This is a genomic window from Segatella paludivivens DSM 17968 = JCM 13650, from assembly GCF_000373185.1.
Lineage (GTDB): Bacteria > Bacteroidota > Bacteroidia > Bacteroidales > Bacteroidaceae > Prevotella > Prevotella paludivivens.
This window is the reverse complement of record NZ_KB890629.1, coordinates 57,672-110,805: the sequence shown is the minus strand read 5'-3', so window position 1 is coordinate 110,805 and position 53,134 is coordinate 57,672. Positions and strand designations below refer to the sequence as shown.

The window sequence follows — 53,134 nt, the reverse complement described above, 5'->3', positions numbered from 1 at the left end:
TTCTATTATCACTGGTACGGACAGTTGCAGACTTATTAGATGGATGAAGAAATACTGGAAAACAAAGATTAGGACGCTCAAGACATTTTTAACAGGCGTAAAATTCGATTATAGAGCTATATTAAATACCATTAAGGAAAATGTCACAAATGGAATCACAGAGGGATTTGTAAATAAACTAAAAGCTGTAAAGAGAACTATGTATGGTAGAGCGAGCATTAAACTACTAAGAAGAAAGATGGTTCTGGAGCATATATTCTTCAACTAAATTAGAGAAGAACCAGTGATTCGGTAAGTACAACGAAAGATATGTATATCAATTCCTTTGATAATCAGCGCAACGAAAACAAAATCACCTTTTTCGTTGCGCTATTGAGTAATAAGGCCCATATTACTCAGCAAAGCATGTAGGATAACAGAGTGATAAGGGCCTTATTACTCAATATCATGTATGTTTTTACCTTATCATACATGCGATAACATATTGAATAACAATCCATTGCACCAATCATGTATGATATGTCATAAAAAACACAGAAAAAAAATAAAATATAGCGACTAAATCTACATTAACGACTTGGTTGAATCATTATTTTGTTAAATAGATCAACACGTTTTAGGGACAATAAAATCACAGAAAAGTATTGGTTGCATTGATATTCATTTAGAAAGGATATTTGTCAAACATTATAAATATTCTAATAAACGAAGAAAGCCGCCAGTCTCACGAATGAGACTAAACGGCTTAATGAAAGGAGGAAGTGGTACCACCAGGAATCGAACCGGGGACACAAGGATTTTCAGTCCTTTGCTCTACCAACTGAGCTATGGCACCATGCTTTTTGTTTTGCGAGTGCAAAGATAGGCTTTTTATCCCACACTCACAAATTTTTATTCAAAAAAATATTTGCTTTCAGGAAATTTGATTACCTTTGCATTCGCAACGATTTAAATAATCGGGATGTAGCGCAGTTGGTAGCGTACTACGTTCGGGACGTAGGGGTCGGGCGTTCGAATCGCCTCATCCCGACAAATTTAAGGCTAAGGATTTAATCATCAATGATTTAGCCATTGTCGTGAGTAAAGTGGTCGGCGAATTTTCGGCGACCACTTTATTATTTTAAAGTTCATCCTATATTTTGAGTGGTACTACTGTAATTAAAATATATATATTAGAATTATAAATACATATGTAGCATTACCAAATGTAAAGAAACGGCTATTCTGTATATGATCCACGAATTCTTTCATGCCTATTTTACTTGCATCTCTTATTCTTGCTAAAACTTCTCGCCTATTATGTGCACTAATATTCCTATTACACTTTTTACTTATTGCATGTAAATATGGGTTAAAACTCCACATACGGGCGCAGCCTTTCTATTTCTTCTAGTGGAAAGTCTTTAAGCAGCCTAAGATCATCAAGACTTTTTAGCGGTCCACGTAAACGGCGATAATCAACAATATCACGAGCCTGATAGAAAGATATATAAGGATGTCGCTTGAGCTGATTCAGCGACAACTTGTTTACATTCAGTTTGGCAACACCAGTGGAACTTGCCGTAAAATATTTAAGTGCTGATTCTGGGAAGCCATCTATTTCCTTTAGTTGTTCTACACTAGAGAAACCACCTAAACGGCGACGATATATTTCTATTTCGTGAGCATAATACGAACCAACTCCAGGAACACGTTGCAGCATTGCCGTATCGGCAGAATTAAGTTGCAAATGTTCACCGGCCTTTATCTTTAATGAATATTTAGCAACAATACTATCATGATGAGCTTGCCTAGCAGCCACTTCAGGCAAAAGCGAAGCAGGCTTATAATCAGAACCTATACGTATGTAAGGCTGCATTTCATGAAATTGCTTTTGGGTGAGCCCATACAGTCTTGCAAAATCGGTAGAAGTACGATATATACCACCATGTGAACGATATTTATAGATGTTACGAACCTGCCAAGGACGCAAGCCTAAACGCAATAATTCAGTACTATCAGCGGTATTAGGATCAAACGGGAACAACTCTGCCTTTTGCCCTGCCACATAATAATACTTATGTGGATAATGCCTATAAGAGTAATTATTGTCATATTTACGGCTATTGGATTTATAGCCATACCCTGCGTTTGACACTTCATCACCACCTAAAAAGAAGAATGCCACCAATGCCGATACAGCTATCGTAAGCAAAAATAGTATTACACGGCGATCAGATTTATTAAAATAAAGAAATTCCTTTAAAAACATTTTAGATTATTCCGAGTTGATGCAAAAATACAGAACCTATACATAGAGGACATATAAAACGTACTACAAAAAGCCAGATTCCATAGATGCGCGAAGATATAGTTCCCCAGTTAGTTATTTGATCCTTAACAATATTCTTTGGAACATACCAACCTACAAACACACAGGTGAAAAATGCTCCCAAAGGTAATAGTATATCAGATGTAATGAAATCACAGAAATTAAGAAACGACTTACCAAATACGGTTATGTCTACAGCTCCACAAGACAGTGAGCAGAAAATACCTATAATGATGCAGACAATCGTCTCTATCCAAGCACCTTTAGAACGACTGATATGCAATTCCTCATAGAATAAAGCAGTACCTATTTCATGCATTGATATTGTAGACGTGAGAGCTGCCAATACAAGAAGCCCATAGAAGAATACTCCTATTATATATCCAAGCACAGGCATTCCTGCAAACGCTTGCTGGAAAACCGCAGGAAGAGTAATAAATATCAAAGACGGTCCACTATCAGGACGAACTCCAACTGAAAATGCAGCAGGAAATATCATCAAACCTGCAAGAATCGCTACAAGGGTGTCTATTCCTGCAATCTGCACAGCAGACTTTAATAGATTTGTCTGTCTGTTGAAATAACTTGCATAAGTACAAAGGCATGCTGTTCCCAACGATAATGAGAAAAATGCCTGTCCTAAAGCATCAAGAAAAACACCTCTGGTGACCTTAGAGAAGTCTGGTTTAAAAAGAAATTCTAATCCACTTTTCGTACCCGGCAACATACAAGACGCAACAACAATAATAAACAACAAGATAAAAAGAGTTGGCATGAGTATATTAGAAGCTCGTTCGATTCCCTTTCTAACTCCCTTTACTACTACAAGATGAGTCATAATGATAAACGCCACGGTCCAGAATAAAGGTTTTAATGGATCAGAAGAAAATGTCTTGAAATAATGCTGAACATAAGTTACATCGCCATTTAGCTGTCCCATTGTAGAAGCAAACAAGTATTGCAAGCACCAGCCTGCTACAACAGAATAGAAACCGAATATTATCATCGACGTGATAGCTCCGCCATATCCTAGCAACGACCATTTACGCCCACCAAGATTATAATAAGCACGCGCAGCGTTAGCTCCAGAGTGACGGCCTACAACAAACTCAGCAACCATTCCTGGAATACCTAAGATGAACACACATACTAGATATACTATTATGAAAGCTGCGCCACCATCCTGACCTGTCATATATGGAAAGCGCCATATATTTCCCAAACCTACGGCAGACCCAGCTGTCGCCAATATCACTCCTATCTTTGTTCCAAAATTACCTCTTTCTGACATATAAAGAAATTAAATCACTCCAAATTGATGGAGCATTATTGCTAAAATACACAAAGGACAAACAAAACGCATGGCAAAAATAAACAGCTTATAGAAACCAAACTTCAGCGTTCCCCAATTTGACAACTCGTCAATAACAATCTGCTTAGGAATATACCAACCAACAAAAAGGCACATGAAAAATCCAACAACAGGAAGCATTAACTGACCTGTTACAAAATCAAACAAGTCAAGAAGATCCATACCAAAAAGCGATAAACCACTCTTATGTCCAACCGAAACAGAACAAACAGCACCTATGATACAACAAAGAGCTGTAACTATCCAAGCACCAGACTTTCGTGATATATGAAGTTCTTCATAAAAGAACGCAGTGTTTACCTCATGGAGAGAAATCAATGATGTGAGGGCTGCAAGGAAAAGCAAAGCATAGAACATCAATGATACAGCCCAGCCCAATAAAGGAACTCCAGAAAAAGCCTGATTAAAGACATTTGGCAAAGTAATGAATATGAGCGAAGGTCCACTATCAGGGTTTATCCCTACAGAAAAAGCAGCTGGAAATATCATCAATCCTGCCAACAATGCAACCATAAGATCAATGAATCCTATCTGTATAGCCGATGTCGTGATGTTAGTGTGACGGCTGAAATAACTGGCGTATGTGCAAAGACATCCCATACCAATGCTCAAAGAATAAAAGCACTGCCCCAAAGCCCCAAGAAAAACATCACTGTTTACTTTTGAGAAATCAGGTTTCAATAAGAAATCAATACCTTTTGATGCTCCAGGGAGCATACAAGCTGCAACAACAATAACCAATAGGAGCACAAACAAAGTAGGCATCATTAGTTTTGAAGCCTTTTCAATACCGTTTCTTACGCCATGAATGATAATAAAATGCGTAATCGCAAATACTAATATTGTCCAAAAAACAGGTCGTATCGGATTCTGTGAAAACTCTACAAAGTAATTTTTCACAAAATCGGGATCACCATTCAGTTCACCCATCACTGACGCATATACATAATTAAGACACCAACCAGAAATAACTGCATAATAACCAGTTATTAAAAATCCCGTCAGCACCTCAAGATATCCAACTAGCTTCCAAGCTGTACCATTTGAAAGACGAGTATATGCACGCGCAGTATTTGAGGCTCCGTGCCTGCCGATAATAAATTCACTGATCATACATGGTATTCCTAATATGATAACACATGCAATATAGATTAGTATAAACGCTGCACCACCGTTTTTACCAGTCATATAAGGAAAACGCCATATATTGCCCAGTCCGACAGCAGAACCGGCTGTAGCCATAATTATGCCTAACTTACTTCCAAAACTTGCTCTTTCTTCAGACATTATTGATATATTTAACTAAAACGATTGCAAAATTATAAAAAAATATCTAATTTTGCAGAAAAATAGAAAGTAAATATGAATAATTTATTCCATTCAGTAACGAAATATCCATTTTCAAGTGTTTGTATACTAATTATATGGACATTGTGTTTTATTCCTATACCAGAAACTCCACTTGACAAGATTTCCATGATTGACAAATGGACACACATGGTAATGTATGGCGGAACATGCGGAGTTATATGGCTAGAATATCTTGCAAAGCACAAAAAGGTTAAGTGGAATAAGATTATAATATGGGCACTGCTTGCGCCTACATTAATGGGTGGTTTAATTGAAATTCTTCAGAAATATTGTACAGGAGGTATGAGAAGCGGAGAATGGCTTGATTTCACAGCCGACACAATTGGTGTCGGTTTGGCATTCATTATCGGAAGTCTTCTGGCAATGTGTTTTTCCAAAGTTTAAATGGGAATTTCAACATGTGAGAGTTATAAAAGCGCTTATCACCGGTAACTTCCATCCCAATAAAATCAGGCTTTTCATAGGGTTCTGACTCATCAGACAATTCCACTTCTGCCATAACAAGTCCCTCGTTGTCACCATAAAATTCATCAACCTCAAACGTATGATTACCACTTTTTACAAGATATCTACGCTTGTCTATCACCCCACCTTGGCAAAGTGCCATAAGATGTTCTGCTTCGTCTGTTGATATTTCCTTTTCAAATTCATAGCGCGTCATTCCCCCATTCACGGATCTAGCCTTAATCGTGAGATAGCTTTTATCATCACGAATACGAATTCGCACCGTCGCACCATCTGCAGGAATATATCCCTGTTTGATATGGCTACTTGAAAAGGCGGCGTTCTTATATGCGTCGCCTTTCTTTACCAAAAACTTACGTTCTATTTCCAGTCCACTCATTATGCCATAATAGCTGTATATATCATAAAGATTATAGCAAGCAAAATAAGTCCGCCGAAAATCCAAACGATAATTTCTCTACCTCTTTTTTCCTGTTTTTTCTGAAAGGCATCATGTTTTGCCTTTCTTAATGCATTATTGCTGCTCATAGTTTTATTATTTTAGATTATTGAATGTTATGTTTATTCAACTTCAGCCTCACTTGCTGCAAACTCCATGAGATATGCTTTAATGAAGCCATCCAGTTTGCCATCCATGACAGCGTCAACATCAGAGGTTTGGAAGCCTGTACGGTGATCTTTTACACGACGATCATCAAATACATAACTTCGTATCTGACTTCCCCACTCGATCTTCTTCTTACCAGCTTCAACCTTTGCCTGTTCTGCTTGTTTCTTCTTCAAAGCTCGATCATACAATTGAGACTTCAACAGAAGCATAGCCTTAGCACGGTTCTTTGGCTGATCACGAGTTTCAGTGTTCTCAATAAGTATTTCTTCGTGTTCGCCTGTATCCGGATCTTCATACTGATAACGTATACGAACACCAGACTCGACCTTATTCACATTCTGTCCGCCAGCACCGCTTGAGCGGAATGTATCCCAACTCACTTTCGCAGGGTCTACATAAATTTCTATAGTATCATCAACAAGTGGAGTAACGAAAACACTCGCGAAACTTGTCATACGCTTTCCTTGAGCATTATATGGTGAAACTCTCACTAGACGATGCACACCATTCTCGCATTTCAAATATCCATAAGCGAACTCTTTGCCCTCAATGGTCATGGTTACGCTTTTTATTCCAGCTTCATCTCCGTCCTGAATATCAGTAATCTTGACTGCATATCCATGAGCCTCAGACCAACGCTGATACATGCGCATAAGCATAGCAGCCCAATCCTGGCTCTCTGTACCACCGGCACCAGAGTTTATCTTCAATACAGCATTAAGAGAATCCTCTTCCTGACGAAGCATATTCTTGAGTTCAAGGTCTTCTACTGAATTAATTGCTTTTGCATAGTCTTCATCAACCTCTTCCTCTGTGACCATATCGTCTTTATAGAAATCGAAAGCCAACTGCAATTCATCTGCGAAATGTCTACATTCACTGTAGCCTTTAATCCATTTTTCTATGCTCTTGACAAGCTTCATCTGTTCCTCGGCACGCTTTGGATCTTCCCAAAAATCGGGTGCCTGAGTACGCAGTTGCTCTTCTTCAAATTCTATTTTTTTTTGGTCTATATTAAGATATTTGCGGAGTGCCTCAGTGCGCTCCAACACATCTTTCAACTGATCTGCTGTAATCATATATTATTCCTCGAACATTTTGTCTATTTCGTCCTTGTAGTTTTTACAAATAACAGATCGTCTTAACTTCAATGTATTTGTAAGTTCACCATTTTCCATTGAGAAATGGTGAGGCAACAATTTGAAGCGCTTTATCTGCTCGTAATGGGCAAGTTGCTGCTGTAAAGTATCTATACGTTCCTTCATCATATCGTATATTTCTTTACATGCACACAAGTCTTCACGACTTTCAAATTTTATATGATGCTCACGTGCCCATTCTTCTATCATTCTGAATTCTGGGACGATAAGTGCCGATACGAACTTACGCTGATCTGCGATTATTGCTACCTGATCAATATACTTGTCTACCAAAAGAAGAGACTCTGTCATCTGTGGAGCTATATACTTTCCATTTGATGTTTTGAAAAGGTCTTTAATACGCTCTTTCAAAAACAGCTCTCCATTCTTCAAATAACCTGCATCACCAGTATGGAAGAAACCATCTTTATCAAAAGCCTCAGCATTTATTGAGTCACGATGATAATAGCCACGAGTTATTGTAGGACCTTTTAATAAGACTTCATCATTCTCACCTATCTTGATTTCTATACCTTTGATAGGATAACCTACAGAACCAACAGTAAAAGGTTTTCCCTTGTGATTACATGAAACAGTTGCAAGACTTTCAGTAAGTCCATATCCAACTAACATGTGAATTCCGATAGAATGAACAAACTCCTCAACTTCTGGCGAAACATAAGCACCTGCTGTAGGGAAGATGTTTGAATTATCCAATCCAATCTGCTTGCGAACAAGACTCAATATAGTCTTATTTACAAGTTTATATTGCAATTCCAAAGTCAATGGCACATGACGTCCATGACTAATATACTCAATATTACGTTTTCTGCCTATTGCAAGTGCCTGCTTGAACAACTTACGCTGGAAAGGACTTGCATCATCAATTTTAGATTTTACCGCAATATATACTTTTTCCCAGAAACGAGGAACCGAACTCATACTTGTAGGATGAGTCTCTCTCATACTCTGTTGAATTTCATTCGGGTATGTATTTATTATCAAGTGAGCACCTTCTGTAAGAGAAAGATATGCCCATCCACGTTCAAAAATGTGTGTAAACGGAAGAAAATCGATGACTCTATCCTTTTCACTAATTGGAACGCACTCATCATTAGCTATCATAGCTGCAAGATACTGTCCGTAAGTTAAAACAACACCCTTACTTTCGCCAGTAGTACCGCTTGTATAAAGAATATCACAGATATCATCATTACTAGCCTCTTTCCATAAGTTTTCTACTTCTGTCTGGCGTGGAAGTTTCTCACCCAAAGCTAGGAAATCGTCAAAATAAAGAGCATTAGGGTCATGAGTACTAATTCTTACGCTTGAATCAAATATGATGATTCGCTCAAGTGAAGGACAAAGTGCAAATATTCTATGTGCCTTATCATACTGGTCTTGTTCACCAACAAAAATAAAGCGAACCTGAGCATCGTTAACCATATACTGAATTTGCTGTTCACTTGTAGTGGCATAGAATGGTATTGTCACACCACGCACTCCATAAACACCAAAATTAGTATATAAATACTGAGCGCAATTTTGTGAGAACACAGCTATGTTTTCCTGCGGCTTTGCTCCAATATTAAGTAGAGCATTACTGACCTGCTTTACTCGTAATGAAAACTGATTCCATGAAACAGTGTTCCATTTAAGACTTCCAAAGTTACGGAATGTAATAGCCTCACGATTTCCATACTTCTTTGCCTGTTCGTGAATCAATACCGATAGATGACATCTTGTTTGCATAATTGCTTATTTTAATTTATGCAAAGATAGTGCAAATTAGGAAAAATACAAAATATTTTGCTATCTTTGTCATCGATATGACGCAAAAAGAATACACTAACGATGCGATAGACTTGCTCAAGCATCTTATCGCCACACCGTCAGTCAGTCGCAACGAAAAAGAAGCAGCTGACATTATAGCCGAGACCATCGTAAATTATGGTTTTGAATATGAGCGTGAAGCTAACAATGTGTGGATAACCGACAAGAATTTTGATACGAACAAACCTACCCTATTGCTTAATGCGCATATTGACACGGTAAAACCTGTAGACTCGTGGACACGTAGCCCTTTCATGCCAACCATTGAGAACAATGTTTTATATGGTTTGGGAAGCAATGACTGTGGAGGAGGACTAGTTTCTCTATTGCAAGTATTCAGGTATCTATCGGCGAAGCCACAGAAATACAACGTCATTTATCTCGCCTCTGCCGAAGAAGAGATCTCTGGGGAAAATGGAATAAGCATGATACTTCCATTGTTGCCCAAAATCGACATTGCCATTGTTGGCGAACCAACAGGAATGCAACCAGCTATCGCAGAAAAAGGGCTGATGGTAATTGACCTTATTGCTCATGGCAAAAGCGGGCATGCCGCACGTAACGAAGGCATAAATGCGATATACGAAGCCCTTGATGACTTGATGTGGATAAGAGACTACAAATTTAAAAAAATAAGTGATTTACTTGGGCCCACAAAGATGACGGTAACAGTAGTAAATGCAGGAACACAACACAACGTAATTCCAGACAAACTTACAGCACTTATTGACGTAAGATCAAATGAGTTTTACAAGAACGAAGATGTATGTAATTTCATACAGCAACACTGCAAAAGCGAAATTAAAGCTCATTCATACCGATTAAACTCTTCACATATTTCACCAGAGCACCCTCTTATAAAAAGATGCATTGAAATGGGAATGAAACCTTTTGGAAGCCCAACACTTAGCGATCAGGCTTTGATGAGTTTCCCGTCTTTCAAACTTGGCCCTGGAGAGTCATCGCGTTCTCACTCCGCCGATGAATTCATTGAAATTGGAGAAATAGAAAACGCCATCAAGCAGTATATCCAACTACTTGACGGCGTCATTATCTAAGATTTAACTTTTAAAATCATCTACCCAACCATGCTTCAGGATTAAGTTTAGAAGTTTCCTTTCTAAGTTGGAACTGAAGTATATTATCGGTTCCAACACTACCAAGTGCCTGACGCGTGCTTACTTTCTGTCCACGACTTACGCATACAGATCTAAGATTGCAATAAACTGATATATACGCTCCATGACGAACCATAACAACCATACTACCAGAATATCCAAATACGGCACTAACCTCTCCATCATATATTGACCTTGCCATACAACCAGGGCTTCCCTTGATATTAATACCCTTATTATCAAGAGTTACTCCGTTCAAGCCTTCAACATTATATTGTCCGAAATGGCTCACAACCCTATATCCTCCAGTTATAGGCATTGGCAAACGACCGCGATTAGCTTCGAATCCTCCGTTCATCATGCGATCCACGGTAGAAAACTTCTGAACATCATCAGCCTCTTTCGTTGCAGCTGCTATAATTTTCTTCTGACGTGCATCATCGACCACAGCTTTTCTTTCGGCAGCGACACGTTGAGCCTGAGCTTCGCGTGCAGCTTGTTCAGCACGAGTACGTTCTGCGACAGCAGCCCTAGAAGCGGTTTCAGCAGCGGCTTTCTTTCGTGACTCATCTGCATTAGCCTGTGCCTGACGAGCTACTTCGGCAGCCCTTGCAGCAGATTCGGCTTCCGCTTTCAGTCTTTCTTCTTTTGCTTTAGCCTCTGCTACCCTACGTGCATTTTCACGAGCAGCAGCCTCTGCAGCAGCTTTTTTACGTGCAAGGTCGGCAGCGCGACGCTTTGATGCGGCTGCGGCTGCAGCACGTTTTTGAGCTTCAGCAGCAGCTCTTGCACGGGCTTTTGCTACTTCCTGAGCTACGAGTCTGTCTATTTGTGCATTCATAGCAGCATCTTTCTGACGCTGTTCTGCAATTATCTTCTGTATTGTCTGCTGCTGATTCTGCAAAGATGCAACAACTTTCTTTTGCTCACCTTGCTGACCAACTAGTGCATTCTTTTCTTTCTTTCCCTTATATAATAGGTTACTCTTCTGACCTTTCACATGTTCTAATTGCACATGTTTACCAGTCACCTGAGCTTGTTTGGTCTTTACCATTTCGCCTTGGGCTTTTTGATAATCCGCATACTCTCTTACGAATCTCAAACGACGATACATCTGTGCAAGATTTTTAGCTGAAAAGATAAACATCAGCTTGTCTTGAACAGTATTATGTCTGGCCATATATCGCATCGACTTTATATATTTCGCCTTGCGATCAGCTAATTGTCTCTCCAGCGTCTGCAACTGAGCCTTTAGAATACCGATATTACCTTCAATATGATGGATATCCTGCTGAATTCCATCAATATGCTTCTGGCGTTCATCAATCTGCGTATTCAAAGTGATAAGATTTTGCAACCTTAGTTTCACATCAGCCTGATTCTGGCGCAAAGCTTGCTCCTGTTCTTTTATCTTCTTTTGAATTTTAGAACGCTGTCCCTGCAAGCCTCTTATTGAAGCATTAGTATAAACTATAGCTTTTTTATTAGAATGAACGGCTTTTCTTTTCTTTGTTACCACAGTACTTTGCTTATTTTTCTGTACAGGTTTATTCTTCTGTGCAGAAACATTCAACGCCATAACAGTGGCAAGGAGTATAACCAATAATCTTTTCATTTACAAACTCATGATTTTACCGAGGATATCCGCGGCTTCTATCTTTTTATATTTATTTGAAATCGTTGTATTTACATCCCAGTTGTCCTTAGTTGTCACTTCTTCCATATCAAGTGTAACCTCAGCAGCCTGCTTTTGTTTTGTCGCAGTGGTAGTAAACTTAAAGTTCTGCTTTGCTGGGAACATCTTCACACCAACATTTGTGAAATTAGAATATTTCCAATTCAGCGTAGACATTCCATGTTGTAAACTTCTATATGCCACGTCTGTTTCGCCGATTAAACCAGACTGCTTATTTGCATTCCAGACAAAACTCATATTATTATTTTTCCATGAAACAGGATTGTTTTCACCCACCTCATCAAGCTTTACGTTAAACTTATGTAAGTCTGTCTCTGAAACTTTATCTGTACCCGGAAGAAACAACTGATTCCAAAACAATGACTGTAGGCTATAAAAGTTCAAACCATTATCTTTTAGGAAGTCAAGCTGGCTGTAATCAGCTTTAATATATTCCTTATGTATACGATCTATAACCAATACATACTCTGGTGTAAATTCCAATCGTCCAACCTCAGAGCCTAGTAATGGAATAAATAATTGAATACGTATAACTTGGTTTTTGCGCATGTGCAAAGATCCAGGAACTGTGATATCCCTTCCACCAGCTTTTATATTAAATCGCAGATCACCTACTATATTTGTTGCATACACCGAATTATCTGAAACCTTTTGTACAAAAGTCAGTTTCTTTAATTCTACTTCATCAGCCATTTTATCCGATTTAACCACCGTTTTATGGACTACAGGAGCATCCTTTACCAAATTTTTCTTTGCTCCACAAGACACCAAAATCAATGGTAATCCTAAAGTAATCAGCTTGATATATATTCTATTCATATTTTTTTTATAAAGCTTTGGTTATTTCTTTATATATTTTTTAAGTTCAATCTTACGTTTCAACAAAGGACTGTTTCCACCCGCTTTAATAGCTTTCTGCCAAAAATTAACTGCATCATTGGCTTTTCCCAGACAAGCATAAATATCTCCTGTATGTTCAAGTATTACTGGGCTTTGAACAGAATCCGTATCATTAGCTACGGCTTGATCTGCATAAATTTTAGCCTCAGCAAATCTATCCTGCATAAATAGTATCCATGCATAAGTATCAAGATATGTAGAGTTTTTGGGTTCTGCCTTAATCGTTTTATAACTCATCTGCTCAGCTTTTTGAAGATTATGTCCATCTTCACTTAAATAATATGCATAGTTATTTAGACAACCTATGTTATCATCTTTCCATTGCAAACTACTATCATAGGCAGCAAAAGCTTGTTGCATTTGTCCCTTTTTCTGGAAAAGGTCACCCTTCATGGCATACAACTCAGAAACCATAGCCGAATTACTTTTATCCGTAACTTGAGATACACCTTTTTGAATTGTCTGCAAAGTAAGATCTAAGTCATCTTTCTGAAAATAAGCCAAACTAAGAAAATAATAGAAAGCCATCTCGTCTGGATTGTATTCCAAAGCTGGTTTACAGAGAGATATTATCTGATCCCAATTTTTCTTATCCCATATATTCTGGATAAGTTGAAGACGTGCGCCAGCATTATCAGGAGCTACATTTAACAAAGAAACGATTGCGCTATCAAGAGCATCTTTAGGCATTTTCTTCAATGACATATAGGCGACCTTCAGTTCTGCTATATCTGCATCTTGTGGATTTTGCTTCGTGACTTTATCAAGCATATCAAGAACAACGGTACTGTCACCGCCAGCTTGTTCATTTTCTTCAATAAACTGTCGAATCATAGCCTGCTTGCTATTGGAGTCTGTCTTACTATTTGCAAGCACTCGAGTCATTACTTCTTTTGCCTTATCATTTTCACCAGTGGCCTTATAATAGTCATAAAGCGAAGATAGCGCATAAGAATTTGACGGTTCATCCTTTAACACTGAAGTATAAATATCATAGGCATTCTTTTGCTTATCATTCTGCATTAGCCAGTTAGCCAACATGACTTTATAACTATTGTCGTTAGGATATGTGTCAGAAAGATTTTTCAAAGCTTTGTATGCATCTTTCTTGTTACCAAGAAGTTCATAAGCTCTAACCTTAGCCAAAGTTATTTCTTCTCCAGTTCCATCAGCTTTTTCTATACGGTCAATCGTTTTGAGCATGTTTGTATAGTCCTTTTGCTGATTATACAACTGCATCAACACTTCAAGTACATCTGTACGATCGGGGCGATTAGTCGCAAGATTCTCATAAACTTTTATCGCTTTATCATACTGTTTAAAATTGATGCAGTATTGCGCCAAACGCTCTTGATAGGTATCATTAGTTGGTGAAAGTTCAGCGGCTTTTTCCATCGATTTTATCGCTAAAGTATCCTGCTTTAATTCCATCTGGTATGTAGAAAGCAAGTAATATGCTTCGGCTGCATTCGGATTAATCTCCAAACTATGCTTCAACAAGTCATAAGCAGAAGCGTATCTTCCTGCTCCGGCAGCGACAACGGACTCCATAAAGAAAGAATTATAGCGCATACTATCTTCATAAGAAAGAGGCGCAACAGTCGTTGAAGTTTCCATCTTCTTACGCTTATTGCTCTTAGCGAATGAAGGCAACACTGTTGAAACGGCAATAAAGCCGACAACAAGTATTAAAACAATATGTCTATATGTATATTTCAATTTGAATTGTATTATTCGTTTTTACTTCACTCCTGTATGTCCATATCCACCTGTACCACGCTCGGTTTCGTCCAGTTCATCAACAAGTTCCATAAGTCCCTGTTCATGTCTAGCAATAACCATTTGTGCAATACGCTCACCATCATTGATGACGAATTCTTCTTGAGACAAATTAATCAAAAGAACCATTACCTCACCACGATAATCAGCATCAACAGTACCTGGAGAATTTAGTACAGTTATACCATGTTTCAAGGCCAAACCGCTACGTGGGCGTATTTGAGCCTCAAAGCCAACAGGCAATGCTATATGTAAACCCGTAGAAATCAGACGACGTTCAAATGGTTTCAACACGATTGATTCATCAATATTTGCACGCAAATCCATACCTGCACTCTGCGGTGTAGCATAAGCAGGTAGCTGCTGATGTCCGGTGTTTACGACTTTAATCTTTAGCATAAATGTATTTTATAATATTCGAAACATGTACTGACAGAAAATAGAAATATATTATAGTCTGCCTATCATGTGCAAAAATAATGAATTATATGCATATATCTTAATTTTTCAACAGAAAAAGAAACTATTTAGATTAAATTACACTATATTTGCCACATGAATTGGCAACAACTTATATCAAACAAGCGTCTTGGGCAGGAACATAGACATGCCGAAAGACACGATGACAGATCAGAGTTTAAGCGAGATTATGACAGGCTGATATACTCTGCTCCGTTTCGCAGACTACAAAATAAGACCCAGGTTTTTCCTCTTCCTGGTAGCATCTTCGTGCATAACAGATTAACCCACAGTCTCGAGGTTTCAAGTCTTGGACAGTCTTTGGGCAATGACGTATGCAGACAATTGAAAGATGTGCATCCAGAATTAGCGAACACTCTTTTTGAAGAAATCGGCACTATTGTCAGTGCAGCATGTTTGGCACACGATATGGGTAATCCTCCATTTGGACATTCTGGGGAAAAGGCTATTCAGACATTCTTCACAGAAGGCAAAGGGAAAGCTTTAAAAGAATCGGTTTCATCGGATTTTTGGGATGATATAACACATTTTGAAGGTAATGCTAATGCTTTCCGTTTACTTACGCACAGATTCTTGGGAAGAAGACTAGGCGGGTTTGTTATGACATACTCTATGCTTGCAAGCATTGTTAAATATCCTTTTGCAAGTAGCTTAGCTGGAGACCATGGAAAATTTGGATTTTTCAAAACAGAAGCTAAAGATTATCAAAAAATAGCCGATGAATTGGGCATTATTAGCAAATCCAACAAAGGAGAACCATTAAAGTATGCACGTCATCCTTTGGTATATCTTGTAGAAGCAGCCGACGATATCTGTTACGAAATTATGGATATAGAGGATTCTCATAAGCTTAAGATTCTTTCTTTCCAAGAAACTTTCGAACTTCTAATGGGCTTTTTCGATAAAGGCACCCAAGATGACATATCAAATAGAATGAAAGAAGATGATGTAACTGATGATAATGAAAAAGTTGTGTATTTGCGAGCTTGCGTTATCGGCAAACTCGAGAATGAATGTGTTAAGACTTTCGCTGAACATGAAGAAGAAATCTTAAATGGAACTTTTCACGGGAGTCTTATTGACAACATCTCCCTTATTCAAAAAGATGCATACGAACGTTGCGAGAAAGTTTCATACCAAAAGATTTATCATAGCAAACCTGTTCTTGATATAGAGCTATCGGGTTACAAAATAATGGAAACTCTTATGGATGTATTTATAGATGCTGCAAGGAATCCTGACAGATTCTATTCTCAACAATTAATACGAAGAGTTAGCAGCCAATACGATATACACAGTGATAATCTTGAAACAAGAATTATGGCTGTGATCGACTATATAAGCGGAATGACAGACATATACGCTTTGGATATATATCAAAAGATAAACGGCATGTCATTGCCTATAATATAAAGCATTTCTATATGGGAACTACCAAGAGATTATTGACCATTTTGCTACTTTTCATCGGTATGTTAGCATCTGCCCAAGAAAAGAAAGACGATGTAAAAAAGCATGTTTTTACCACTACTTTAGAAAACAAGATTACTAGCATTAAAAACCAAAACTGCAGTGGGACATGCTGGGATTATGCAACATGTGGTTTCTTTGAGGGAGAAATCTTACGAGCTACTGGTAAAACTGTAGACTTGAGCGAAATGTTTGTCGCTAGTAAAGATTATGTTGACTGTGCAATATACAATGTCCGCGAACATGGCGACAGCAGGTTTTCTCAAGGTGGATCATGCGATGACGTACTTGACGTAATACGCAATCATGGCATCTGTCCTGAGTCTGCAATGGCTAAACCCGGTAGTATGATTGGTGACACTTTGGCGAACTTTAATGAATTTTTTATGGTTTTGGAACCTTATGTCAAAGCTATAGCACGTAGCAAGTCACAAAAACTGTCTCCAGCATGGCGTCAGGGATTTCAGAATATTCTTGACGCATATCTTGGAAAGTGTCCTGAAACGTTTATGTATGAAGGAAAGGAATATACTCCAAGATCATTCGCAGCAAGTCTTAAACTTAATTTAGATGATTACATCAGCATAACGAGTTTCACACATCATCCTTTTTATCAGAGTTTCATCATTGAAGCTCCATACAAATGGCGTCCACGAATGAGCTACAATGTACCACTCAATGAAATGATGAGTATTATTGACACAGCTTTAAAGAACGGTTACAATGTAGCATGGGGAGGTGATGTTTCTGGTAATGGTTTCGAACGTACGGGTATAGCTGAAGCTCCAAAGAAAAAACCAATTCAGGAGAGTCGTCAGATGCGATTTGATAATTTGGATGCCACCTACGATCACGTAATGTTGATATATGGAACCGCGAAAGACGAAAATGGTGTAGAATACTATTTAGTAAAAAATTCATGGGGCACAACAGGTGACTATAAAGGAATTTGGTATATGGCAAAAGACTATATTGCCGACAACACCACCTACATATTTCTGAATAAGAACGCAGCAAAAATACCGCATTATTAATTTACATATAAAAGGGGATCTATCACTTATATATGTTATAAGAATTAGTATAGTTTTAATCGGAGAAACTGAAAACAACCATTACTTTACTGATTTAATTCGCAGAATAAACTTTTCTATATAGAAACGCAAACGTTACATCGTAGAAATGAAAACGTTTGATCGTAGAAACGGAAATTTTATGTCGTAGAAACGCAAACGTTTGATCGTAGAAACGATTTTTTAAACCTTCAAACGCTTTTGTCAACAGCAAATAATGTGATAAGAAGCATCGTTTTGTTTGAATTCTGATACGATTTATAGTACTTTGTCCATTTACATCTATTGCTGATTAGGATAACCCTCCCCTATAGTTTTTGAAAATAAATAGTGTCTAAGCGTCTAACGGTTGTGTATCAGCTAGTTAAAACGTTTTTTAGCATAAAAAGCATCAGCCAAAAGACGTCATTTTATGCGTTTTATCGATGAAAAGCAAAATAGAACATGAGTAAGAGGCGATTTTTACTATGCAAAAACATGTGTTTTTACATGGTAATTTGATACTAATGAAAGAAAAGCTGATTTTGTTATTCTAAATTTTATGACACGAAACACGACTGTTAATTTTACAAAAAACCACATATAATGCAATGATAATCAATCTATTGACACTCCGACGCTAGTATTTTAGAAAAGACTATGTGCGCGCGCATGTATGCGTACATTATATAGGAGAAAATATATCATAAGACTATTTGTAGTTTTATATTTAAAATTACTCCATAGTCAAAACACCGTTTCCTTCGTCAAAAATTACAGGTATATGCAGGAAGATGATTGCGAAATACTAAGAAACTTCATTATATTACAATCATTCAACGACGGCAATTCATCAATAAACAGTAGATGAAATAATCTACGATTCTATTTATCTTCCTCTTTATAGATAAGATTATTTGCGCCACTTGTGATTTGAAGTGCCTCAGGATGCTCTTTAATAAAACTATCTATATGACGAACTCGCTTTTCTTCCAATATCTCATCCACTGCAATAAGAATACCAGTTTCCTCTACATCTCCAAAACCATAGTTGATTGCTGTTCCAAAGAGTTTCATCGTTGGGCTCAAACTCATATATGCATTTACAAGAGGCGGAATATTATAACCCAGTTCTCTTATTTCCTTGTTCAATATACGGTAATCTTCTTTGAAAGTATCTTTATTGAAAATCTTTGCTAATTCTGATTCTTCAGTTTCAATTTTCAACGGTTTTATCGGTATTATAAGTCTATCCTTATCGTCGAAATGCTTTTTAAGAAAATAAAGAATCATATCGCGTCCCTTACGAATATAAGAAGGATACATTGTCATCTTTCCAAAGAAATATCTGCAATTTGGATTAATTACCGTAAGTGCGCCAAGACCATCCCAAAGATTATCGAGAGCAAAAATACTCTTTGAATTTTTTCTGATATTTTGATATTCCAAAGAAACGAAACTACGTCCTAATTCTACAGTATAAGGTGCATAGTCTTTCATAAATTTGTCCGAGAAATGAAACATATGACTTGTGGCAAGAATCGGTTGTCCATTATCATCAATATCCCAATCAGATCCAAAGAGATACCTATAACCACCAATTATTTCCTCTGCTTCAGGATTCCATACGACAAGTTGTTTACAACAGTTAGCCATCGTATCAAACTCATCTATATCCATTGATTTCCCTGTGCCACCTCCTGCTGTACGAAAAGCTATTTCACGCAGACGACCAATCTCCTTCATTACGTTAGGTGCTTGATGAGCTGTAACGACATAAATTTCATTATTGCTTTTATTGGTCATTCTAAGCTGACGTTCAGGAGTTAGTTCACTTTTTAGTAAACTTTTATCAACAGGTTGGATTATCTCTTCTTCCATATATCCTTTATGTATATTTCTTATAATTTATAGACTTCATCCTCGACAACGCGTGCCCACTCTTTATGAGTTTTGCTCTTATCGAATGTTTGCCATGGAATTGGCTTCCCTATAGAAACGCGAAACGTTTTGTGAACATTCTTATACATTTCATCTACAAGGAAAAGCATTGCAACATTGAATTTTAAATGAAGAGCCTTACAAAGATTAGCTATGCGATAAAACTTGTCTGAATTCTGTCCACCAAAATGAATTGGCACAACATCCCGCTTATACTCAATGCTTTTTGATATAAATGTTTTCGTCCATGGCACATCGTGTATTTTTCCATTTATTTTACGACTACATATTCCTGCAGGAAACATCAGCATATGGTTATCGCTTTGAAATCCAGCCTCAACCATCTGTGGGAACTTGCGACTTAGACTACCAGTCTTATTAATGCCAATACTCACAGGGCGTATACCTGGCAGATTCAACAACAAATCGTTAATTAAATATCTAAAATTACCATCATAATGCTTCCCGATAATAGAACCTAGAGCGACTCCATCTGCACCACCCAGAGGATGATTAGAGACAAATGTGTATAATTTGCCGTCAGACTTGTCCGGAAGATTTTCTAATCCTACAATTTCCAACGTCATATCAAGATAATGTACACACTCTGTCAGCCATTCCGTTCCACAAAGATCATGACTCTTCCACAAAAAACGATTTACCTCATCCTCATGAACAATCCTCTTTAGCCAAGATATAGCAAAACGAGGTACATATTTAACCTTGCTACCAATCTTACTTTTTAGAATTCCATCAATATCTATTGTTTTCTCTATCGCTTTATCCATGTTGTTAAAATGCTTACACATTGCAAAAATAACATAAGTTTTTTTAAAACGTTACTTTTTGACTTAAAAATATTCATTTTTTCACGTTTTTGAAACATTTAGCTTGACACGTACGAAATAAAATACGTCATTTATTTAATCATACCAAATCTAATTATTTTGCTATTTTTATATAAAAAATAAATTTTGTGGCGAAAAGTGGCGAAGTGTGGGGAATTTTATGTAACTTTGACGGCGGAAATCTCTATATAATATGTACGTATGCGTTTTTTAGGAAATATAGAAGCCAAAGCTGATGCAAAAGGCCGAGCCTTTTTACCAGTTATATTCCGCAAGGTGCTACAAGCATCTGGCGAGGAGAAGCTGATACTAAGAAAAGACGTATTCGAAAAATGCCTCGTATTATATCCAGAATCTGTTTGGAATGAGCAACTCAATTCTTTACGTAACCGACTTAACAGATGGGATAGACAGGAATGGCAAGTGTTTCGCCAATTTGTATCAGATGCAGAATTTATTGCATTAGACAGCAACGGACGTTTTCTTATTCCAAAAAGATATTTGAAAATGGTAAACATAGAACAAGATATTATGTTCAAAGGCGTAGATGACACCATTGAAATCTGGAGTAAGAGCAACTGTGACAACCCTGATTTCCAACCTGAAGAATTCAGCAAAACGTTGCAGGGGATTATGAGCAACAAGGACATTTAGTTTTACAGTAAAGACATCTCACCAAATATGGTAAAAATAGCAGAAACATATCATGTACCCGTACTTCTTAAACAAAGTATAGACGGCTTAGACATCAAACCCGGAGGTATCTATATTGACGTAACTTTTGGTGGCGGAGGACACTCTCGCGAAATACTTAAAAGAATTAACGGCAATGGACACCTTTACAGTTTTGATCAAGACGAGGATGCAGAAAAAAATGTAAACAACATTATTGCAGAAGCAAGCAATGATAGCGGTATAGCAGGTACAGAAAACAATTGCGGACTTACTTTTGTAAGAAGCAACTTCCGTTATTTGAAAAACTGGATGCGTTATTACAATATAGATCATATTGACGGATTACTAGCCGACCTTGGCGTTTCAAGTCACCACTTTGATGACGAGACACGTGGGTTTTCATTTCGCTTTGACGCGCCGCTTGACATGAGAATGAACAAGCGAGCAGGAATGACGGCTGCAGATATAGTAAACGAATACGAAGAAGAGGCTTTGGCTGACATTTTCTACCTATATGGTGAACTAAAAAATTCACGTCGCATAGCAGCTGCTATCATCAAAGCCAGAGACGTAAAGAAGATTGAAACTACACAAGATTTTATAAAGGCAGTAGAGCCTCTATTTAAGCGAGAACGTGAAAAAAAAGATATGGCAAAGCTGTTTCAAGCATTAAGAATAGAAGTAAACCATGAAATGGATGCTCTTAAAGAAATGCTACTATCAGCAACAGAGCTTCTTGAAAAAGGAGGAAGACTCAGTGTTATAACATATCATTCTCTTGAAGACCGTATAGTGAAAAATATCATGAAAACGGGTAATGCAGAGGGTAAGATGAAGCAAGACTTCTTCGGACGTATTGAAACTCCTTTTAAGTTGATAAACAACAAGGTAATAATACCTGACGAAGAAGAACAACTTAAGAATCCCAGGAGTAGAAGTGCAAAACTTAGAATAGCAGAAAAGAGATGAAAGATAAAGAAAATAAGGAACAGGAAACGAGCAAGGATGTCAAAGAGGCAAATTATGACGTCAAAAGCGAAGTTACCACAGGAGATATGGAAGAGATACCTTCACTAAAAGAAGTTATCAAAATTCAAGCCATTGAAGGCGAAGAACCTTTATCTTCAAACTTTACTCTTAGAAAAATTCTTGGTGGTGATATTCTAACGACCCAGACCATACGCCGACAGATTGGAATATTCTTCCTAATAACAGGGTTTCTTATTGTATATGTTGCTAACAGATACAGTGTTCAAAAAGATCTCATAGAAATTGACAAACTGCAAGAAGAATTGCAAGACGCGAAATATAAAGCACTTTCTAGCAGTAGTCAGCTAACAGAGAAAAGCAGAGAAAGTCATGTACTTGAAATGCTAAACAATAACAAAGATAGCGTGCTGAAGATTGCAAACCAGCCACCATACATTATCAATGTACCAGAGGAATGAGCAAATTTGATTGTAATAAAGTTATGCCAAGATACAGTGCCATCGCCATCATAATGACGTTGGTTGCTGTTTTTGTACTCGGGAAGACACTATATACAATGACCGCCAAGCATGATTACTGGGCAAAAGTGGCTGACCGCGTCAAGAAAGATAGCGTCAGTGTAAAACCAATACGTGGCAATATTCTCAGTTGCGACGGTCAACTAATGGCCAGTTCACTTCCTGAGTTCAAACTTTTCGTTGACTTTAAGGCAATACGTGAAGCAAAGAAAGATTCTCTTTGGGATGCAAAAGTTGATTCTGTTTGTCGTGGACTAAATAAAATTTTTCCTGAGAAGACAGCAGCAGCATTTAAAAGGGATTTAAATCTAGGGCGCAAAAAGCAAAGTAGAAACTGGCCTATATGGAATAGCCGTGTAGACTATAATACGTATACTGAGGTAAAGGCGTTGCCTATCTTCAAACTGTCATCATACAAAAGTGGATTTCATGTAGAAGAATACAATGCGAGGAAGCGCAGTTACGGTTCACTTGCTGGTCGTACAATCGGAGCTATGTTTGGAGCTAAAGATACAGCTCGCTTTGGATTAGAATTATCATATGATTCTATCTTAAGAGGAACAAACGGCATCATACACCGCAGAAAGGTGCTAAACAAATTCCTTGACATCATGGACACTCCTCCTATTGACGGAGCTGATATTGTAACAACTATTGATGTGGGCATGCAAGACCTTGCAGAGCGTTCATTGATAAACGAGCTTAAACTAATAAACGGAAATGTTGGTGTAGCCATAGTAATGGATGTTACTACAGGAGATGTAAAAGCTATCGTCAACATGGAGAAATGTGTTGACGACCAATATCGAGAAATACACAACCATGCTGTAAGCGATCTTTTGGAACCAGGATCCGTTTTCAAAACAGCATCTATTATGGTTGCTCTTGACGATGGTGTCGTTGACACTTCATATCAAGTAGAAACAGGATGTGGTGTTTGGCCAATGTATGGTAAAGAAATGAAAGACCACAACTGGCGAGGAGGTGGTTACGGTCTACTGACATTGCCAAAAACTCTTATGATGAGTTCCAACATAGGTGTGAGCCGTATCATAGACGATCATTATCGCAACGATCCAGATAAATTCGTTCGTGGTTTATACCGCACTGGAATTGCTGATAATCTTCAAATACCACTTGTCGGATCATGCCCTGCGCGTATACGTATGCCAAGGAAGAACCGTCACGGAGAATGGGTGAACTGGAGTAGAACAGCACTTCCTTGGATGAGTATTGGATACGAGAGTCAGGTACCACCGATTTCAACTCTCACATTCTATAATGCCATAGCGAATAACGGAAAAATGATGCGACCTCGCTTTGTTAAACAGGTCATAAAGAATGGAGAAGTCATAATGGACTTTCCACCTGAAGTGATGAGAGAGAGCATCTGTAAAGAAAGCACACTGCACGAATTACAGACTATTCTTGAACACGTCGTCAGTCAAGGACTTGGTAAAAAAGCAGGATCTAAGTCATTCAAGGTAGCAGGTAAAACTGGTACTGCTCAAATGTCAAAGGGTACTGCAGGATACAAGAACGGAGGAACAAACTATTTGCTTAGTTTCGCAGGATATTTCCCAGCAGATGCACCACGTTACAGTTGCATCGTCTGCATTCAGAAATCGGGACTACCTGCAAGCGGTGGCGGTATGAGTGGAGTCGTATTCCATGATATTGCAGAAGGAATAATGGCACAGAGCCTTAAACTGGATGTTTCAGATGCACGCGATTCTACATCAGTTTTAGTCCCTGATGTAAAGAACGGTAATATTCTCGCAGCAGACTATGTGCTATCCCATCTAGGAATAAGTACCAACAAGTCATGGGGAGGTAGTTACACCGAAGGGAATCCAATATGGGGATGTGCTGAGAAAAAGGGAAACAGAAGCGTTTCTCTAGAGCGCAAGAAAATACAAAGTTGCAGATATGTACCAGATGTCACTGGTATGGGTGCGAGAGATGCTGTATATCTTTTAGAAAGCCGTGGTGTTAAAGTAACGGTTATAGGAAGAGGAAAGGTAATAAAGCAGAGTTTGGAGCCAGGGCACTTTATAAAGAAAGGTGAAAGATGCCAAATCTCCCTAAAATAAGAAAATATAGATACAAAACAAATATGAAACTAAACGAAGTTCTCAAAAACATCCAACCGTTGAAAGTCATCGGGGATGCAGAAGTAGAGGTTACAGGCGTGAACATCGATTCACGCAGAATCCAAAACGGTCACTTGTTTATCGCCATGAAGGGTACACAAGTTGACGGACACAAATTTATTTCTAAGGCAATAGAACTCGGAGCAAAATCTATACTCTGTGAAGACTTACCGAAAGAAATAGTAGAAGGCGTTACTTATATACAAGTTGAATCTACAGAGGATGCTGTAGGTAAAGCTGCTACTATTTTCTATGGTGATCCTACAAAAAAACTAAAACTTGTAGGTGTAACAGGTACTAACGGAAAAACAACAATCGCTACCTTATTATATAATATGTTCAGGAAATTTGGACACAAGGTAGGACTTTTGTCTACTGTATGTAATTATATTGATGGTGAAGCAATAGCCGCAGACCATACAACTCCTGATCCTATTGAATTAAACGAACTTCTTTCAAAAATGGTTGCTGCTGGATGTGAATATGCATTCATGGAGTGCTCTAGTCACGCTATACATCAAAAACGCATCGGTGGTCTGAAGTTTGTTGGTGGACTTTTTACAAATCTTACTCGCGACCATCTTGACTATCACAAGACATTCGAAAACTATCGTGATGCAAAAAAAGCTTTCTTTGATGGACTACCAAAGGATGCTTTCGCTATAACTAATGCAGACGATAAGAATGGAATGATAATGGTGCAGAATACCAAAGCTACTGTTAAGACCTATTCTATACGTGCAATGGCAGACTTCCGCGCAAGAATTATCGAATGCCATTTCGAGGGTATGTATCTTGATATTGACAATCATGAAGTTGGAGTACAATTCATCGGCAAGTTCAACGTAAGCAATCTGCTTGCAGTATATGGTGCAGCAATCATGTTAGGCAAAAAACCTGAAGATATATTATTGATACTTAGCACTTTAAATAGTGTGAGCGGGCGTTTGGAGCCAATTCATTCACCAGAAGGTTACACGGCTGTCGTTGATTATGCACACACACCAGATGCACTTGAGAATGTACTCAATGCTATACATGAAGTTCTTAACGGAAAGGGCAATGTTATTACAGTTTGCGGTGCAGGAGGAAATCGTGATAAAGGCAAACGTCCTTTAATGGCACAAGAAGCCGTAAAGCAAAGTGATAAAGTTATTATCACTAGCGATAACCCACGTTTTGAAGAGCCACAGGACATTATTAATGATATGCTTGCCGGACTCAATGCAACACAGATGAAAAAAGTCTTGACGATAGTTGACCGTAAGGAAGCAATACGAACAGCATGCATGCTTGCTAATAAAGGGGACGTAATACTCGTAGCCGGCAAGGGACATGAAGACTATCAGGAGATTAAAGGCGTAAAGCATCACTTTGATGACAAAGAAGTGTTACATGACATCTTCGATGTTGATAAATAAATATATATACTACAAATAATTAACATAACAACATGTTATACTATCTTTTCAGATTTTTAGAACAATACGGAATAAGCGGTTCACATATGTGGGGATACATATCATTCCGCGCATTATTGGCTCTTATTCTCTCACTAGCCATATCAGCATGGTTTGGAGAGAAATTTATCAAATATCTAAAAAGCAAACAGATTACTGAGACTCAACGTGATTCAACAATTGACCCGTTTGGAGTAAAGAAAATAGGTGTACCGTCAATGGGAGGAATAATCATTATTCTTTCTATACTAGTTCCTGTATTACTTTTAGGACGTCTTCGCAACATCTATCTTATTCTTATGATTATCACGACCTTATGGTTGGGCTTCCTTGGAGGCATGGATGATTATATTAAGATATTTCGCCGTGACAAAGAGGGGCTTAAGGGCAAATACAAGATTGTCGGTCAAGTAGGAATAGGACTCATTGTTGGTCTTGTACTGTGGATGTCACCTGACGTGAAAATGAATGAAAATATTGCTATTGAACGCCAAGGACAAGAAACAGTAGTAAAGCATCTTTCAGAAGCCCATAAGTCACTAAAGACAACGATTCCGTTTGTAAAGGAACACAATCTAAATTATAGTGATATAATGAGTTTTTGTGGTAAACACAAAGTTGCCGCCGGTTGGATACTTTTTGTCATTATGACAATTGTAGTAGTTACAGCTGTCAGCAATGGTGCAAATCTCAATGACGGAATGGATGGCATGTGTGCAGGCAATTCGGCCATAATAGGCGTGGCTATCGGTATATTGGCATACGTGAGCAGTCATATACAATTTGCGGCATACCTGAACATTATGTATATTCCAGGATCAGAGGAACTTGTAGTATTCATGTGTGCCTTCGTTGGAGCATTAATTGGATTTCTATGGTACAATTCATATCCAGCACAAGTGTTCATGGGAGATACAGGCTCGCTTACTATCGGAGGAATAATCGCAGTAAGTGCTATAATAATTCATAAGGAATTACTTTTGCCAATACTTTGCGGCATATTCTTCGTGGAAAGTCTTAGTGTAATTATTCAGGTATACTATTATAAGTTGGGTAAGCGTAAGGGTATAAAACAACGTGTGTTTAAGCGAACCCCTATACATGATAATTTCAGAGTCACTGACGATCAACTGGATGCTGATTGTAAATATCTTATAAAAGTACCTCATGGTGCCAAACATGAATCAAAAATAACAATACGCTTCTGGATAATTACTATCATCCTCGCAGCGCTTACAATAATAACCCTTAAGATAAGATAAGGAAAATGAGTAGAATAGTAATACTTGGAGCCGGCGAGAGCGGTGCCGGAGCTGCCGTTTTGGCAAAAAAAGAAGGTTTTGACGTATTCGTTTCCGATATGTCTGCTATCAAGGATAAATACAAAAATTTACTTGATGCTCATGGTATTGATTGGGAAGAAGGTCAACACACAGAGGAAAAGATTCTAAATGCTGACGAGATTATAAAGAGTCCCGGCATACCTAACGAGGCGCCAATGATTAAGAAAGTCATTGCCAAAGGTATTGATATTATAAGCGAAATCGAATTTGCTGGCAGATATACAAAATCTAAAATGGTATGTATTACTGGGAGTAATGGGAAAACTACAACAACTTCACTAATATACCATATATTTAAAGAAGCTGGATATGATGTAGGATTGGCTGGTAACATTGGCAAGAGTTTGGCACTACAAGTAGCAGAAGATCCACACCAATATTATATCATTGAGTTGAGTAGTTTCCAACTTGATAATATGTATAATTTCCGTGCAAATATTGCTATTCTACTTAATATAACTCCAGACCATCTGGATCGATACGACAATAAGTTTGAGAACTATGCTGATGCAAAGATGCGAATCATACAGAATCAGACTGCCGAAGATAGTTTCATATATTGGAATGATGATCCAACTATAAAAAAAGAGCTTGAAAAGTTCCAGATTAAGTCTGTGGCATGTCCTTTCTCTGAGATTAAAGAAAAGGGCTCTATCGGTTACATAGAAGATGGCGAATATAAATTGGAATATCCAATACCATTCAATATGGAGCAAGAAGAGTTATCTCTCACTGGCAAACATAATATATACAATAGTCTTGCAGCTGGATTGGCAACCAATATTGCGGGCATAAAGAAAGATGTTATCCGTAAGAGTCTAGGTAATTTCCAAGGTGTAGAGCATCGTCTTGAAAAGGTTTGTAAAGTTAGGGGTGTTATGTATATTAACGACTCTAAAGCAACAAACGTAGACGCATGCTGGTATGCTCTTGAAAGTATGAAAACTCCAACCATTCTCATCCTTGGCGGTAAAGACAAAGGCAACGACTATAACCAAATCAAGGACTTGGTTAAAGAGAAATGCGTAGGGCTCGTATATCTTGGCGCTGACAACAAAAAACTGCATGATAATTTTGACTCATTAGGAATACCTGTGAAGGATACTCACAACATGAAAGATTGCGTTGCAGCATGCTATGAGATGGCTAAGTCAGGAGATACAGTTCTTTTAAGTCCATGCTGTGCAAGCTTTGATTTGTTTAAGAACATGGAAGACCGCGGAGAACAATTCAAGAATTTGGTAAGAAATTTATAATTATAAGACTCTATAAAATAATATTCTATCAATAAAGGAAATGGATAATAAGACTCTTGGCAACATATTTAAAGGTGACAAGGTGATATGGATGATTTTTTTCTTCCTTTGTATCGTCAGTGTCGTTGAAGTTTTTTCGGCTTCATCAGAATTAACGTACAAGGGCGGAAGTTATCTATCCCCACTTATCAAGCATATAGGAATCCTCATCATGGGTGTTTTCTGTATGGTTGTCACATTAAACGTGAAATGTAAGTATTTTAAGATATTGACACCTTTCATGCTTATTATTTCATTTTTCACACTTATATGGGTATTTGTTGCTGGACAATCTACAAACGGTGCACAACGATGGATTAGTTTTGTCGGCATCCAATTTCAACCTTCTGAAATAGCAAAAGGTACAATGGTGCTTGCTACGGCACAGATACTTAGTGCACTGCAAACTGATCATGGAGCTGATAAAAATGCATTTAAATATATATTATGTGTTTGTGGTATAATCATACCTTTAATTGGACTAGAAAACCTATCAACGGCAGCATTATTAAGTCTGGTAATTCTATTGATGATGATTATAGGACGCGTTCCTGGAAAACAAATCGGCAAACTAATGGGGATTACAACCTTGATTATTGTCATGATTTTTGCGTCTATAATGATTTTGGGACAGGACAAGCCAGAGGCGAACAACAAAGAGAATCTTACTGAACAGCTAGAGAAAAAGCCAAAAGAAGAAGGACTTATCTCAAGAATATTCCACCGCGCCGATACTTGGAAATCTCGTATTGATAAATTCATGTCTAACAAAGAGCTTTCGCCAGATGAAGTTGACTTAAACAAAGATGCCCAAGTAGCACATGCAAATATTGCTATTGCATCATCAAATGTAATTGGCAAAGGCCCAGGAAACAGTGTTGAAAGAGATTTCCTTTCCCAGGCTTTTTCTGACTTCATCTACGCCATCATAATAGAAGAATTGGGAATAGAAGGTGCTACATTCGTAGCATTCCTATATATAATGCTATTATTCAGGACTGGGCGAATAGCAAATAGGTGTGAGAACAACTTCCCTGCATTATTGGCAATGGGATTGGCACTTCTTCTTGTCACACAAGCACTATTCAACATGTGTGTAGCTGTAGGCCTTGCGCCAGTAACAGGTCAACCGCTACCACTTATCAGCAAAGGAGGTACATCAACGATGATAAACTGTATCTATGTAGGTGTTATTCTAAGTGTAAGCCGATCGGCTAAGACAAAACCTGAAACTGCAGAAACAACAGATAATACAACTGTATAAAAACGTAAAAAGAACTGTTTAACAATAAATAGACTGCAAAATGGCCAAAAAATAAAAATTTTGATTAATTTTGCAATATAATAGAAATTTATAAGAAATGGACAAGGATTTAAGAATCATAATCAGTGGCGGAGGAACAGGAGGGCACATCTTTCCTGCAATATCAATAGCAAATGCTATCAAAGCTAAACGTCCAGATGCTAAGATACTATTTGTAGGTGCTCTTGGTAGAATGGAAATGCAGCGCGTCCCTGCGGCTGGATATGAAATTAAAGGATTACCAATATGTGGTTTTGATCGCAAGCACTTATTAAAGAACTTCGTAGTGCTCCTAAAAATATGGGAGAGCCAGCGTAAGGCAAAGAAAATCATTAAGGATTTCAAGCCTATGGCTGCTGTCGGCGTTGGTGGATATGCAAGTGGTCCAACACTAAACGTATGCGCAAGTAAAGGAATTCCTTGTCTAATTCAAGAACAAAATTCTTATGCAGGAGTAACAAATAAGCTACTCTCTAAGAAAGCAGATAAGATATGCGTTGCATATGATGGCATGGAACGTTTTTTCCCTGCTGAAAAGATCATTATGACAGGAAATCCTGTTAGACAGAATGTTCTGGAAACTACAATTTCGAAAGAAGAAGCTCGCAAGCAATTCGGATTGGATCCTGAAAAGAAAACAATACTTCTTGTCGGCGGAAGCTTAGGCGCACGTACCGTAAACGAAAGCATTCTACAGCATCTAGATGTGGTAGAGAATAGCGGAGTACAATTTATCTGGCAAACTGGTAAATATTATAATACTTCAATAATGCAGCAGTTGGAAGGTAAGAACTTACCTATGATGAAAGTTACTGACTTCATTAGCGATATGGGAGCTGCATATAAAGCTGCCGACTTGGTTATAAGCCGTGCTGGAGCTAGTAGTATAAGTGAGTTCTGTCTGATTGGCAAACCTGTCATTCTTGTTCCTTCACCAAACGTGGCTGAAGATCACCAGACCAAAAATGCCATGGCATTGGTTAACAAGGATGCAGCTATGTTTATAAAAGACTCTGAAGCAGCAGACAAGCTTCTTCAAATAGCGGTAAACACGGTAAAAGACGAAAAGAAAATTAATTCTCTTAGCGAGAATATTAAGAAACTTGGATTGACAAACTCTGCCGACGTAATTGCCGACGAGATTATAAAATTAGCAACAAGATAATGGAATTAAAAGATATTAAAGCTGTTTATTTTATTGGTGCCGGTGGCATTGGAATGAGTGCCATCGCAAGATATTTTATAAACAAAGGTCTCGTAGTAGCAGGTTATGATAAGACTCCATCTGAGCTTACGCATCAGTTGGAAAAAGAAGGTATGCTCATTCACTATAGCGAAAGTATTGAGGATATTCCACATGCATGCAAAGACGCGAAGTCTACTCTGATTATCTATACACCAGCTATACCTGCTGAGCACAAAGAATTGGTGTTCTTCAGAAATGGTGGATTTGAAATTCAGAAACGTGCACAAGTTCTTGGAACTTTGACACGAAGCCATAAAGGACTTTGTTTTGCCGGCACTCATGGTAAAACAACTACATCTACAATGTGTGCACATATCATGCACCAAAGTCATCTTGATTGCAATGCTTTTCTTGGTGGAATATCAAAGAACTATGGAACAAATTACATTCTATCAGACAATAGCGATTACGTAGTTATTGAAGCTGATGAATTTGATCGCAGTTTCCATTGGCTTAGTCCTTGGATGAGTGTTATCACGGCTACAGATCCAGACCATTTGGATATCTATGGAACAAAAGAGGCATATCTTGAAAGCTTCCGTCATTACACTGAATTAATACGTGAAGGTGGTGCTCTCATCATACATAAGAATCTTGAGATGAGCCCAAACGTCAACGATGGAGTAAAAGTTTATGAGTACAGCCGCGAGGAAGGTGACTTCCATGCAGAGAACATAAAAATAGACAATGGAGAAATCTCTTTCGATTTCATTTCTCCTATCGAAAATATAAAGGATGTAAAACTAGGGCAACCTATTCCTATTAACATAGAGAACGGTATTGCAGCCATGGCTATGGCACAACTAAATGGATGCAATGCAGAAGAAATAAAGTACGGTATGCAGACTTATGAAGGTGTAGATCGTCGCTTTGATTTCAAAATCAAAAACTCTAAGCATGTATTCCTTTCAGACTATGGACATCACCCAAAGGAAATTTTACAAAGTGCAAAAAGTTTGAAAGAGCTTTTCAATGGAAGAAAAATAACAGCTATTTTCCAACCTCACTTATATACTCGTACACGCGATTTTTATAAGGACTTCGCTGATGCACTGAGCAACTTTGACGAAGTGATTCTAACTGAGATATATCCTGCACGTGAGCAACCTATTCCTGGTGTCACTAGTGATATAATATACAACAATTTAAAAGATGGTGTTGAAAAGGACATGATAAAGAAAGATGACGTACTAAACTATGTAAACAGCCGTGATTTCGACGTGCTAGTAGTTTTGGGTGCTGGAAACCTTGACAATTATGTTCCACAAATAGCTAAGATTATCGAGAGTAAATAGTTTCAATAGCCACAAATGCGCATAAACTGGAAAAAAATACTAATAATAACATTAGACTCTGCTTTGGCAATTTATCTAATGTTTGCTTTCACCGCCTTCAACAAGCCGGATGGAAAGACTAGGTTATGCACAAAAGTGAACATTAACATTCAAGACGAGGCTACAAACGGTTTCATCGACACACATGAGATTAAAAACCGTTTGAAAAAAGGCAATATATATCCGCTCAAGATGCCTTTGGATAATGTAAATTCACGCAAAATAGAAGAGACGCTAAAATCTAGTCCTTTCGTAAAAACTGCTGAATGTTACAAGACTCAGGATGGTCAAGTGTGTATTACTCTGACTCAAAGAATGCCTGTGGTAAGAATAAAGTCTGATAGAGGTGACAATTATTACCTTGATGACAACGATTGTATAATGCCTAATTCTCATTACACATCTGATCTTATAATTGCAACAGGACATATTACAAAATGGTTTGCCACAAATTACATTTCCCCTCTAAGTAAAACACTTATGGAAAACGACTTATGGAAAAACCAGATTGAACAGATTAATGTAATGCCAGATCTAGGTATAGAGCTAGTACCGAGAGTAGGCAACCATATAGTATATATCGGCCAACTTCCTTACTGCAAATATAAACCGCTGAGGAATAAAATTGTTTCTGATTTTGTAAACAAAAAGATGGACCGTTTGGAGAAATTCTACAAGTATGGACTTTCACAAGCTGGTTGGAACAAATACAGTTACATAAATCTGGAATTTGACAATCAGATAATATGCAAAAAGGTCTTCAAAGAGAAGAAAGATGACAAGAGCATCGAAAGCGCACTTGCAGTAAGCGACAATATTGGTGGAATACCAGTAAAGTCACCAGAGGCAAGTAAAACAGAAACCCCATCACCTGAAAAAGGTAATAAGTCAGAAGCCAACAAGACTACTTCATCAAAGAAGGAATTAAGTGGAAATTCTGCAAATAAGAAGGGAAATAACAAAACTAGAATTTGAATTGATAAAGATATAAAGCATGGCAGAATTTATCGTTGCTATTGAACTGGGATCAACAAAGATTACCGGTATCGCTGGAAAGAAAAACCTTGATGGCAGCATTACGGTGCTGGCTGTTGTCAAGGAAGATTCCACACAATGCATTCGCAAAGGTGTGGTCTATAACATAGATAAGACCGTACAGTGTCTCACCAATATCATAACAAGACTTAAGACTATTCTTAAGAGTGATATAGCACATGTTTATGTTGGCGTGGGAGGCCAATCCATACGCAGTGTCAAAAACGTTATAGTAAAAGACCTACCAGCAGACACAATCGTTTCTCAAGAAATGGTAAACGAGCTCATGGATGCCAATCGTGCCATGAGTTATCCTGATCTGGAAATACTTGAGGCTGCTACACAAGAATACAAAGTAGACCAACAATATCAACTTGATCCTATTGGCATACAGTGCAACAGACTAGAAGGTAACTATCTTAATATTCTTTGGCACAAGACATTCTACCGTAATCTAAACAAGTGTTTTGATCTGGCTGGCATCGCAATCGCCGAAATGTATCTCGCCCCAATGGTACTAGCAGACTGTGTACTTAGTGAGGCGGAAAAAAGATCTGGCTGTGTTCTTGTAGACCTTGGAGCAGAAAGCACTACCGTTTCAGTTTACTATAAGAACATACTTCGTCACTTGGCAATCATCCCTCTTGGCGGAAACAATATAACAAAAGATATCGCTTCTTTACAGATTGAAGAATCTGATGCAGAGAAGATGAAAATAAAATATGCCAGCGCATACACAGACAACGGTGACATAGACAACAATCTGATGTTGCCTATTGACTTAGATAGACAGATTGAAAACCGGAAGTTCATTGAGATTGTAGAAGCACGTCTCGAAGAAATTATTGAAAATGTATGGTTTCAGGTTCCAGCTGAATATGCAAACAACCTGTTGGGAGGAATAATCCTTACGGGCGGTGGTTCGAATATGAAGAATATCGAAATGGCATTCCGGAACCATACCCGCATTGACAAAATAAGAAATGCCAAATTTGTATCTCTAACTATCAATTCAACAAATGAGGATATAAATGCTCACGATGGTAAAATGAATACTATTCTCGGTATTCTTGCTAAAGGCGACATGAACTGTGCAGGAACAGAAATCAAGGCAGACCTTTTCAGTAGCACTACTGAAAGCAAACCTGCAATTACTACTGCCGACATACACAATAAGCCTCGAACACTCACAGAAACAACTGGAAGTGGAGTTGTTAGAACTGAAGCTGAAAAGATAAAGGCCGAAGAGGAAGAAAAGAAAAAGAGAGAAGCTGAAATTGAGGCTGAAATAAAAGCCAGAAAATTGGAAGAAGAGCGTAAAAAGAAAAAAGAAGCCAGTACTATCCATAAGACGATAAAGGGATTGAAAGGATTCTTCCAAAAGATGATATCTGAAGACGAGTAATTCTCTTCTGATAATAATTTAAGTTTCACATTTTAAATTAGACAACATGGCTGATAATAATAGCAAACCTTCAATATTGGATTTCGGTGAACCGAAAGAAAACAGTATCATCAAAGTTATTGGTGTTGGTGGCGGTGGCGGTAACGCTGTAAACCACATGTATCGTGAAGGCATTCACGACGTATCGTTTGTTCTATGCAACACTGATAATCAAGCACTCAATGACTCTCCTGTCCCTGTCCATTTGCAGTTAGGAAAAGAGGGACTTGGTGCAGGAAACAAGCCAGCAAAGGCTCGACAAGCAGCTGAAGAAACTATTGAAGAGCTGAAATACATGTTAAGTGATGGCACAAAAATGGCTTTTATCACTGCTGGAATGGGCGGTGGTACAGGTACAGGTGCTGCTCCAGTAATAGCAAGAGTTTCAAAAGAACTAGGCATACTTACAGTCGGTATTGTTACAATACCTTTCCGCTTTGAAGGTGACAGAAAGATTGATCAAGCTTTAGATGGTGTTGAAGAAATGTCAAAACATGTTGATGCACTCCTTGTAATCAATAATGAAAGACTTCGGGAAATATATCCAGACCTTACTGTCCTTGATGCATTCGGAAAAGCCGACGATACGTTGAGTATTGCAGCAAAGAGTATTGCCGAAATCATAACAAATCATGGTTTAATAAACCTTGACTTCAATGATGTGAAAACAGTATTGAAAGAAGGTGGCGTTGCTATCATGAGTACTGGTTATGGAGAAGGAGAAGGTAGAGTCAAGAAAGCTATTGAAGATGCACTCAATTCACCACTACTTAATGATAATGATATATTCAACTCTAAGAAAATCCTACTTAGTATCAACTTCTGTAATGAGAAGAACGATAATTCAGGTTTGATGATGGAGGAGATGAATGATGTTAACGACTTCATGGCGAAATTCGGAAGTGATTTTGAAATCAAATGGGGACTAGCTATTGACCCAGAACTTGGAAAAAATGTCAAGGTTACGATTCTCGCTACCGGATTTGGCATAGAGGATGTTGATGGCATGAACGGCCATCTTAAAAAACACACACAGGAGGAAGCCGACAGAATAGCACAAGAGGAAGAAAGAAGGGCTGAAAAAGAAGAAAGACGCGGACATTACTATGGTAGCATAGGGAAAAATAATCAATACAAACGCCGTCCACATATATTCCTTTTCCGTCCTGAAGACCTTGACAACGAAGATGTAATACTTGCTGTTGAGAATACGCCAACTTACAAGCGTACAAGACAAATGCTTGATGAGATACGTAATCAAGCATCAGGTGCTCCTTCAAGCAACAATGAAGAAAAGAGCAATCAAGAACCTACACAAGGTATAATTAGTTTCGCATAAAAATAAATAGAAAATAAAAAAGCAGCCTTAATACTCAAGTATTATGGCTGCTTTTTTATTCATCACATTTGTATGTCTATTTATACAATTCTTTTAGTACATCATACGATTTCAGTTCAGGAAACTTAGGCACATGCAACCTATAATAAGAAAGTACTACATCAACTAATCTATTTCTATCAATGTGTGACATCTTAAAAAAATGCATGTTTGAATAATCCATTCTGCAAAAGGTCGACAATAGCGATGTGTCATCAGCCGACAAATATTCTTTATGAAAAGGTGGCATACTTATATAGCAGCCACTCCGCAGATCAAAGTAAAAGCCTTTCTCATAGTCATCAAGATTAGGGTAAAAACCTATAAACTTTAATAAATGGATCATGTAAACCAAATGAAAATTAGTAAAACCTTCACTACAACTATCCAACCATTTCAAACTATTTATTACATATCCAAACAAAGGAGTATTCTTCTGTTCTCCTCTTATGGCATAAAAAGTAAATTCTGCAAGAAATAGAGATATTACCATTTTATACTGATCAAATGGCACTGAGACAAATGGGGAAGCAATACCTACATACTTAAATTTTTGCAAGCCTTGCTTTTGTCTATAGTCATATTCTACCTCTAGAATTGAAAATGGTTGAAAGTATTGTTTCTTTATCTTTGCCTTAGCTGATGATGAAATCGGTGCAACAAAAGACACGCGACCATGCTCTTCGGTAAACAAGTCTACTATAATCTTGTCCTCACCGAATTTAAAAGAATGCAATACTATGGCTCTAGTCTTTATTATCATTGGTTATTCAAAGTTAATGTAAAAGACCGAAAAAACAAAATTTAAAGAGAAAAATACAAAAAAAATCACTTTCTCTTAAAATAATCCTATAAATATTTGGAGGTTTAGGGAAAAAGTCCTAACTTTGCACCCGCAATTTAAGCCATGGTCCCTTCGTCTATCGGTTAGGACGAGAGATTTTCATTCTCTAAAGAGCAGTTCGACTCTGCTAGGGACTACAAGTAAAAATAAAAAGTATAATTTAAGATGGCAAATCACAAATCATCAGTAAAGAGAATCCGTCAGACAAAGACAAAGACTCTGCACAATAAATATTATGCAAAGACAATGCGTAACGCAGTTCGCAAACTTCGCGCACTCTCTGACAAGGATGAAGCAATTAAGCTCTACCCAGTTGTACAAAAGATGTTGGATAAGTTGGCTAAGGCTAACATTATTCACACAAACAAAGCTGCTAACATCAAGTCAGGTTTAGCACTGTATATTAGCAAGCTAGGTTAACATTAACCCTGTTTGTTTTTTCAATAAAGGTCGTAATTTCTTTGGAAATTACGACCTTTATTTCGTTTTGACACATCAACTTTAGAAACAAATCATTTCAAACACGCATTTTTAGCATTAATACACACCGTTTTTTAAGTATTTTAGTGTATAAAAGTTTCGTATTGTGTCTATTTTTTAGTATCTTTGCAACTAAATATTACTAATCAAAGAAATGGCAGAAAATCAAAACAACGAGGCAAGTTATTCAGCCTCGAATATTCAGGTTCTCGAGGGTCTTGAGGCTGTACGCAAGCGCCCAGCTATGTATATTGGCGACATCAGTGAAAAAGGTCTTCATCACCTTATCAATGAAACTGTCGACAACTCTATTGACGAGGCAATGGCTGGATATTGCACAGACGTTGAAATAACAATCAACGAAGACGGTTCTGTTTCCGTAGAGGATAATGGTCGCGGCATACCAGTTGATGAGCATAAGAAACTTCACAAGTCTGCTCTCGAAGTCGTTATGACAGTATTGCATGCTGGTGGTAAGTTTGACAAAGGATCATATAAAGTTAGCGGTGGTCTGCATGGTGTAGGTGTAAGTTGTGTCAACGCACTCTCTATGCACATGCTTTCACAGGTATTCCGCGACGGAAATATATATCAACAGGAATACGAAAAAGGCAAGCCGCTTTATCCCGTTAAAATTGTTGGTGAAACTGATAAGCGTGGTACATTCCAACAGTTCTGGCCAGATCCTACAATATTCACAACAACTACTTTTAAATGGGATCTTGTTGCGAGTCGTATGCGTGAGCTTGCATACCTTAATGCAGGTATTAAAATCATCCTCACTGATCTTCGCAAGGACGAAGAAGGAAAGACTCGTCAGGAAGTATTCCATGCCAAAGACGGTTTGAAGGAATTCGTTCGTTACGTAGACCGTCATCGTCAGCATCTTTTTGATGATGTAATCTTCCTTAAGACCGAAAAGCAAGGTGTTCCTATCGAAGTAGCTATTATGTATAACACAGATTATTCTGAGAATATCCATAGCTACGTAAACAACATTAATACTATTGAAGGCGGTACTCACCTTACTGGTTTCCGTGCTGCTCTCACACGTACGTTGAAAAATTATGCAGACTCTGACTCAACAATATCAAAGCAGATTGAAAAGGCGAAGATAGAGATTGCCGGTGAAGACTTCCGTGAAGGTCTTACAGCTGTTATATCGATAAAGGTTGCTGAGCCTCAGTTTGAAGGTCAGACAAAGACAAAACTTGGTAACAGTGAAGTTGCAGGTGCAGTTCAACAGGCTGTGGGCGAAGCTCTATCCAACTATCTGGAAGAACACCCTATAGAGGCTAAAAAGATATGCGAGAAAGTAGTTCTTGCAGCCACTGCACGTATCGCAGCCCGTAAAGCTCGTGAAAGCGTACAACGCAAGAGCATTATGGGAGGAGGAGGACTTCCTGGTAAGTTGGCAGACTGTTCAAACAAAGATCCACACGAATGCGAAATATTCCTTGTCGAGGGTGATTCTGCCGGTGGCTCAGCTAAACAGGGTCGTGACCGCTACACACAAGCCATATTACCTCTTCGCGGTAAGATTCTTAATGTCGAAAAAGTTCAATGGCATAGAGTATTCGAAGCTGAGTCTGTAATGAATATCATTCAGAGCATTGGAGTTCGTTTCGGTGTTGAAGGCGAGGACGATCGTGAAGCTAATATTGATAAACTACGTTACGACAAGATCATAATCATGACCGATGCCGATGTCGATGGTTCTCACATCGACACTCTTATCATGACGCTATTCTATCGATTTATGCCTAAAGTCATTGAAGACGGACATCTTTACATTGCTACTCCTCCACTCTATAAGTGTACTTATAGAAAAGTCAGCGAATATTGCTACACAGAGCAACAACGTCAGGCTTTCATCGATAAATATGTTGAAGGAAAAGAAGATGACAAAGCTTTGCATACACAGCGTTACAAAGGTTTAGGTGAAATGAATCCTGATCAGCTTTGGGATACAACTATGAATCCTACATCACGCCTTCTAAAACAGGTTACAATTCAGAATGCAGCTGAAGCAGACGAAATTTTCTCTATGTTAATGGGAGACGACGTTGAACCACGCCGCGAATTTATCGAGCAGAACGCTACATACGCAAATATTGACGCATAAAAACGAAACTTAAAATATTTCAATCCCTCTCCTCCTGCAGGAGGGGGATTTTTATTAATATTCACGATTATGAAAAAGTATATACTCACATTCCTGGTAATAGCACTATCACTAACAGTGTCTGCCAGCCAACTGCCTATGAGATTATGGTATAACTCTCCTGCGCAGTATTTCGAAGAGTCGTTACCAATTGGTAATGGTAAACTTGGCGCACTTGTATATGGTAATCCAGACCAAGACATACTGTATCTCAACGATATAACTTTTTGGACAGGAAAACCCGTTAATCCTAATGAAGGTGATGATGCCTACAAATATATTCCGCTTATACGCCAAGAGTTGTTTAAAGAGAACTACAAGGAAGCTGACATACTACAACACATGGTGCAGGGACATAATTCAGAGAACTACCAACCGCTTTCAACTCTAAAGATAAATGACTACGCAAAGGGCAGCGTATCAAACTATTATCGTGAACTTGACATAGACAGTGCAATCACAAAGATAAAATACACTCGTGGCGACGTAAATTTCTATCGTGAATATTTCGCAAGTAATCCAGATAAATTGATTGCCATTCATCTAAGCGCAAGCAAGAAAGCATCAATAAATTGTGAAATCCTTCTAACTGGACAAACACCGCACAAGGTAAAAGCCTCAGACAAGCAGATAACGATGCTTGGAAATGCTATCGGTGATCCAAAAGAGAGTATCCATTTCTGCTCAATCCTTAAAGCAGACAATAAAGGTGGAAAAATTGAAGTTACAGATTCTACTCTCCAGATTATCAATGCAGACGAAGCAACATTATATTTTGTAAACGAGACTAGTTTTAACGGCTTCGATAAACATCCTGTAAACGAAGGAGCAGATTATATTGAAAACGCCACGAATGATATCTGGCATACAATAAACTATACATATCAGCAGTTCCGCGAACGCCATATTTCTGACTACAGAAAGATTTACAGTAGACTTTCACTCAACCTTAACGGAGCTAAATACGATAACAAAAGAACTACTGAGCAACAGTTGAAAGACTATACTGCCAATGGTGGAAACAACAAATATCTAGAAACACTATACTTCCAATATGGTCGCTACCTGCTTATCAGCAGTTCACGCACACCTTCCGTACCAGCCAACCTACAAGGTCTTTGGACACCGCATAAATTTTCCCCTTGGCGTGGAAACTATACCGTAAACATAAACCTTGAGGAAAACTATTGGCATGCAGAAGAAGCAAATTTATCTGAAATGGTAATGCCATTAGACGGTTTCATTTCATCATTGGCAAAGACTGGTAAATATACCGCTGAACACTATTATGGCATAAACCAAGGATGGTGTTCAAGTCATAATTCAGATATATGGGCTATGTCTAATCCTGTTGGAGAAAAGCAGGAAAGTCCAGAATGGAGCAATTGGAATATGGGAGGAGCATGGCTCGTAAACACACTTTGGGAACACTATGACTTCAATAGAGATAAGAAATACCTACATGACACAGCCTATCCATTGATGAAGGGAGCAAGTGACTTTATGCTGAAATGGCTAATTGAAAACCCCAAAAAGAAAGGTGAACTGATTACCGCACCAAGCACAAGTCCTGAAAATGAATACGTAAACGATAAAGGATATCATGGTACTACATGCTATGGAGGTACAGCCGATCTTGCTATTATACGTGAACTTCTCACGAACACTCTAAAGGCTGCACAGGCACTTAATACCGACAAATCATATCAAGATTCTCTTACATCGACTATCAAACGCCTGCATCCATACACCGTAGGACACATGGGAGATATCAACGAATGGTATTATGATTGGGACGATTATGATTTTCAGCACCGTCATCAAAGCCACCTCATTGGTTTATATCCAGGACATCAGATAACAGTTGCTACCACTCCTGAACTTGCAAAAGCGGCAACACGCACTTTAGAAATAAAAGGCGACAAGACAACAGGTTGGAGTACAGGCTGGAGAATTAATCTATGGGCACGCCTCCATCGTGCGGATATGGCTTATCATATATTCCAGAAACTACTTACCTATGTAAGTCCAGACAATTATAAGGGTGCTGATCGCAAACACAGCGGAGGAACATATCCAAACCTCTTTGATGCACATCCACCTTTCCAGATTGACGGCAACTTTGGTGGAACAGCAGGAGTTTGTGAAATGTTGATGCAAAGTGACGGCAACACCATACAACTTCTTCCTGCATGTCCTTCCGCATGGAAGACTGGTTCAATAAAAGGACTTAAAGCCAGAGGTGGATATATTGTAAATATGGAATGGAAAAATCGGAAGATTATCCATGCAGAGATATTAAGCACTGTCGGCGGTACAGTTAAAGTAATATACAATAATAAAGTAAAGACCATTACACTAAGCAAGGGAAAGAAGAAGGAAATCTAATGAGAGAAATAATGATAGGTCTGCTTTCAATGATATCCTATGGCATAAGTGCACAAACTCTTATGCCAGAATGGATATCATACCCAGAAGTTGACTCTACATCACAGATTTGGTTCAGGCAGACATATATAAATAATCAACGCCCTGAATTAGCCAACATCAGTATAACGACAACAGGGCAAATTGAGCTCTGTGTAAACGGATATAATGTATCGACAGACACACGGCTACCCTACCGTACATGTGGCGAAAGTGACACACCTATAAGCATGACATTCAATGTGACAAGATATCTTCGCCCTGACAGCAATACAATAGCCGTATGGTACAGTCCTTCATATCCTCACGTTCAGCCTCAACAAATCTCTCTCAACTATTACGGAGCAATGTCAAATGGCGAACAGTTTTCCTACAATGCTAATAACGAATGGCTCTGCAGAAAAGCAAATATTTCATTAACAACTGATGGTAAAGAAGAATTTATTTCACCATCAAATGATGCTGTTTGGAATTCTTCTGAATATGAACCAGCATGTTGGATAAGCGCAAAACCGCGATGCAATGATATAACAAGTTCGATTTTAGATTACACATCGTTTTACAACTCTCGACATGTCACGAAAATAACACGTCCAAAATATCATCGGATTAGCAGAGATTCCGTTGAATATCGTTTCGATCCTGCATTTCAAGGCTACGTGCGCATAACGCTACGTGGAGCAAAGAAAGGCGAAAAATTAGATATCGGAGGACTCAAATATATATGCAATGGAGAAGTTGATGAACAGGCATACAGAAAATTCACAGATAAATATTGCGATTACGTTATTATCTGTGGTGACAGAAAATTCAGAAAAAGTCAGATACAGAATGTGGAAGGAATAGAAATAAGTACCTATTTTCATTCTAATTGGTTATATTAATGCAATATTTTTAAATAAGAAATAGCTAAAAATTACTTTATTTACATTACCTTTGTAAAATGAGTTCATTAGGTAAAGAAATTACGATAGCATCAACATTGGAATTGCACGTAAGCAGTCACATTGATGAAGACTTACTGCTTATTGATTCCTTAGCAGATTTGCCATTCCCGGACGAACCCAAAAGGATGGGATGTCTGTTAATAGCATTGTGCACAAAAGGCAAAGCCAAATACACCGTAGATACTTTAGAAAACGTTGTCCAACCAAATGATATGATGATAGTCAGTCCTGGACAAGTTGCAAACAACTATCAACTTAGTCCTGACTGTGATGGTATAGGAATACTTGTTTCTGACAAATTTTTCAGAGAGACTATTTCAAACATCCATGAACTTTCCTCACTCTTTCTGTTTTCAAAGAACCATCCTGTCTGCGGACTTCATGATGATGAGTCAGATATGCTTCAGAAATACTATAGTTTGCTGAAGGAAAAGGTAGACCACCAGGATCATCATTTCCGCACGGAAACCGTTAAGTCATTATTACAGACTATGATTTATGATGTCAGCAACACAATTTACCGCATACAGAATAACGATGGACGTAAGCTTTCACGAGGAGAAAATATATTCTTTGAATATATAAACCTTGTAGAAAATAATTTTAGAAACGAACGACGTGTAAGTTGGTATGCTACCAAACTAAATATCACCGCTAAATATCTTTCAGAAACCGTTAAGTCCATAAGTCATCGGACTCCAAACGAGTGGATAGATTATTATGTAACTCTGGAAATACGAGTTCTTCTTAAGAACACATCAAAAAGTATTAAGGAAATATCCCAGATTCTAAATTTCCCTAACCAAAGTTTTCTTGGCAAATTTTTCAAGGAACACGTAGGCATGTCCCCCACAGAATACAGGCGTAGCTGATAAAATTATCAGCTACATCTTTTTCAACTGTTCTGCAACTTCACATAGTTCCTTATACCACTCAACACCAAAGCGACGTGTTAATGGGCCTTCAAGAAACTTATATACTGGAAGATTTAACTCTTTACCTTTTATCACTGCATCCTTGCAAACATCCCAACGGTTATAATTAATTCCGAATGTATCATTATTAAATGCCTTCACTCTTATAGGATAAAGCGCACATGATATAGGCTTCACAAAATCTGTTTTTTTAGCACGATAAGCTCTTTCCAAAGCACATAAACAGCATCCATTCTCGTAGCATGTAAAAACACAGTCCTTTCCATTGACAATACTTGTCACCAAGTCTCCTTCCTGATCAACATAAGCAACGCCCTGTTTATCTACGATAGCCTGTGCTGACGCACTCATGTCTGTCCAAATAGTATCTAAAGAATCCTCAATACCACCTATTTCATCAAGAGTCACTGGAGCACCAGCATCTCCTTCAACGCAGCATTGACCTTTACATTTGTCAAGATCACAACAAAATTTTTCTGTAAAAATATCTGGAGAAACCAACACGTTTCCCACCTGAATTATATGTAAATCATCCATCGATTTAAACTGTTATCCTAATATTTGCGAATATCACCATTCCACGGGGTTCTCTCCCCTACCTAATAGATATTCATTGCATTTTGAAAATTGATGGTTACCAAACCATCCACCACGATTAGCTGATAAAGGAGAAGGGTGCACACATTCAAGCACAAGATGCTTGCTACTATCTATAAGATATTTCTTACCGCGCGCAAAACCACCCCAAAGCATAAACACCAATCCTTCACGATTGTCACTCAAAGCCTTTATAGCAGCATCCGTAAATTCTGTCCAACCTAATCGCTGATGACTATTTGCCATGTGAGCTCTTACTGTTAGCGTTGCATTAAGTAACAACACCCCTTGATCTGCCCACCTTGTCAAATCACCACTTTTTGGCATTGGCTTTCCAAGATCCATCTGGATTTCCTTGAAAATATTAATAAGTGAAGGTGGCATAACAATGTTTTCTGGAACAGAGAAACTCAGTCCCATAGCTTGTCCAGGTTCATGATAAGGATCCTGACCTATTATTACCACCTTCACTTTATCAAATGGACAAAGATTGAAAGCATTGAATATAAGATGTCCTGGAGGATAACATTCCCCATGCAGATATTCATCACGTACCAATGATGTGAGATTCACAAAATATTGCTTGTCAAACTCTGCACCAAGATACTTTCTCCAACTATCTTCAATCTTTACGTCCATCATATTACTTATTGTCTGAGATAAGATTCTCACCTGTCATATCTGAAGGCTGTTCCATTCCCATTATGTGCAGAATAGAAGGAGCTACGTCAGCAAGACGACCATCCTTTACAGTTGCAGAATTATTGTCTGTAACATAGATAAAAGGAACAGGGTTCAGTGAGTGTGCTGTATTAGGAGTACCATCCTCGTTAATTGCATTATCGGCATTACCATGGTCTGCGATAATCACAGCTTCATAGTCATTAACCTTCGCAGCCTCAATAACCTCTTTCACACAGTTGTCTACAGCCCATACAGCCTTAGCAATAGCATTGTATATACCAGTGTGACCGACCATATCACCATTTGCGAAGTTAACAACAATAAAGTCATACTTGCTCTCATTGATAGCAGCAACCAATTTATCTTTAACCTCAAAAGCACTCATTTCTGGTTTCAAGTCATAGGTAGCAACCTTTGGAGAAGGAACCAAGATTCTGTCCTCGCCCTCGTATGGAGTCTCGCGACCGCCATTAAAGAAGAATGTTACATGAGCGTACTTTTCTGTCTCAGCAGTGTGAAGTTGCTTCTTACCGCTTTTAGAAAGATATTCACCAAGAGTATCCTCAACATTTTCCTTAGGGAACAAAATGTGAACACCCTTGAAACTTGAGTCATAAGGAGTCATGCAATAATACTGCAAGTTCTTTACGGTCTGCATACCCTCTTCAGGCATATCCTGCTGAGTAAGAACCTGTGTTAACTCCTTAGCACGGTCGTTACGGTAGTTGATGAAGATAACAACATCACCATCGCTGATAGTTCCGTCAACCTTAGAATTATTGATAGCCTTGATAAACTCGTCAGTTACGCCATCGTCATAACTTTCCTGCATAGCCTTAACCATATCGTCAGACTGCTTACCCTCACCTTTTACTAGCAAGTCATAAGCCTCTTTCACACGGTTCCAACGCTTATCACGGTCCATAGCATAGAAACGACCAATAACACTTGCGATGTGAGCGCCATTGTTTTTACAGCAATTATCAATCTGCTCGATAAATCCTTTACCGCTCTTTGGATCAGTATCACGACCATCCATAAAACAGTGAACATATACGTCTTTCAGATTGTATTCCTTACCAATCTCAATCAATTTATAAAGATGATCAAGAGAAGAATGTACACCACCAGAACTAGTAAGGCCCATCAAATGAAGTTTCTTACCTGTCTTCTGTGCGTAACTATATGCATTGATAATTTCCTGATTCTTTAGAATATCACCAGTCTGGCAAGCCTTGTTAATCTTAACAAGATCCTGATAAACCACACGGCCTGCGCCAATGTTAAGGTGACCTACTTCTGAGTTACCCATCTGTCCCTCTGGCAGACCAACATCTTCACCTGAAGTCTGCAATTCAGAGTGTGCAGACACTGCTGTAAGATAATCAAGATAAGGAGTTGGAGTATTATAAATAACATCTCCCTTACCATGTTTGCCGATTCCCCATCCATCGAGAATCATCAATAAAGCTTTCTTTGCCATAAAATATAATAATCTTAAAATTCGAATTCCAAATGCAAAAATACGAATAAGGTGTGAATTACCAAAAATATATTTCATATATTTGCAGCCGAAAACAAAATTATAATTAATATTATCTATGTTAGAAAGAGATTACATCATGCGCCTTATTCAAGAGTTTATGGCTGCACTTGAAAGAATGTTGGAAAAGCCTGAAATTGAAGAAAGACGCAAGGAGATACAAACCTTGTACGATAAATACGTTGGCCCGTATTCTTTTTATCACACGGCAACTGTTGAAGAGGCTCTCGAAGCACTTGCAGGAATTGACGAAGAGCACAGAATTGGCAAAATTGAGATGCTCGCCGAACTATGCTACAACGAGGCACGCATGTTTTCTAAGCCTGAATCAGACATGCTTCTTGACAAAGCTTATCAATTGTTTGACTATCTTGAGCACAATAGCGGAACATTTTCGTTTGACCGCAGAAACAAAATGAACTTTATTATTAGTCAGAAAGTTAACAGCTAACATTCGATCTACAAGAAAAAGTTTTTTCAATGTCACTAATGTCACTTTGTCACAAACCCTTTGTTTATAAGGGATGAACGAGTGACATTAAGTGACATTATAGGCCCAAAAGTGACATTAAATTGGAAATCATACCTGTTTTTGGCGAATTTTCACCAAATATGCTATTTACACCATTATATATTACACAGATTGAGTTTTATCAAACATAAAGATAGACTGCCTAAATAGCATGGATAATTCAAAGAGCTACTACATACAAATAACAAATATGAAAGAATCAATTTGAAAGTATGAAAATAGCTTTTAAGATGCATGCACAAACGTTTACCTAAATTTAAAAACCTTTTGGGTAACCCAATTACATCAACACGTGTGCAATCCTATTACATCAGTATGCGTGTAATTCGATTGCATCAGCATGTGTGCAATCCTATTACACAACGTATGTAACACGATTACACAACGTGTGTAACCGTGTTACATAGCGTGAGTAATTCAATTACACACGTTGTGTAATTGAATTGTTCAACATGCTATCATGTATAATATATCATAAATGCAAACATATTTCAAACACGCATTGTCCTTAATAATTCTGATTTATGCATGATAGCAGCTTCCTATTTCTTAATAGTTTACAAAAACGTGGAGGATAATGGAGGATATCTTCCACCTTTAATTATTTATATATCAAACGCTTATGTTATACGTGGAGGATATTCGTATGTTTTCAAGACTTCTGTAGTAATTGCATTTTCAAGTTACATACATGTAATAAGAAATACACTTACATTCTAAACTTCGCTTTACTCTTACTGCGTTTACTTTCTATAGGCAGCCAATTATTGACAAATAGGAAGTCAATATTTAACGAAGTGTTGTATTCATTGAGCCACCAAAATTGTCGAAGAACCAAAGTTTAAAAAAACATTCGTTACTCCGTTACTTTGCCCCCCTTTTAAAGAAGTTTCTGCGTAACGAAAGAGTAACGAATATAGAGAAAAAGAATTACATCATCATCAGCGTTTGATAATTCTTTTGCCTGATAAGATCGCTAATAAAAAACAAGTCGATAATCCACCAGATGCCCAAACCTCCACATGTCAAGAGTTTTAAAATTCCAAGGCCAACATCGCCAAGATATATTCTGTCTACGCCATAGGCACCGACAAGAATTGACAATATCAAAGCCAGAGTTGGATCTTTCATCTGGGCTAGATATATACAAGCGGCATTATAATCCAATGCGTCAAATTTTTCATTCACTTCACAAAAGTTAGCAACAGGGAGTTTATTGCCATAAATTGCCATTAACTGTTCTTTTTGGTTTTTTTCCATATATTATTATATTTTCAAAATGTTTCTAATGATGAGCCATAGAAAGAAAGTTATGATATAAAACCACACTAAGTATTTATTCTCGATGATATTAGACAATCTTTCTTTAGCATTTCCTTGTGGCATTATCCATGCTATGACAAACAGAGAGGCATAAGGCAACGAATAGGCTAAATAGTAATTATAAGCTATCGCTTCATGCCAATATCCATGTAGCAAGGCATATATAAAACGCTGTATTCCACAACCAGGACAACTAAGCCCAGTAATCAACTTAAAAGGACATTTAGGCATAAACCAATAGCTACAAGGATTGAGAAAAAATAGACTCAACGCAACAACAGCAAGAATGATTATTATTATACCAAAACGCCTCAACTTATGAACGTATTATAAATTGTTGGAAAATACGCGAGCAAAGCCTATAAAAAGGTATATGATACCAAAAACCAATCCTAATCCTATGCCAATATAGCTCCATTTTTTTGCCTCTTCTGCAGATACCTGTGCTGCTGCATATTGTTTCATTGCAAAAAGACTATTTACCTGACTTGCCTTAATTATAGCAACAATACCAAAAGGCAGACAACAACATACTGTTGTTAGAATAGCCAACAGCATATTATCATTAGGTTTCATCATTATAGTTTTCTGTGCATTTTCATGTTCAGTGGTCTTATCTGTAGCCTGATTGACTACCTGTTCGTGTGATTCAAAATTTTGTTCCATATTATTAATTATTTAGTAGTTAAAGAATAAGTATACTATTATTACTACATATTAAATATTAAGTAGTTGCAAATATAAATAAATTAATTAACACTACCAATAATAATATAGTAAATATTTAACAAAACACATGTAGAGTAGAAAAAAGTAATAACATTTGTAATACAAGCGTAAAAAATAATACTATATTATCTTTTATTGTTTGTTCATATGTTAACTTGAATTTTATCACTAATGCCGCATCTGTTAACAATATATGTATCATTGGTTATAATGCTCACAAATCACATATTCAAATTTGGAATATGAAATAAATAATGCTATATTTGCACTGCTAAACAACAAAATACCTTAAAATGAAAAAAATCATTATAGGCTGCACAGCCTTATTATTATCAACAACAATGATTGCACAAAATGCACCACAACTCAATGCAAAGAACATTGATAGCGTGATTAAGGCAATGACTCTTGAAGAAAAAGCCCAACTGCTTGTTGGTGGAGGCAACGATGGTTTCGTTGGATCTGGCTCTATGCTTGGTCATCAGAAAAAAATTGTCGCGGGAGCTGCTGGAATTACCGTTGCCATACCCAGACTTGGCATTCCTGCAACTGTAGTTGCTGACGGACCTGCCGGAGTTCACATTGACTCACATCGTGAAGGCACTAATGAAACTTTTTATGCAACAGGATTTCCTGTTGGCACTTGCCTAGCTTCAACGTGGAATACGTCGCTTGTCTATAATGTTGGTAAAGCTATGGGTAACGAGGCTCTTGAATATGGCGTTGACGTTATTCTTGGACCAGGAATGAACTTACACAGAAGCCCACTATGCGGACGTAACTTTGAATATTATAGTGAAGACCCTATCGTGACAGGCACTATTGGCACAGCTATGGTTAATGGTATACAGAGTCAAGGTGTAGGCGTAAGTGCAAAGCATTTTGCTGTCAACTCCCAAGAGAGCGACCGTACACGTGTTGACGAAAGAGTTTCTCAACGTGCGCTGCGTGAACTATATCTAAAAGGCTTTGAAATGATGGTGCGCAAAAGTAATCCGTGGACTGTGATGTCTTCATATAACAAGATTAATGGTTTATATGCACAAGGAAATAAAGGATTGCTTACCAACGTGCTCCGCAATGATTGGGGATTTAAAGGCATTGTGATGACAGACTGGATTGGCAAGCGTAAAGACCTACCAATAGAAAGCGAAGTAGCTGCTGGCAACGACCTTATGATGCCTGGCTATCCTGCACAGGTAGAGGATATCGTAAATGCTGTAAAAACTGGTAATCTTGACATCAATGACGTTGACAAATGCGTGAAAAACATGTTGGAATATATTGTCAAGACTCCTAGATTTAATGGCTATAAATACTCTAACAAACCCGATCTTGAAGCTCATGCGCAGATTACTCGTCAAGCCTCAACAGAAGGAATGGTATTACTGAAGAATGATAACAATACATTGCCTATCAAAAATATTAAGAATGTTGCTCTTTTCGGCGTAAACTCTTACGACTTTTTAAGCTGTGGTCTTGGCTCAGGATGTGTTAACGTTCCTTATGTTGTGGATATGCTTAATGGACTTAAAAATGCCGGAGTGGGTACAACACCACAGCTTACTGAGATTTATCAGAACTATGTGAAATACGCAACTGCCAAACTGAAGGCTGACAAAAACCCTGAAATGTGGTTTCTAAACCAGGGACAGCCTAAACTTGACGAGATTGAGATTACGAAACGTTGCATAGAACACGAAATAAAAGATGCTGACGCTGCTATCATAACGATAGCAAGACAAGCTGGCGAAGGAATAGACAGACAGATTGACGGAGAATTCAACCTTACAGATAACGAAAAGAGCATGATTTCGAGAGTAAGCGATGCATTCCACGCAGCAGGAAAGCCTGTTATAATTATAATAAACTCAGGAAGCGTAATGGAGACAGCTTCATGGCGTGACCGTGCTGATGCAATTCTTGTAGCATGGCAACCTGGAGAAGAAGGTGGTAATAGCGTAGTTGACGTACTGACTGGTAAAGCTAATCCTTCAGGACACTTAACGATGACATGGCCTATAAGCGTAACAGACGTTCCTTCAACAAAAAACTTTCCGCAGAATCCAGACTATTATAACCTTACTGACAAGATTACCAGCGGAAGAATGCAAGGCGTAGACTACACAAATCATGACGAGGATATATACGTAGGTTACAGATATTTCGACACATTCGGAAAAAAGGTGGCTTATCCATTCGGTTACGGACTTAGCTACACAACTTTTGAATATGGCAAACCTAGCGTTAAGGAGCATGGCAATCAGATTGAAGTGTCTATAAGCATAAAGAACACAGGCAAGGTTGCCGGCAAGGAAGTTGCTCAGGTTTATGTTGCAGCAGCAAAAGGCAGCTACGAAAAACCAGCAAAAGAGTTAAAAGCTTTTGCCAAAACAGATTTGCTTAAGGCTGGACAAAGCCAAACTTTAAAGATGACGATTAACAAGCGAGACCTTGCTAGTTTTGACGAAGCAGAAAGTCAATGGAAAGTTGATGCCGGAGTTTATACGTTCAAGGTTGGCGCAAACGTTGAAGACATAAAAGGACAGGCTAAACTTAACATAAAAGAATATACAGAGAAAGTGAGCAATGCATTGAAACCTCAATACAAGCTCAATCTACTACATCAATAAATTAGGAAAGGTATTTCGGGGCACATTATGCTCCGAAATACTCTTCCAATTCTTTCATTGCACTACCCTCTTCATTTTTCAAATCCTTAATTACCAGTCCTTTTTCAAGCAACAATATTCTTGTTGATATATCAGACACAAAATTAAGGTTGTGGCTAGACAATATAACTGTCATACCAAATTCATGACATGCACTCTGTATCATCTTTGCAATATTTATCTGTGAAGAAGGGTCTAGATAATTAAATGGTTCATCAAGAATAAGTACCTCTGGATTAATGATCATAGCACCAATAATACCTATCTTCTGACGATTACCCTCAGAGAAGTCACGAATATACTTCTTTGTACCCAAGATTTCATCATGCATCAGTGACGAATAATTTTCGAGTCGCTGATCGATTGTTTCTGTAGGTATATTATAAACCTTTCCTATGAATGTAAAATACTCCTCTGGGGTATAGAAATCTATCAAGAAACGTCCGTCAATAAACGAACCGGTATATTGCTTCCACTCCTCTGTTTCATTAACTCTCAAACCATTACTATACACACAGCCGTCATCAGCCTTTATTAAATCAAGAATAAGGCGCATTAAGGTAGTCTTTCCAGCACCATTATTGCCAACTAATCCAATAAGTTCGCCTGAACCAAGAGAAAGTTGAGGTATATCCACAACCGTTTTGTCACCATATATCTTTTTAAGATTTTCAATCTTTATTTCCATATTCGTCTAG

General features: G+C 38.0%; 46 protein-coding genes and 2 tRNA genes. 26 read left to right on the top strand and 22 right to left on the bottom strand.

What is annotated here, in order from left to right:
• A partial coding sequence (locus B045_RS0102705) for a transposase (protein ID WP_018462734.1) occupies positions 1-268 on the top strand: 268 nt, incomplete at its 5' end.
• 494 nt (positions 269-762) lie between these two features.
• Here the strand turns inward: B045_RS0102705 and B045_RS0102700 are convergent.
• A tRNA-Phe gene (locus tag B045_RS0102700) sits at positions 763-835 on the bottom strand.
• A gap of 122 nt (positions 836-957) precedes the next feature.
• On the opposite strand from B045_RS0102700, the gene B045_RS0102695 reads away from it, so the two are divergent.
• Positions 958-1,030: transfer RNA gene (locus B045_RS0102695), tRNA-Pro, on the top strand.
• Positions 1,031-1,351: 321 nt separating this feature from the next.
• Here the strand turns inward: B045_RS0102695 and B045_RS0102690 are convergent.
• From B045_RS0102690 to B045_RS0102680, 3 genes are read right to left on the bottom strand one after another with little or no spacing between them, the layout of a single operon-like run.
• A complete protein-coding gene (locus B045_RS0102690; RefSeq protein WP_018462733.1) occupies positions 1,352-2,251 on the bottom strand; it encodes a helix-hairpin-helix domain-containing protein in 900 nt (299 codons plus the stop codon).
• Position 2,252: 1 nt separating this feature from the next.
• Positions 2,253-3,602, bottom strand: a complete 1,350-nt coding sequence (locus B045_RS0102685) for a sodium-dependent transporter (RefSeq protein WP_018462732.1) — start codon at positions 3,600-3,602, stop codon at positions 2,253-2,255.
• A gap of 9 nt (positions 3,603-3,611) precedes the next feature.
• The gene (locus B045_RS0102680) at positions 3,612-4,970 is read right to left on the bottom strand and encodes a sodium-dependent transporter (protein WP_018462731.1); all 1,359 of its coding nucleotides are present in this window, start codon (positions 4,968-4,970) and stop codon (positions 3,612-3,614) included.
• Between the two features lie 75 nt (positions 4,971-5,045).
• Here B045_RS0102680 and B045_RS0102675 point away from each other — a divergent pair, with 75 nt between their 5' ends.
• Positions 5,046-5,438, top strand: coding sequence for a VanZ family protein (locus B045_RS0102675; protein WP_018462730.1), 393 nt, complete (start codon positions 5,046-5,048; stop codon positions 5,436-5,438).
• Here the strand turns inward: B045_RS0102675 and B045_RS0102670 are convergent.
• Genes B045_RS0102670 through B045_RS0102655 form a run of 4 tightly spaced genes read right to left on the bottom strand, consistent with a single transcriptional unit; the run spans position 5,398 to position 9,020 of the window.
• Positions 5,398-5,898, bottom strand: coding sequence for a CYTH domain-containing protein (locus B045_RS0102670; RefSeq protein ID WP_018462729.1), 501 nt, complete (start codon positions 5,896-5,898; stop codon positions 5,398-5,400). The genes B045_RS0102675 and B045_RS0102670 overlap by 41 nt on opposite strands.
• Positions 5,898-6,047 carry a hypothetical protein gene (locus B045_RS15405; protein WP_018462728.1) on the bottom strand — a complete coding sequence of 50 codons (150 nt, stop codon included), beginning with the start codon at positions 6,045-6,047 and terminating at the stop codon, positions 5,898-5,900. The genes B045_RS0102670 and B045_RS15405 overlap by 1 nt, the downstream gene beginning before the upstream one ends.
• 33 nt (positions 6,048-6,080) lie before the next feature.
• Positions 6,081-7,208, bottom strand: a complete 1,128-nt coding sequence (gene prfB / locus B045_RS0102660; RefSeq protein WP_018462727.1) for a peptide chain release factor 2 — start codon at positions 7,206-7,208, stop codon at positions 6,081-6,083.
• Positions 7,209-7,211: 3 nt separating this feature from the next.
• Positions 7,212-9,020, bottom strand: a complete 1,809-nt coding sequence (locus B045_RS0102655; RefSeq protein ID WP_018462726.1) for an AMP-dependent synthetase/ligase — start codon at positions 9,018-9,020, stop codon at positions 7,212-7,214.
• A gap of 77 nt (positions 9,021-9,097) precedes the next feature.
• Between B045_RS0102655 and B045_RS0102650 the strand changes: the two genes are divergently transcribed.
• Positions 9,098-10,159, top strand: a complete 1,062-nt coding sequence (locus B045_RS0102650; RefSeq protein WP_025882856.1) for a M20 family metallo-hydrolase — start codon at positions 9,098-9,100, stop codon at positions 10,157-10,159.
• 16 nt (positions 10,160-10,175) lie between these two features.
• On the opposite strand, the gene B045_RS0102645 is transcribed toward B045_RS0102650, so the two are convergent.
• Genes B045_RS0102645 through dut form a run of 4 tightly spaced genes read right to left on the bottom strand, consistent with a single transcriptional unit; the run spans position 10,176 to position 14,993 of the window.
• The gene (locus tag B045_RS0102645; protein WP_018462724.1) at positions 10,176-11,834 is read right to left on the bottom strand and encodes a murein hydrolase activator EnvC family protein; all 1,659 of its coding nucleotides are present in this window, start codon (positions 11,832-11,834) and stop codon (positions 10,176-10,178) included.
• Complete coding sequence (locus B045_RS0102640) at positions 11,835-12,734, bottom strand: DUF4292 domain-containing protein (RefSeq protein WP_018462723.1); 900 nt, start codon at positions 12,732-12,734, stop codon at positions 11,835-11,837. It lies immediately after the preceding gene.
• Between the two features lie 21 nt (positions 12,735-12,755).
• Positions 12,756-14,534, bottom strand: coding sequence for a tetratricopeptide repeat protein (locus B045_RS0102635; protein WP_025882853.1), 1,779 nt, complete (start codon positions 14,532-14,534; stop codon positions 12,756-12,758).
• Between the two features lie 21 nt (positions 14,535-14,555).
• Entirely contained in the window at positions 14,556-14,993 is a 438-nt protein-coding gene (gene dut / locus B045_RS0102630; RefSeq protein WP_018462721.1) for a dUTP diphosphatase, read from the bottom strand.
• Positions 14,994-15,149: 156 nt separating this feature from the next.
• On the opposite strand from dut, the gene dgt reads away from it, so the two are divergent.
• Positions 15,150-16,487: a dGTP triphosphohydrolase gene (gene dgt / locus B045_RS0102625; RefSeq protein WP_018462720.1), complete on the top strand. Its 1,338-nt coding sequence runs from the start codon at positions 15,150-15,152 to the stop codon at positions 16,485-16,487.
• 11 nt (positions 16,488-16,498) lie between these two features.
• A complete protein-coding gene (locus B045_RS0102620; protein ID WP_018462719.1) occupies positions 16,499-17,578 on the top strand; it encodes a C1 family peptidase in 1,080 nt (359 codons plus the stop codon).
• Positions 17,579-18,481: 903 nt separating this feature from the next.
• Here B045_RS0102620 and B045_RS0102615 read toward each other — a convergent pair.
• On the bottom strand, positions 18,482-19,477 hold the full coding sequence (locus B045_RS0102615) for a GNAT family N-acetyltransferase (RefSeq protein ID WP_018462718.1): 996 nt from the start codon (positions 19,475-19,477) through the stop codon (positions 18,482-18,484).
• Between the two features lie 20 nt (positions 19,478-19,497).
• Positions 19,498-20,325, bottom strand: a complete 828-nt coding sequence (locus B045_RS0102610) for a glycerol acyltransferase (protein WP_018462717.1) — start codon at positions 20,323-20,325, stop codon at positions 19,498-19,500.
• 261 nt (positions 20,326-20,586) lie between these two features.
• Between B045_RS0102610 and mraZ the strand changes: the two genes are divergently transcribed.
• From mraZ to ftsZ, 13 genes are all read left to right on the top strand, one after another.
• Positions 20,587-21,039, top strand: coding sequence for a division/cell wall cluster transcriptional repressor MraZ (gene mraZ, locus B045_RS0102605; protein ID WP_018462716.1), 453 nt, complete (start codon positions 20,587-20,589; stop codon positions 21,037-21,039).
• A gap of 27 nt (positions 21,040-21,066) precedes the next feature.
• Positions 21,067-22,029, top strand: coding sequence for a 16S rRNA (cytosine(1402)-N(4))-methyltransferase RsmH (rsmH, locus tag B045_RS0102600; RefSeq protein WP_018462715.1), 963 nt, complete (start codon positions 21,067-21,069; stop codon positions 22,027-22,029).
• Positions 22,026-22,508: an FtsL-like putative cell division protein gene (locus B045_RS0102595; protein WP_018462714.1), complete on the top strand. Its 483-nt coding sequence runs from the start codon at positions 22,026-22,028 to the stop codon at positions 22,506-22,508. Before rsmH ends, B045_RS0102595 begins: the two co-directional genes overlap by 4 nt.
• On the top strand, positions 22,505-24,661 hold the full coding sequence (locus tag B045_RS0102590) for a penicillin-binding protein (protein ID WP_025882849.1): 2,157 nt from the start codon (positions 22,505-22,507) through the stop codon (positions 24,659-24,661). Before B045_RS0102595 ends, B045_RS0102590 begins: the two co-directional genes overlap by 4 nt.
• A gap of 23 nt (positions 24,662-24,684) precedes the next feature.
• A complete protein-coding gene (locus B045_RS0102585) occupies positions 24,685-26,142 on the top strand; it encodes a UDP-N-acetylmuramoyl-L-alanyl-D-glutamate--2,6-diaminopimelate ligase (protein ID WP_026234305.1) in 1,458 nt (485 codons plus the stop codon).
• Between the two features lie 32 nt (positions 26,143-26,174).
• Positions 26,175-27,443: a phospho-N-acetylmuramoyl-pentapeptide-transferase gene (gene mraY, locus B045_RS0102580; RefSeq protein WP_018462711.1), complete on the top strand. Its 1,269-nt coding sequence runs from the start codon at positions 26,175-26,177 to the stop codon at positions 27,441-27,443.
• Positions 27,444-27,448: 5 nt separating this feature from the next.
• Entirely contained in the window at positions 27,449-28,780 is a 1,332-nt protein-coding gene (gene murD, locus B045_RS0102575; protein WP_018462710.1) for a UDP-N-acetylmuramoyl-L-alanine--D-glutamate ligase, read from the top strand.
• Positions 28,781-28,820: 40 nt separating this feature from the next.
• Entirely contained in the window at positions 28,821-30,083 is a 1,263-nt protein-coding gene (locus B045_RS0102570) for an FtsW/RodA/SpoVE family cell cycle protein (RefSeq protein WP_018462709.1), read from the top strand.
• 97 nt (positions 30,084-30,180) lie between these two features.
• Positions 30,181-31,287, top strand: a complete 1,107-nt coding sequence (gene murG / locus B045_RS0102565) for an undecaprenyldiphospho-muramoylpentapeptide beta-N-acetylglucosaminyltransferase (protein WP_018462708.1) — start codon at positions 30,181-30,183, stop codon at positions 31,285-31,287.
• Positions 31,287-32,663, top strand: a complete 1,377-nt coding sequence (gene murC, locus B045_RS0102560; RefSeq protein WP_018462707.1) for a UDP-N-acetylmuramate--L-alanine ligase — start codon at positions 31,287-31,289, stop codon at positions 32,661-32,663. The genes murG and murC overlap by 1 nt, the downstream gene beginning before the upstream one ends.
• Positions 32,664-32,678: 15 nt before the next feature.
• Positions 32,679-33,677 carry a cell division protein FtsQ/DivIB gene (locus B045_RS0102555; RefSeq protein WP_025882844.1) on the top strand — a complete coding sequence of 333 codons (999 nt, stop codon included), beginning with the start codon at positions 32,679-32,681 and terminating at the stop codon, positions 33,675-33,677.
• 19 nt (positions 33,678-33,696) lie between these two features.
• Positions 33,697-35,142, top strand: a complete 1,446-nt coding sequence (gene ftsA / locus B045_RS0102550; protein ID WP_018462705.1) for a cell division protein FtsA — start codon at positions 33,697-33,699, stop codon at positions 35,140-35,142.
• A gap of 46 nt (positions 35,143-35,188) precedes the next feature.
• The gene (ftsZ, locus tag B045_RS0102545; protein WP_018462704.1) at positions 35,189-36,520 is read left to right on the top strand and encodes a cell division protein FtsZ; all 1,332 of its coding nucleotides are present in this window, start codon (positions 35,189-35,191) and stop codon (positions 36,518-36,520) included.
• A gap of 76 nt (positions 36,521-36,596) precedes the next feature.
• Here ftsZ and recO read toward each other — a convergent pair whose 3' ends face one another.
• Entirely contained in the window at positions 36,597-37,322 is a 726-nt protein-coding gene (gene recO / locus B045_RS0102540) for a DNA repair protein RecO (protein ID WP_018462703.1), read from the bottom strand.
• 246 nt (positions 37,323-37,568) lie between these two features.
• Here recO and rpsT point away from each other — a divergent pair, with 246 nt between their 5' ends.
• The 5 genes from rpsT (at position 37,569) to B045_RS0102515 (ending at position 44,293) form a co-directional block, all read left to right on the top strand.
• Complete coding sequence (gene rpsT, locus B045_RS0102535; protein ID WP_018462702.1) at positions 37,569-37,823, top strand: 30S ribosomal protein S20; 255 nt, start codon at positions 37,569-37,571, stop codon at positions 37,821-37,823.
• 214 nt (positions 37,824-38,037) lie between these two features.
• Positions 38,038-40,008 (top strand): DNA topoisomerase (ATP-hydrolyzing) subunit B, encoded by a 1,971-nt coding sequence (gene gyrB, locus B045_RS0102530; RefSeq protein ID WP_018462701.1) that lies wholly within the window; start codon positions 38,038-38,040, stop codon positions 40,006-40,008.
• Positions 40,009-40,077: 69 nt separating this feature from the next.
• The gene (locus B045_RS0102525; protein ID WP_018462700.1) at positions 40,078-42,435 is read left to right on the top strand and encodes a glycoside hydrolase family 95 protein; all 2,358 of its coding nucleotides are present in this window, start codon (positions 40,078-40,080) and stop codon (positions 42,433-42,435) included.
• Positions 42,435-43,358, top strand: a complete 924-nt coding sequence (locus tag B045_RS0102520; protein ID WP_018462699.1) for a hypothetical protein — start codon at positions 42,435-42,437, stop codon at positions 43,356-43,358. The genes B045_RS0102525 and B045_RS0102520 overlap by 1 nt, the downstream gene beginning before the upstream one ends.
• Before the next feature lie 59 nt (positions 43,359-43,417).
• Positions 43,418-44,293 (top strand): helix-turn-helix domain-containing protein, encoded by an 876-nt coding sequence (locus tag B045_RS0102515; protein ID WP_018462698.1) that lies wholly within the window; start codon positions 43,418-43,420, stop codon positions 44,291-44,293.
• 12 nt (positions 44,294-44,305) lie between these two features.
• On the opposite strand, the gene B045_RS0102510 is transcribed toward B045_RS0102515, so the two are convergent.
• The 3 genes from B045_RS0102510 to gpmI are packed head-to-tail and all read right to left on the bottom strand — an operon-like array spanning position 44,306 to position 47,120.
• A complete protein-coding gene (locus B045_RS0102510) occupies positions 44,306-44,893 on the bottom strand; it encodes a DUF3109 family protein (RefSeq protein ID WP_018462697.1) in 588 nt (195 codons plus the stop codon).
• 33 nt (positions 44,894-44,926) lie between these two features.
• Positions 44,927-45,592 carry a uracil-DNA glycosylase gene (gene ung / locus B045_RS0102505; protein WP_025882839.1) on the bottom strand — a complete coding sequence of 222 codons (666 nt, stop codon included), beginning with the start codon at positions 45,590-45,592 and terminating at the stop codon, positions 44,927-44,929.
• 4 nt (positions 45,593-45,596) lie between these two features.
• Positions 45,597-47,120 carry a 2,3-bisphosphoglycerate-independent phosphoglycerate mutase gene (gene gpmI / locus B045_RS0102500; protein WP_018462695.1) on the bottom strand — a complete coding sequence of 508 codons (1,524 nt, stop codon included), beginning with the start codon at positions 47,118-47,120 and terminating at the stop codon, positions 45,597-45,599.
• Positions 47,121-47,238: 118 nt separating this feature from the next.
• Between gpmI and B045_RS0102495 the strand changes: the two genes are divergently transcribed.
• The gene (locus tag B045_RS0102495; RefSeq protein WP_018462694.1) at positions 47,239-47,631 is read left to right on the top strand and encodes a hypothetical protein; all 393 of its coding nucleotides are present in this window, start codon (positions 47,239-47,241) and stop codon (positions 47,629-47,631) included.
• A gap of 1,011 nt (positions 47,632-48,642) precedes the next feature.
• On the opposite strand, the gene B045_RS0102485 is transcribed toward B045_RS0102495, so the two are convergent.
• The 3 genes from B045_RS0102485 to B045_RS0102480 all read right to left on the bottom strand — a co-directional run bounded on the left by B045_RS0102485 (position 48,643) and on the right by B045_RS0102480 (position 49,701).
• Positions 48,643-48,972 (bottom strand): TM2 domain-containing protein, encoded by a 330-nt coding sequence (locus B045_RS0102485; RefSeq protein WP_018462692.1) that lies wholly within the window; start codon positions 48,970-48,972, stop codon positions 48,643-48,645.
• Between the two features lie 6 nt (positions 48,973-48,978).
• Positions 48,979-49,266 carry a DUF2752 domain-containing protein gene (locus B045_RS14175; RefSeq protein ID WP_018462691.1) on the bottom strand — a complete coding sequence of 96 codons (288 nt, stop codon included), beginning with the start codon at positions 49,264-49,266 and terminating at the stop codon, positions 48,979-48,981.
• Positions 49,267-49,362: 96 nt separating this feature from the next.
• Positions 49,363-49,701, bottom strand: a complete 339-nt coding sequence (locus B045_RS0102480; RefSeq protein ID WP_018462690.1) for a CD225/dispanin family protein — start codon at positions 49,699-49,701, stop codon at positions 49,363-49,365.
• A 356-nt stretch (positions 49,702-50,057) separates the two neighbouring features.
• Here B045_RS0102480 and B045_RS0102475 point away from each other — a divergent pair, with 356 nt between their 5' ends.
• On the top strand, positions 50,058-52,397 hold the full coding sequence (locus B045_RS0102475) for a glycoside hydrolase family 3 C-terminal domain-containing protein (protein WP_018462689.1): 2,340 nt from the start codon (positions 50,058-50,060) through the stop codon (positions 52,395-52,397).
• 25 nt (positions 52,398-52,422) lie between these two features.
• Here the strand turns inward: B045_RS0102475 and B045_RS0102470 are convergent, their stop codons facing one another.
• On the bottom strand, positions 52,423-53,124 hold the full coding sequence (locus B045_RS0102470; RefSeq protein WP_018462688.1) for an ABC transporter ATP-binding protein: 702 nt from the start codon (positions 53,122-53,124) through the stop codon (positions 52,423-52,425).
• Positions 53,125-53,134: the final 10 nt, after the last annotated feature.

Bases quoted from the DNA above. Each gene is read 5' to 3' on its own strand.
- B045_RS0102690 (WP_018462733.1), bottom strand. From the start codon at position 2,251: ATGTTTTTAAAGGAATTTCTTTATTTTAATAAATCTGATCGCCGTGTA.
- B045_RS0102685 (WP_018462732.1), bottom strand. From the start codon at position 3,602: ATGTCAGAAAGAGGTAATTTTGGAACAAAGATAGGAGTGATATTGGCG.
- B045_RS0102680 (WP_018462731.1), bottom strand. From the start codon at position 4,970: ATGTCTGAAGAAAGAGCAAGTTTTGGAAGTAAGTTAGGCATAATTATG.
- B045_RS0102675 (WP_018462730.1), top strand. From the start codon at position 5,046: ATGAATAATTTATTCCATTCAGTAACGAAATATCCATTTTCAAGTGTT.
- B045_RS0102670 (WP_018462729.1), bottom strand. From the start codon at position 5,898: ATGAGTGGACTGGAAATAGAACGTAAGTTTTTGGTAAAGAAAGGCGAC.
- B045_RS15405 (WP_018462728.1), bottom strand. From the start codon at position 6,047: ATGAGCAGCAATAATGCATTAAGAAAGGCAAAACATGATGCCTTTCAG.
- prfB (WP_018462727.1), bottom strand. From the start codon at position 7,208: ATGATTACAGCAGATCAGTTGAAAGATGTGTTGGAGCGCACTGAGGCA.
- B045_RS0102655 (WP_018462726.1), bottom strand. From the start codon at position 9,020: ATGCAAACAAGATGTCATCTATCGGTATTGATTCACGAACAGGCAAAG.
- B045_RS0102650 (WP_025882856.1), top strand. From the start codon at position 9,098: ATGACGCAAAAAGAATACACTAACGATGCGATAGACTTGCTCAAGCAT.
- B045_RS0102645 (WP_018462724.1), bottom strand. From the start codon at position 11,834: ATGAAAAGATTATTGGTTATACTCCTTGCCACTGTTATGGCGTTGAAT.
- B045_RS0102640 (WP_018462723.1), bottom strand. From the start codon at position 12,734: ATGAATAGAATATATATCAAGCTGATTACTTTAGGATTACCATTGATT.
- dut (WP_018462721.1), bottom strand. From the start codon at position 14,993: ATGCTAAAGATTAAAGTCGTAAACACCGGACATCAGCAGCTACCTGCT.
- dgt (WP_018462720.1), top strand. From the start codon at position 15,150: ATGAATTGGCAACAACTTATATCAAACAAGCGTCTTGGGCAGGAACAT.
- B045_RS0102620 (WP_018462719.1), top strand. From the start codon at position 16,499: ATGGGAACTACCAAGAGATTATTGACCATTTTGCTACTTTTCATCGGT.
- B045_RS0102615 (WP_018462718.1), bottom strand. From the start codon at position 19,477: ATGGAAGAAGAGATAATCCAACCTGTTGATAAAAGTTTACTAAAAAGT.
- B045_RS0102610 (WP_018462717.1), bottom strand. From the start codon at position 20,325: ATGGATAAAGCGATAGAGAAAACAATAGATATTGATGGAATTCTAAAA.
- mraZ (WP_018462716.1), top strand. From the start codon at position 20,587: ATGCGTTTTTTAGGAAATATAGAAGCCAAAGCTGATGCAAAAGGCCGA.
- rsmH (WP_018462715.1), top strand. From the start codon at position 21,067: ATGGTAAAAATAGCAGAAACATATCATGTACCCGTACTTCTTAAACAA.
- B045_RS0102595 (WP_018462714.1), top strand. From the start codon at position 22,026: ATGAAAGATAAAGAAAATAAGGAACAGGAAACGAGCAAGGATGTCAAA.
- B045_RS0102590 (WP_025882849.1), top strand. From the start codon at position 22,505: ATGAGCAAATTTGATTGTAATAAAGTTATGCCAAGATACAGTGCCATC.
- B045_RS0102585 (WP_026234305.1), top strand. From the start codon at position 24,685: ATGAAACTAAACGAAGTTCTCAAAAACATCCAACCGTTGAAAGTCATC.
- mraY (WP_018462711.1), top strand. From the start codon at position 26,175: ATGTTATACTATCTTTTCAGATTTTTAGAACAATACGGAATAAGCGGT.
- murD (WP_018462710.1), top strand. From the start codon at position 27,449: ATGAGTAGAATAGTAATACTTGGAGCCGGCGAGAGCGGTGCCGGAGCT.
- B045_RS0102570 (WP_018462709.1), top strand. From the start codon at position 28,821: ATGGATAATAAGACTCTTGGCAACATATTTAAAGGTGACAAGGTGATA.
- murG (WP_018462708.1), top strand. From the start codon at position 30,181: ATGGACAAGGATTTAAGAATCATAATCAGTGGCGGAGGAACAGGAGGG.
- murC (WP_018462707.1), top strand. From the start codon at position 31,287: ATGGAATTAAAAGATATTAAAGCTGTTTATTTTATTGGTGCCGGTGGC.
- B045_RS0102555 (WP_025882844.1), top strand. From the start codon at position 32,679: ATGCGCATAAACTGGAAAAAAATACTAATAATAACATTAGACTCTGCT.
- ftsA (WP_018462705.1), top strand. From the start codon at position 33,697: ATGGCAGAATTTATCGTTGCTATTGAACTGGGATCAACAAAGATTACC.
- ftsZ (WP_018462704.1), top strand. From the start codon at position 35,189: ATGGCTGATAATAATAGCAAACCTTCAATATTGGATTTCGGTGAACCG.
- recO (WP_018462703.1), bottom strand. From the start codon at position 37,322: ATGATAATAAAGACTAGAGCCATAGTATTGCATTCTTTTAAATTCGGT.
- rpsT (WP_018462702.1), top strand. From the start codon at position 37,569: ATGGCAAATCACAAATCATCAGTAAAGAGAATCCGTCAGACAAAGACA.
- gyrB (WP_018462701.1), top strand. From the start codon at position 38,038: ATGGCAGAAAATCAAAACAACGAGGCAAGTTATTCAGCCTCGAATATT.
- B045_RS0102525 (WP_018462700.1), top strand. From the start codon at position 40,078: ATGAAAAAGTATATACTCACATTCCTGGTAATAGCACTATCACTAACA.
- B045_RS0102520 (WP_018462699.1), top strand. From the start codon at position 42,435: ATGAGAGAAATAATGATAGGTCTGCTTTCAATGATATCCTATGGCATA.
- B045_RS0102515 (WP_018462698.1), top strand. From the start codon at position 43,418: ATGAGTTCATTAGGTAAAGAAATTACGATAGCATCAACATTGGAATTG.
- B045_RS0102510 (WP_018462697.1), bottom strand. From the start codon at position 44,893: ATGGATGATTTACATATAATTCAGGTGGGAAACGTGTTGGTTTCTCCA.
- ung (WP_025882839.1), bottom strand. From the start codon at position 45,592: ATGGACGTAAAGATTGAAGATAGTTGGAGAAAGTATCTTGGTGCAGAG.
- gpmI (WP_018462695.1), bottom strand. From the start codon at position 47,120: ATGGCAAAGAAAGCTTTATTGATGATTCTCGATGGATGGGGAATCGGC.
- B045_RS0102495 (WP_018462694.1), top strand. From the start codon at position 47,239: ATGTTAGAAAGAGATTACATCATGCGCCTTATTCAAGAGTTTATGGCT.
- B045_RS0102485 (WP_018462692.1), bottom strand. From the start codon at position 48,972: ATGGAAAAAAACCAAAAAGAACAGTTAATGGCAATTTATGGCAATAAA.
- B045_RS14175 (WP_018462691.1), bottom strand. From the start codon at position 49,266: ATGCCTAAATGTCCTTTTAAGTTGATTACTGGGCTTAGTTGTCCTGGT.
- B045_RS0102480 (WP_018462690.1), bottom strand. From the start codon at position 49,701: ATGGAACAAAATTTTGAATCACACGAACAGGTAGTCAATCAGGCTACA.
- B045_RS0102475 (WP_018462689.1), top strand. From the start codon at position 50,058: ATGAAAAAAATCATTATAGGCTGCACAGCCTTATTATTATCAACAACA.
- B045_RS0102470 (WP_018462688.1), bottom strand. From the start codon at position 53,124: ATGGAAATAAAGATTGAAAATCTTAAAAAGATATATGGTGACAAAACG.